We start from the raw sequence: 56,841 nt of genomic DNA, 5'->3' as shown, positions 1-56,841 counted from the left end.
AGCGCTGCGCAGCCCGGGTGACGGAGCCTTCCTCATAAAGGCAGGTAAAATACTTCAGATGGCGCAGCTCCATGGTCACCCTCGCGTGCGCGCTCAACCGAGCGTGCCGACGTTCTGATAAATGTGTTTGAGCTCGCTGAAATCCAGCAGCGCATCGACGCCATGCAAGCGCCCCAGGCCGCTCTTGCGGTAGCCACCGGTTTCCGCCTCGGCGAACAATTTGTTGTGGTCGTTCAGCCACACCGTACCGTTGCGCAGTGCCCGAGCGACACGCCAGGCGCGAGCGCCCTGCCCGGTCCAGACACTCGCCGACAGACCGAACTCGGTATGGTTGGCGCGCGCTACTGCCTCGGCTTCATCTTCGAAGGACTCCAGCACCAGCAACGGGCCGAAGATTTCCTCCTGGCAGAAGAACGCGCCGCTGTCGCGGTGGGCGATCAGTGCAGGGGCGAGGAAGGCGCCCTGACTCAGCGCGCCATCCGGGCGGCCGCCGGCCAGCAGCACCTCGTCGCAACAGTCCAGCGCCTCGGCGATGCGCCTCTCGACCTTGTCGCGCGACTGCCAGTCGATCAGCGGGCCCATTTGCGTCGCCGCCTCCAAACCGTGGCCCAGGCGGATTTCGCCGAGCGCGGCACTGAGCGCACGTTTCATCTCGGCAAAACGGCTGGCCTGCACCAGCACGCGCCGTGCGGCGGTGCACTGTTGGCCGGAAATGATGGTTGCTGCTGCCGCCAGTTTCGGTGCGATAGCCTCGACGTCGGTATCCTCGAAGACCAGGCAACAGGATTTGCCGCCGAGTTCAAGGGACAGCTTCTTCATGGTCGCTGCGGCGTCTTGCATGATGCGCTGGCCGGTTGCGGTGGAGCCAGTAAAGCTGAGCACATCTACCAGCGGCGAAGCCACCAGGTACGCCGCGCCGACATGCCCAGTGTCAGCGAACAGGTTGACCGCGCCGGCCGGTAGGCCCGGTAGGGCGAATAGCGGCTCGAGCATGGCCGCGTTGAATAGCGCGGTCTGCGGCGCCGGCTTGATCACCGCGGTGCAGCCGGCCGCCAATGCCGGGGCGAGGGCGCGCACCAGCAGCACCGCCGGGGCATTCCATGGAATGATCAGCCCCGCGACCCCGGCCGGTTCACGCAGCATGTTGGAGAACTCGCCAGGCGCCACCTCCATCACATGGCCGGGATTGTGTCGGGCCAGACCGGCATAATAGACAATCTCGGAAATCGCCCCGGCTATCTCGCCGCGCGATTGCACCAGGGCCTTGCCATTCTCGCGGGTGAGCAGCTGCGCCAGTTCCTCCTGGCGTGCCTTGAGGCCTGCGGCCCAATCCAGCAGCAATTGCTGACGCAGGCGCGGATTCTGTGACCACTGCGGGTTGGCGAAGGCGCGCGCGGCGGCGGAGACCGCCGCTTGCGCCTCGGCTTCGCCGCCATCGGCGAAGCGGCCGATCAACTCGCAGCTGGCCGGGTCGAAGCTGTCCGCCCAATGTCCCGCGTCGGTCCATTGCCCATCGATGAAATGTCTGCTTTGCATGAGTCCTCCGGTATTCCGTGGGTCAGCGAGCAGCGGTCGACCACCAGAACCGACCGCTCATTGAGTCGCTGTCAGAGCTGGTGTTCGGTAGCCGCTTTGGACGCGCGCTCGACCTGCTGCGCATCAACGCGAGCCTGGTCCTCGGGTTTGCGCGCCGCATCCGACATGCCATTGAACAGCGTGCCCAGCACGCCCTTGTTCAAGTCGCTGGTGCCAAACAGTGCATCGCAGATCGGAAAGGTCAGGTTGAAATTGCGCGTGTGCATGAAGTCCGGGTTGTGATGCAGGACATGCATGCGGCGCACCGTGTTGACCAGCGGCATGGCATCGAGCAGCGGATGCTCGAGGTGCGACAGCGTGTGCAGGCCTTCGTACATCAGGAAGTAGGCCGCCATCGTCAACATTGCGATATAGCCGGCGTTGGCCGTCCATAACGTGCCCAGCAGCAGGGCCAGCGGCAGCGCGGCCATCACGAACAACACCGGAGCGAATGGGGGAAACAGCAGAGCGCGCCAATCCTGATGGCCGTGATAGTCCAGCGTCTTGTGCGAGAAGAACTGATGGTGGGTGGCGACATGCCGCTTGTAGGCCGGCTTGAGCCAGCTCCTCGGGCTGTGTAGCAAATAACGGTGGCCCGCCCATTCGGCCCAATTGCCGAACAGGAACATCGGCACTACCACCAGCAACCACTCCTGCCAGCTCGCATCGACAATCTGGCTGGCGCAGTACCAGAGCACCCCGCCGGTGAACAGCAGGGTGAAAGCCAGGTGCATTTCGCCGCGATACCAGTTGGGTGTGGACGCACGATAGCTCTCGCGGTATGCGTGCGAACGCTCAACGATTTGTTGTTCACGATTCATAACGGTTTACCCTTTCAATGAAATATCGGCTGCGCATGGACTCCCCCTATCAGTGGGTCACCGAGCCGCCGTCGACCACCACAGTCTGGCCGCTCATGAAATCGCTGTCGGCGCTGGCCAGAAACAGCAGCGCGCCGACCAGGTCTTCCGGTACCGCCTCGCGCTTGATGCAGCGGCTGGCGATGTTGTTGCGCACGATGTCGCCGGCCCAGGCGGCGTTGGCCTGGACGTTGGCGCTCATGGTCAGGCCGGGGGCCAGGCAGTTGCAGCGGATGCCGGCGTCGCCGACTTCGCGCGCTATCGAGCGTGTCAGGGCAATCACCGCGCCCTTCGACGCGACATACGCCGCCATCATCGGCGCGCCTTTGAAAGCCGTTGCCGAGGCAATATTGACGATCTTGCCGTAGCCCTGACGGCGCATCACCGGCATTACCGCCTTCGCGCACTCGAAGGAACCGCGCACGTTGACTGCCATGATCCGGTCCCATTCCGCCGAGCTGGTCTGCTCGAAAGGTTTGAGTTCCAGGGTGGCGAACAACGCCGCGTTGTTGATCAGCACGTGCACACCGCTGAACTGCGCCACGGCTTCCTCGACCATGGCTTGCACCGCGGCACCGTCGGTCACGTCGCAAGCGATTGCCAGGGCCGTACCGCCCTTGTTGCGGATCGCGGCAGCGGTTTCGTCAGGCGCCTTCAAATCGCAGAGCACCACCTTCGCGCCCTCGGCCGCCAGCGCCTTGGCGTAGGTGGCGCCGATACCTTGGGCCGCGCCGGTGACGATAGCGACCTTGCCGGTCAATCTGTTCATTGCCATCTCCTTCACTTGAAGTTGCCTTGGGTTTCCGGAATCACCACGCTGCCGATCAGGTAGATCACCGACAGGCCGGCGGCGAAAATCGCCAGTACCATGGGGATCTGCGCGGGGCTGCTGCTGAACAGGGACACAAAGGTCGGCATGGTTCCACCGAGGGCGAAACCGATGTTCCAGGACAATCCTGTGCCGCTGGCGCGCAGCTCGGTGCTGAAGCGTTCGTTGAGGAAGATCAGGATCGGCGCGATGATCGCCCCGCCCATGAAGGCGATGCCCACGCAATACAGCGCAGTGCGGGTCAGCGAACCCGGCTCGGCGACACCGAGGAACATCATCGGCAAGCTCACCAGGTTAATCACACCCAGTAGCATGAAGGTCTTCTTGCGACCGATCAGGTCACTCAGGTAACCGAAGGCCAGTGCTCCGACAATGGTTGCCACCGACCCGTACATGAGCATCTGCGAAGTTTGCGTATGGGGCACTTTGGCGACCACGTTGAGCAAGGTCGGCAGATAACCGCAGGCCAGGTAATACGTTGCTCCGCCGCCGAATGTAATCAGCAGATTGACCAGCATCACGCTGCGGTACTCGCGACCAAACAGACGCTTGAGCGGCGACACGACCACTACCGCCGGCCCCTTGGTCTTGCGCGCTTGTTGCAGTTGCTGCCAGACCGGGGTTTCTTCCAGATAGCGGAACATCACCAGCCCGAAAAACGTGCTGAGCAGCCCGCAGAAGAACATGAAGCGCCAGCCCCAGACGTCAAATTCATCCCCGGGGAAAATTTCCGACAACACCAGGTAAGTGAACGACGCCAACAGCGCGCCCATGCCGGCACCGGCACCACCGATCAACCCGGACATCAGGCCGCGATAGCGCGGCGAGATGGATTCGGTGCCGATGGTGTGAGTGGAGGCCACGATGCCGCCAACGAAAATGCCCTGAATCACCCGCAATAGCAGAAACAGTATCGGGGCCAATATGCCGGCCTGATGAATGGTCGGCAGCGCGCCAAACAGTGCCGTGGAAATACCGACGCCGACCATCGACACCATCAACGCTCGCTTGCGGCCGTGCTTGTCGGCATACGCGCCGAAGATTGCCGAACCCAGGGGGCGCACCAGCAGGGCCACGGCGAATGAGGCGTATACCGCGGCCAGCGACAGTGTCGGGGTGTCCGAGGGGAAAAACATGCGGCCGATGATCGGCGCCACGTAGAGCAGAATGAACAGGTCAAACAAATCCAGCGCCCAGCCGAATGTCGAGGCAAATGCCGCCAGTAAGGCCTTGCCCGGTGGAATCTGCGGTGTATCGATAGCGGCGCTGGTTGGCGATGCAGTTGTTGTTGTTGTTGTTGTCGTGGTCATGGTTGCCTCACGCAAGACGTGTCTTGAGTTGGTTGGAACTATCGGAAACAGGCCGCTGAACACCAACGGCCGCCGGGTTCAATCGTGCGTCTGGAGCACGCGTTGCCAGTCTTGCGGCGCCGCGTGCGCTAGCTTGTCGAGTTCGACTTCCTGTTGGCCCGGCACCTGGATTCGTTTGAAGCGCATGGTCGGTGCCGACAGCGGCACCGTGGCGTCATAGCCCATCTTCGAGCCGACACCGTCACGGGTGGACGGGTCGAGTTTCGAGCCCTGGGATTCGTGGATCAGCACCAGGTCGCGGTCGGCCTGGAAACGGGTGGCAATCGCCCACTCGACTTCGGTGGGGTCATGAATGTCCACATCCAGATCCACCACGGTGACATGCTTGATGTCGTAGTGACCGCCCAGCGCGCCGAGGATGACGTTCTTGCCCTCGCCTTCGGAGCGTTTGTCGATCTGCACATAAAGGTGATAACGACACACTCCGCCCTTGCTCAGGTGCACGTCACGCACGCACGGAAAACTGCGGCGCAAGTGCGCGAGCATGGTCGCTTCGCGCGGGATGCCGCCGAGCAGCAAGTGTTCCAGGCCGCCGCCGACGATGGTGTGAAAGATCGGGTTGTGACGATGGGTTACGGCGTCGACTTCGATCACATGTCGCTCGGCGCGTTCGCCGTAGTACTGCGGAAACTCGCCGAACGGCCCTTCCATCTCCCGCGCCTTGGCCAGCAACCGGCCCTCGATGACGATCTCGGCGTCGGCAGGCACGCGAATCTGATGGGTCACGCAGCGCGTTACCGCCAGCGGACGGCCATGCAGAGCGCCGGCGATTTCCAGTTCGTCGTGATCGATCGGCACGATGGCCTGGGACGCCAGCAAGGTCAGCGGATCAGCACCAATTACCACCGCCACGTCCAGATCCTCACCCAGCGCCTCGACTTCCTGAAAGAAGGCCAGCGCATGGCGTGGCAGCAGCAATGCACCCAGTCGATTTGGGCTGCTCACCTGCAAGCGGTGAATCGAAACGTTCTGCACCCCGGTGCGGGGGTTGCGGGTAATCAGCAGGCCAGCGGTGATGTAAGGGCCGCTGTCGTACTCGTTGTGGGTGGGAATTGGTAGCAGTTTGTTCAGGTCGATCTCGCGATGCACCACTTGCTGACAAGCTGCATCGCTGACTTCCCGCCACGGCAGCGGATTGAGGCTGGCCGCCTCGAAACGCGCCAACACTTCAGCGGACTCCACGCCCATCGCCTCGGCCATCCACTGCCGGTCGGACAGCAGGCCGGAAACCACCGCAATCGAGTGGCCGCCAGGCTGGGGAAACAGTGAAGCGCTCTTGCCGTCCAGACGATTAGCAATCGCTGCAACGCCGAAACGCAGGTCCACGCCGGGACGTATCATTGCCAAACGCTGCTGGCGCTGCAAATGGTCGAGCCAGCCACGCAGGCTGGCGCCTGCTGGCAAGTCCCCGGCCATGTCGGCTTCGGGGGTGGAAAGGGTCACAGGCTGCATGGCCTTACCTCGTCATTATTGTTTTGGTGGCATGCCCGGTCACCCGGCGGCGGGTTAAAGAACGGCTGATAGAAGTCCTTGAGCAACAAGGTGGCGATGCCCATGGTTAGCGCGGCCATGGTGCCGAACAGCGCCCCGGCCAGTCCTGCAACGGCGATCCCGGCCATCCATTCGTGCATGTGCCCGAAAAATTGCGCAAAGGCCTGCAACGATGGAATCACCGCCGGGAATTCCTTGCCTCCGGAGGTGAAGTTTTTCGCGCTTTGTGTAGAGCGTCGAACCCAGAAACTGATCAACGCCAAGACCACCCTGTAGGCGGCCACGATGGTTAATACCAGCCAGCTAGAAGCCATAAGTGGAACTCCGATTTTTATATTTATTGGACGGATTTCGGTGCAGCCGATCTCACCCTACGAGCCCCGCAACGGGTTTTCTATTAACGAATATTGATGCGCCCTATCAGTTTCAGTGAAGGGGCGGCAGGCCCTGCTCCATAGGGAGGCACGCCGTTGCCGACATGCTCCCGGGCCTGCTCGCCGGTACGCATTTACTCGCCGGTGAACACTGCCGGACGCTTGCTGTGAAACGCTTCGACGCCTTCCTTGAAGTCCTTGGAGCTGCGCAGGCGGCTGTAGCAGTGACCTTCCATTTCGATCGCGACGGTCAGCGGCGCATCTTCGTTGTCGTTGATCAGTTTTTTCGCCGTGCGCTGAGCCAGCGGCGAGAAGCGCCGCAGTTCATCAGCCAGCGCATCGACGGTGTTTTCCAGTTCGGTATCTGGCACGACCTCGGTAGCAATACCCCAGGCATAGGCCTGGTCGCCCGTAATGCGCTTGGCGCGCATCACCATGTGTTTGGTGCGGGTGATGCCGATGATTTTCTGCAGGCGTGCGGAGCCTCCCGAGCCTGGGATCTGACCCAGGTTCTGCTCCGGCAAGGCGTAGCGCGTGGTTTGCGAAGCAACGCGGAAATCGCAGGCCAGGGACAATTCAAAACCGACGCCGAAGGTGTAACCACGGTTGGCGACGATTACCGGTTTTTCGCAACGTGCCGGTGCCGCAACGTTCCAGGCCAGCTTCGAAACGTGCTCCGGCGAAGCTTCAAGGAAACCCTTGATGTCGCCACCGCTGGAGAAGTGTTCACCCACCGAGCGCAGCACGATGACGCGCACATCTTTGTGTGCATCGAGGGCTTCGAAGACCAGGCGCAGTTGATCGCGCTGCCCCATGGAAATGACGTTCAACGGCGCCCGGTTGAGGATGATGTCAGCGCGCTCGCGGGACACATCGACTTCAACCTGGAAGCCATCGAACTGAGTGTCGAGAAATTGCTGGATCGCTTGTTGTTGCATTGGAGTGTCCTCTGGATGATTAGCTGATGGCCTTCAAGGCCTGTTCCTGAAATTGGGCCAGCAGCACGCGCCGCAGCACCTTGCCAACTGGAGATTTGGGAATCTGATCGATGAACTGGTAACGCCGTGGCCGCTTGAATTTGGCCAGGCCCGAAGCGATGCAATGAGCATCGAGGTCGCATTCCGACACCTCGGCGCGCAGCTTGATAAACGCTGCAATGATCTTGCCCCACTGCTCGTCAGGCAGACCGACCACCACCACTTCTTCCACTGCCGGGTGCAGAGAGAGCATGTTTTCGATTTCCGCCGGGCTGACGTTTTCGCCGCCGGTGATGATCAAGTCATCGACACGACCCGTGACGAACAGATCGCCTTCCAGATCGAAGTAGCCGATGTCACCGGTGAAATACCATCCGTCACGCAACGCCTTGGCGTTCGCCTCAGGGCGGTTCAGGTAGCCTTCGAACGCCTCGTCACTCGCCAGGTCGGCGATGATCTGGCCCTCCTCCAATGGGTTGGCCTGCACGTCCACCGTTTCAGCATCGATCGGTACCACGCGCACGCGCTGGTTCATTGCACTGCGCCCTGAGGAGCCGGGTTTGCGACTGGCCTGCTGGTCGATGGTGAAGGTGTAGATTTCCGAGCTGCCGTAATGGTTGACGAACAACTGCGGCTGGAACGCCTGCTCGACGCGACGCATCAAGCCGTCGCTCATCGGCGCGCCGGCAAAGCCGATTTTCTCCACACTGGCTACTCGCTCGCGGGCGAAGGCCGGGTGCTCGATGAGCATGTGGTAGAGCGTCGGTACGAGGTACAGGTTGCTGACCTTTTCCCGCTCGATGGCCTGCAGCGTGGCTTCCACGTCGAACTTCGGCACACAGACGAAATGCCCGTCGATCAGCGCCATGGACAGCAACGAACGCACGCCCATGGTGTGGTAAAGCGGCATGACACCCAGCGTGCACTCGCTCTGGCGGTAGAGGTTTTGCGCTACGTGGGCCACCGCCGCGGCGCGTTCACTACGGTGCCGACGGGGCACGCCCTTGGGCTTGCTGGTGGTTCCGGAGGTGTACAGCAGCAGTGAAAAGTCTTCGGCGTCGGCCTGCAAAATGATGTCGGAGGGGGTCTGCGAACACAGCTCCTCGAAACTCAGGTCGGTGTCGGCGGCACGGATACCGGCGGCGATCCGTGGCAGCCTGGTGGCGGCGCTGCAACCGGCCACCGCGGCCACGGTCGCGTCGTCGTAAGCCAGTGCGCGGATTTGCGCATCTTCGATGCAGTAGCCCAGTTCATCGGCAGTCGAACGCCAGTTCAACGGGGTCATGACCACGCCCGCAAACTGACAGGCCCAATGCAGGGTCGCCATCTGCCAGCGGTTCTGCATCGCTACCAGCAGTCGGTCACCCCGTTGCAGCCCAAGGCGTTGCAAGCCCCGCGCTGCGCTCTGGATATCGACGAACCAGTCTTCATAGGTTTTCTTCAACGCACCGTCACTGACCGCCACGGCGTGCGGTCGGCGTTCAACGGCAGCGAGAAAACTGCGTCCGAGATCGAACATTATTGTTATACCCCTTTGTTCGTTTGGCGCTGGGCAGCGACTTCGAGCACGGCCTGGACGATGCCGGTGTAGCCCGTGCAGCGACATAGATGCCCCGAAAGCATGTCGCGTACCTGGGTCTCGTCCGGGTTGGGTACCCGTTCGAGGAAATCCACGCAGGACATGAGAATGCCCGCAGTGCAAAAGCCGCACTGCAAGGCGTGATGACGGCGAAAGGCTTGTTGCAGGTCGCTCAGTGTGTCGTCGTCGGCCAGGGACTCGACGGTCTCGATACGCCGCTCGTGCCCCTGTACCGCGAGCATCAGGCAGGAACGCATGGCGACCCCGTCCACCAGCACCGTGCAGGCGCCGCAGACACCGTGTTCGCAACCGACATGGACGCCGGTGGCACCGAGGTCGTGGCGCAGGAAGTCGCAGAGTTGGGTCCGCGGTTCGGCCAGCGCTTCGCGGGAGCGGCCATTGAGTTCCAGGCGAATCGGAAAGGTTTGGTCGGCAGTTACACGCATGTTCAGACTCCTTCGATCATCTGATGACCCAGCTCGCGAACCAGTTGGCGGCGATAGGCGGCGCTGGCGTGCACGTCGTCTTGTGCATCGAGCGACCAGGCGGTTTGATTGAGCGCGTCAGGCAGCGCCGCACCCCGTGGCAGGCTGCGACGTTGCGGACGGTCGGCGACCCCGCCGATGCCGAGTTCGACCTGGTCCGTCCCGATGGCCGCGGCCAGGGAGACAATTGCAAAGTCGCCGTGGCGCATGGCGATTTCGCGGAAGCGATAGGTGATGCCTTCGCGCTTGAGCGGAAAACGCACCTCGACGACCAGCTCATCCGCACGCTTGTCGGTGGTGAGAATGCCTTGGAAGAAGTCGGCGGCCTTGACGATGCGCTTGCCTTTTTTGGACTCGAGAACGATCTCGCCGCCCAGTGTCACCAGGCACAGCGGCAACTCGGCGCTGGGGTCGGCGTGAGCCACCGAACCGCAGACCGTACCGCGATTACGCGTCTGGAAGTGGCCGATCCAGGGCATCGCCAGTGCCAATAAAGGCACCTCGTCCATCAGGGTCGAACGCGCCAGCAACTGCGCCTGTCGCACCCCGGCACCTACCGCCAGGCAATCCTTGCGCAGCTCGATATAGGCCAGCTCGGCCACATGATTGATATCGATCAGCAACTTGGGTTGAGCCAGGCGCATGTTCAGCACCGCCATCAGCGATTGGCCACCGGCGATGATGCGAGCCTCCTGGCCATACTCGGCGAGCAACTCAACCACCTGACGACGGGTTTCAGCCCGAACGTAATCGAAAGCAGCCGGTTTCATTGCGCACCCCCCTTGCCAAACAGCGCGCCAAGCGAGGCGCGCAGTCGCGCCCACCAGCCGGTGGAGATGGCTTGGCCGCTGACCCGTTGCGACAGGCGAGTAAAGATTTGTCCGATGATCACTTTCGAGGCCCCTTGCAACATTCGGCCGCCGACCGCGGCGACTTTGCCGCTGACCGCCACCTGGTATTGGTATTCCAGACGCGTGTGGCCATTTTCCAGTTCGACGAAACGCACTTTGGCCTGGCCCTGGGCCGAACCCATCGAGCTGCTGCCGGAACCGGACAGACGCAACGAATGCGGTGGGTCCAGATCACTCAGGGCCACCTTGGCCTCGAAGCGCGCACGGATCATGCCGACGCCGACGGTGACGTCTGCGCGGTATCGGTTCTCGCCTTCAAGCACGAGGTCGTGGCAACCGGGAATGATCGCCGCCAGCGTCTGCGGGTCGAGCAAGGTATCGAAGACCTGTTGCGGCGAAGCAGGAATCACCACCGAGTCGTTGGCCCGCAACGCGGGTCCACCGGCAGGTGCTGCGTCCAGGTCTTCGTCGGGCTCCATACCGGCGGGCCGAGGGGGCTCGTCGATCCCGATGAGCGTGCGTACTTTCGATGGTGTCAGTGGCAGACGGATGTCCGAGCGACCGAGGGCGTCGGCCACCGCGTTGGCGATGCACACCGGCGTGCTCATGTTGTTGCCCTCGCCCACACCCTTGGCGCCCAGCGGGGTGAAGGGCGATGGCGTTTCCATGTGCAGGATCACCGGTTCGATCACTTCCGGTGCGGTTGGCACCAGATAATCGGCGAAGGTCCCGGAGAGGAAGCTGCCGTCCTCACCGTAGGCGAATTCTTCCATCAGCGCCGCGCCGAGGCCTTGGGTGAAGCCACCACGAATCTGGCCGTCGACCAGCGCGGGGTTGAGCAGGCGGCCGGCGTCATGGCAGGTGACGTAGCGATCGATGTGGATCTCGCCGGTCATGCGGTCGATTTCCAGACCACAGATGTCGAAGACAAAGCCGTAGCACAGCGAGCTATTGACCTGGTCCTGGTCGTCCGGGGCCACCAATTGCGGCGGGCTCCAGAACGCGGTTTCGCGCAGACCGCCACTTTCACCTTCCGGTAGCAGGCCCGGCGACCAGTGGGTCGCACCGGCAATCCTATGGAATGGCGCCACCGCCCCGCCATTGACCACAAAAATCTTGCCGCCGGCGAAACGAATATCTTCGGGACTGGCCTGCAATTGCTCGCCGGCAATCACGGCGAGGCGATCGCGGATCTTCAGCGCGGCCTTATAGACGGCACCGGCCACAGCGCCGGCGAAACGGCTGGAATAGTTGCCCGAGGCAATCGACCAAGCGTCCTTCTGAGTATCCAGCTCGACGTTGACCACGATGGATTCCAATGCAACCCCAAGCACTTCGGCGACGACCTGAGCGACGGTGGTTTGATGGCCCTGCCCTTGCGGTGCCGAGGACACATGCACACTGACGTCACCCAACGGGCCGACGTTGATGGTTGCGGTGGCGACAGCGCCGTTTTTCGGACCGGCCTTGCGCCGCTCTTCGGGTGTCATCGCGGTGGTGATGTAACCCATGTTGGAAATCGAGGGTTCAATGACGGCGGCATAGCCAATGCCATAGATTCGACCTTCGGCCCGCGCCTGATCACGACGTTTGAGCAACTCGTCGAGTCCACCGTCAGCCGCCGCCAAGGCAATGCCAGCTTGGTAGTTGCCGGAATCGAGCAACGCACCGGCGGCCGCGCGATATGGGAAGGCATCGGCCGGCACCAGGTTGCGGCGGATCACGTCCAACGGATCAAGCTTCAACTGCACGGCGATATGTTGCAGCAGCCGCTCCAGGGCGAAATATACCTGCGGGCCACCGAAACCACGGTTCAGGCCGGAAGGGGTTTTGTTGGTCAGCACCACGCGGTTGCGCACTTGCAGATTGCGGATCGCATAGGCACCCGTCAGGTTGCCGTGCATGCGGTAGAAAGTCGCCGGTTCAGGCGCTCTAAGGTAGGCACCACAATCGTCGATCTGGTCATAACGCAAAGCGGTGATGCGCCCGTCTGCTTCTACCGCCGCTTCAATTTCGGTCACCCGATTGGTCGCCGAAGAAGCCCCCTGAAGATGTTCCAGACGGTCCTCGACCCACTTCACCGGTGCGCCGACCTTGCGTGACGCCAGCCCCATCATCACCACGTAAGGGAAAACCCCTTGCTTGATGCCAAAGCTGCCACCGGAATCTTTCGGTGTGCGCAAACGCAAGCGGTTGCCAGGCACATTCAGAGCCCGGGCCATGACCGTGTGTAATGCATAGGGGCCCTGGAAATTGGCCAGCACGTCATAAATGCCGGTGGCGCGCTCGTACTGAGCCAACACCACATAGCATTCAATGGGTGTGCAGGAACTGCGCGGAAACTTCACTTTGAGCGAGACCTTGTGCGGCGCCTGCTCGAAGGCCTGCTCCGGCTCGCCATAACGAAAGCGTCGTTCGTTGACCACGTTGCTGCCGACGGCTTCGTGCAGGATAGGCGCCTGTTCGGCGGTGGCCCGTTCTGGATCGATGATCGGGGGCAGCGGCTCGTATTCAACGCGCACACCTTCGATGGCGTCTTCGGCCAGATAGCGGCTCTCGGCGATCACCACGGCCACCGGCTCTCCAACGTAGCGCACTTTGTCGACGGCGACGCACCAGTGCTCCATCGGCTGACGTACACCCACCGGAAATGGCAGCGCCCAGCGTTTGACGTCTTCGCCGACCAGCACGCCGTGCACGCCTTTCATCAGCAGCGCACTGGAAAAGTCCACCGAGGTGATCCGCGCATGAGCGTGGGGTGAACGGATGATCGCCGCATGGAGCGTCCCCGGCGGGATCGCAGCGTCATCGGCATAGCAGCCGAGACCGCGCAACAATGCGGCGTCCTCGACACGGGCCTGACGGGCGCCGATGTGGCCGGTCTGATTTTCGGTAGCAGGTTGGAAACTAGTCATTTTTTCGCGGCTCTTGTTGTTATGCAGCGCGATAGCGTTAGAGCCGAGTGTGTGAGAAAGGCGCAGGGAGCGCCTTGCCTGGGGAGAGGGAGTTCTGCGTTGGAGTCTGACAATTTGCCTTAGCGTCTGATTTACAGGACTGGGACCCGACAGAATGGCCGCTCAGGGAAGGGACGCGGGATGGCTCAGGAACGCTTCGATTTCTGCGTAGGGCATTGGTTTGGCAAAGTAATACCCCTGAAAAATATCGCAGCGACTGCCCTTCAGGAAATCCACCTGAGACGCCGTTTCCACGCCTTCGGCGACCACCGTCAGGCTGAGGTGATGGGCCATGGAAATAATGCCTTGGGTGATCGCGGCATCGTGATTATCGGTGGTGATTTCCTGGATGAACGAGCGGTCAATCTTGATCTTGTCGATGGGCAAACGCTTGAGGTAGCTGAGGCTGGAAAAACCGGTGCCGAAATCATCAAGCGCAATGCGCACCCCCAACATCTTGAGCCGGTGCAAGGTTTCAATTGCCTGTTCAGCGTTATGCAACAGAAGCGACTCGGTGATCTCCAGCTCCAACTGCTCACCACTGAGACCATGTTTCTCCAGGGTGGCCTGGACACACTGGACGAAATTGCCACGCTGAAAATGCATCGGCGAAATATTCACCGCCATCGAGATGCCGGTGATGCCCTGCTCGCCTAACTGACGCAGCTGCGCGCAGGCCGTATCGAGTACCCAAAGGCTCAGCGGGATAATCTGACCACTGTCCTCTGCCACCGGTACAAACACCGCTGGCGAGATAAATCCTTTTTCGGGATGCTCCCAGCGCAGCAACGCTTCGATCCCGACCACCTGTAACGTTCGCGCGTCTATCTGCGGTTGATAATGCAACTTGAACGACTGGGTTTCGATTGCCTTCTGCAGGTCATTGCGCAGGCTCGCGTGCTCGCAAACACGCTGATTGAGATCGCTGGTGTACCACTGAAAATTGTTGCGCCCTTGCTGCTTGGCTTTGTACATGGCCATGTCAGCCTGCTGGATCAGCTGCATCGGCTGCTCGATGTGACCATCGCTCAGGGGGATGCCGACACTTGCACTTACGTGCAGGTCAATGCCCTGGATGCAGTAGGGTCTGGCAATGCTGGCCATCAATCGCTCCGTCACCGGAACGACGTCTTCATCACGAAGCAGGTCCGGCAGCAGAACGATAAATTCGTCACCGCCCATGCGCACGATGGTGTCACCGGGACGAACCTGCTGGGTCATACGCTGCGCCACCTCAATCAGCACCTGATCGCCGAAGTAGTGTCCGATCGAATCGTTGATGGATTTGAATCCATCCAGATCAATGCAAATCACCGCCAGACGACGCTTACGCCGACGACTGATGTGACAATCCAGCATAAGCCGGTCTTCAAGAGAGACACGGTTAAGCAAACCGGTCAGCCGATCATGGCAGGCGTTGAAGCTCAACTGGCGCTCGTAGTGCTTCTGCTCGCTGATGTCCCTGGCAACTCCGAATACCCCGACGATCTCGCCATTGACCATGATCGGCAGGTTGGAAATGTCCATGGTCAACAGCTTGTCGCTCACGTCGCGAACCCGTGCCTCGAAGCGCTGGGGCTCTCCGGTGCTGGCTGCAGAGAAATGCCGACTGACCCGTTGCAGGTCTTCTTCGACCACCAGATTGGCAAAGTGATGACCGATGAAGTCGGTTGCGGTAAGCGGCTTGAGCTTCAGGCCCGCTGGATTCACACTCTGGATGTTGCCGGCCAGATCGAGGGCGAACACCGGGTTTGGGTTATAGGTGAACAAAGAACGAAAACGTTGTTCGCTTTCCTCCAGACGTTGGCCGTCACGTTCATGGCGGATCGCAATGGCTGCCAGTTGGGCCGCGCAGGCCAGTCGCTGAATCTGCGCCTCGTCCGGCGCATGGGCGCGGTTCTGGTACAGGGCAAATGTACCCAACACGCATCCTTGATGGGAGAGCAAAGGCACCGACCAGCAGGAACGCAGGTTATGCCCCAGCGCCAGGCCGCGAAAACGCTCCCAGCTTGGGTCCCGGGGGATGTCTTCGGTGACCACCAGCTCGCGACGGAACGCTGCGGTGCCGCAGGTTCCTTCCTGTGGACCAATGGCCATTCCATGAATGAAATCTCGTGCGGCGGGTATTCATGGTGGTTCCTGAGGACTGCCGAGACCATCGATCTTCAAAGAGTCTGAAAAAGTGGCCGGCCGGGCACAATCCGCTCGCACTCCGGTCGCGCACTTTATAAAGCACCGACCTAGCCACAAAAAAGGCTCAGATCCACCATAAGAAACCGTATCAGATTGCTCCCATTCGGCCGGCTTCGCTGTCCTCAAGTCGCGGCAAAATTTCTCGGCCAACTTCTTCCACCACCTGAGCGGCATCGCGTTCGCCGTACTTGAAATTCAAAACCACATGGTTGACACCGGCCGCACTGAGTCCTTCGAGAAACTGCAGGATCACATTGCACCCGGCGCGCAATATCAAGTGAATTGGGCTCGGTGAATGGTCGGGATGTTCGGCCATTTCGATGTAAAGCGACTGCACGAAAGGCTTGAACACACCCGGTGCATAAGCTGTTACCGCTGCCTGCCAGCGTGCGACCATTTCCGCCTGCAATTGAAGACCGCGTGGGTAAGTGATCCAGCCATCGGAATTACGCGCAATCCCCATCGGCTGACCGCTGTCTCGGTCACCAGCGTCGGCAGGTGACTGGCGGGCTTGGGTATCTCACACCGAACATTTCGCCGTAAGGGGATTGCAGGAACTCCACGGCCCGGTCCCCCAATTCCACGACCAACACCAGGCGGCCACCGGACAGGCAATACACTGAGGCCGAAGCCTTGGCCGTGGGCAGCGGGTGGCGCAAGGTGAGTATGGAAGGGCCGCGTGGGATCTACTCTGCTGGTATTGATCCACTTACGGCATTAGGTATTGAGGCATGGTTGGCTGACGAGTGCAGGCGTGACGTAAAACTGTAGATCCAAGCCGAACGATAGCGACTTCGCGCCCCTAAGCCTGCTCGCCGACGTCAGCTGCACACGAAACCTGCTCAATTAATGACCAGCACATTGCAAGCCCTGTATTCCGCAGTGCCTGGGTCATTATCCACAGATATACCCACGCCCTTTGTGGATAGCTTTGACGCCTATACGCGCACTCCTAAGAAAAGCAGAGGCACTCTGCGGCCTGCGCAGCTCCCAATGGCTATTCGATCCTGGTATCTCCAAGAAGACTACCTCTACGCGGGAAGGCTCCGTCGGCCTGACGAGTACAAACCGATGGGTACCCTGTCGATGGCTTGTAAGAGAAGAGCACCTTAGATACTGAAAGCACCAAGAAAGGGCGACAACGTCGTCCTAAAAAACGTGCTAGAGAGCGCCAAAGCTGGCTTCAGCTCTACACGGAAACAATGAGGATTCCACCGAAAGCCAGACGATTTGTGGGAGTAAAACCGATAGAAAATAAAAAGGGGTCGCGAAATAAAATCTCGCAACCCCTTGAATTATATGGTCGGGACGGAGTGATTCGAACACTCGACCCCTAGCACCCCATCTCCTTTTTCATACTTCTTGAAAGACTCCAAAATTTTACTTTGGATTTTTCTAAGCTAGTATTTACTTGAGCTCCAGCGGTGTTCTGCTCTACGAGAGTCCAGGAACGTCCATCAAGAGCCGGCGTTTTTGTGGGGGTAAAAGTAGGGGGAACCTATTTTATGGTTAAAATCACCATCAAAGAACTCGAGTCGCTGACCGTTGAAGATGCCGGCCGAATACTCAGGGAGGATGGCAATCTGGCCGGTCGAATCTCAGTGCGCAAGAACGGCGTGTCGGTCAGCTTTTTCTATCGCTATCGGTGGGGCGACCAAAACAAAGAGTACTCCTGCGGGTCCTGGCCGCGCAAATCCCTGACGGACATCCGCAAGGCCCGCAACCAGGCCCGTGCGCTCATCGATGAGCAGATCAATCCCAACGAGCACAAGAAGACCGCCAAGGCACAGGCGCATGCCGCTGCTAACGTTGAGGCCGAACAGGAGAGGACGCGCAAGGTGCAAATACTGACCGTCCAGGATCTGGCCAAGGCCTGGCTGTTGGATGGCGTGGCGCGTAAAGACGGAAATGCCGAGTTGCAACGACGCTTTAACAAGGACCTTTTTCCGGCACTCGGCAAGACAGCGGTGAACAATGTTTCCGAACACGATGTTCGGGCGCTGATCCGGGCCGTGGTCAACCGCGGCGCTCACCGGCAAGCCATCAGCTTCTTCGCCGACCTCACCCAGATGTTCAGCTGGGCTAGAAAGCGCCAACCCTGGCGGGCCTTATTGATCGAGGGTGATCCAACTGAGCTGGTCGACATCTCCCCCCTGATCCCGGCCGACTACGAGGCCGAAAGAAGCAGGATCCTTTCGTCGGCTGAGCTGTTGGAACTGCACAACCGCTTCCAGCAAATGACCGCCGACTACAACGCCCTCCCCGCGGGTCAAAAGTACGACGGCATTCGGCCGCTAAAGAAGGAAACCCAACTTGCGCTCTGGATCAGCTTGGGCACCCTGTGCCGGATCGGCGAGTTGCTGCAGGCCGAATGGAAAAATATCGATCTGGACCGGCAGACCTGGTTTCTCCCCAGCGAAAACGTCAAAGGCACTCGCGGCAAAAAGCAGGACCACCATGTCTTCCTCTCCCCCTTCGCCCTGCATTTCTTTCAAGAACTCAAGACCCTGACGGGAGACTCACAATGGTGTTTTCCGAACAAGCAGGATGATGGGCATGTGGACGTGAAAGTGGTGAGTAAACAGGTCGGTGATCGCCAGGCCCGGTTCAAAAACCGCAAGGCCCTCTCAAGAAGGCGTCACGACGACACGCTGGTCCTCGCCGACGGCCAAAACGGCGACTGGACGCCGCATGATCTGCGCCGCACGGGCGCGACCATGATGCAGGCTTTGGGGGTCAGCCTGGACGTCATCGATCGCTGCCAAAACCATGTGTTGGCCGGCTCTCGGGTGAGACGCCACTACCTGCATCACGATTATGCCGAAGAAAAGAAGCGCGCCTGGAACCTATTGGGTGATCGCCTCAGTGCAGTGCTGTCCTCAACCTATGAGCACACACCGACTGAGTCGATGATGTCTTTTCCAGACTACGCCGCCAATGGATCCCAGACGCCCTCAATCGGATAATCAAAGTGGGTTTCCCGAAGATTCCAACTAAAAACGGACGGAGGAATGCTCAGGGTCTTCAACCATCCTAGGAAAAAAACGAGCCGGGTTGATGGACAGAGATCGACTGCCCCGTAATTTTCTCCAGAAACTGTTCTGGAAGAATGCGCTCAACTGCTGAGAGAAACGTCTCGATCAGTGACCTGAAATGATCAAGCTCCCCTTCCTGTATCTGCCGCCATAGGCTTGGACGATAGCGAACCAGAATGGACAACGCATAGAGCAACACCAAACATGTCGCTCGATACTCATTTATCGTTCCAAAGAGAGGCAGCATTAGCGCATGTCTTTTAAATGGACTGTGATGTAGCTGAAGTGCATCCCACCAAATACTCGACTCCGGATGATCAATTGCCACACGGAAATGACTTGCTGATGACCTAGACGAAACTTGGATGATCTCGCGAATTGCCCCAGGAAAAGCAGCAATATCATCCATAGTCATTCGCCCAGACTCATCTATCAAAAGAGCGTAGGTCGTCGTCGCACGGTGGTGTCGACCATTACTTTCTTGATCGTAAGCAGGAGTAACCCAAGAAGGTTTACCTTCAAATATGTCCTCAAAAAGATCCGCAACCTCAGGTATCCGAGAAAACAGCTGCTCCATCGTAAGCCAGCTTTCAACGGGCAGTGCTTTCAGTGCATCCAGACCGTCTGGTTTCCGTTTGGCAGCGACAAGTGAGTTTGCAGTCATCGATTTAACCCAACTTGGGAAAAAACCCGAGACGAGCGCGCCAATGGCCAGACTCTCAAATCGGTCATCTAAACCATCATGGGTGTAAAGGCCATGCCCTTTTTTGGTTGTTGCCTCCAACTCTGAAAGGGTTTGAGGACCACCTGGTGAAGCAAGCATCTCGGCAAATGCGAACGACATTGTGCCGTAATACAGATTGAGTACACGTTGACTGACATTTCTTCGATCAATGGCACTGAAATAATCGGTGGCATTTCGGAGCGCGAAAGCAACGCCCTCTCCCTTTGACACAATGGTCGACGGCTCAAGACTTAGGCTTTCAAGTTGAGCGCGACGGTCGACCATCTTTCGAGCAAAAGTTGCACTTTTTAACTGAGCAAGCCTCGCCCAGACTGCTTCTATCGGAGTCTCTGAAAGCAGCACTCGCCGCGGTGCTTGCAACTCTTCAAGGCTCGTCTCTTCTGCTTGCGTTGTCGTAGGAGCAAACTTTCCAGTGCTGCTTTCACGGTTCCATTCGATGAGAAAGGGTTGAAAATCGTCAATCGGCTTCACGGGAATGGATACCCCTATAGCGAATGACTCAACCATGTACGGCTGTCCGTTAAAAAAGATAACGGACACCTCTCCAGCCAGTTGCTTGTATACATTGTTGCTCGTCGCTGACGAATAGAGTACTGCGGCCGAACGCTCCGCCCCGCCTCTAGACGCCTTTACGACCACATACTCTCCTGCGGCAACCTCACGGACTATGGACGCTTCCCAGCCATGTCCGACTAGCTTATCAAGCATATTTCTTTTCACTGCGTCCCGCAGAATATCTAAGCGCGCCTTCCATCCGCTGTCTTGCATATGCCTTCTCCTTGCTCTGTCTCTCTACCAAACACTATCGCAGCTTCATTCATAGCATTGATCGATCGAATCCACAGCCAATAGCGGCCATACACGCTCCGTTACTGAATAATTGGTTTTCGTAAAAAGCGGGTGGCAGAAGCCGACGCGACATTACGCTCCGGCTACTTCCATTACCGCCATTTCACTTTTTGATGGATACAATCGTGGCTCGGCCACCCTCTAACCGGAATGAAAACGACACTCGGTCTCCGGCCGTCAGCCCTGTCAGCTGATCTTCCGTTACGGAAAAAGCCATGGTCATAGCAGGCCACTGCACGGCTGGCACGGCGCCATGAGCGATAGTCACTGTCTGCTTCTCGGAGTTAATTGACTTGATCGTGCCCTCCGCTTTGGCTATCGGAGCCTGCTTTACGTCCTGCTTCATCTCCATGCCCTCCATACCGTCCATTTTCATGCCCGGCACGTCCTCTGCCAGGGCAGAAAGAGACAGCGCAAATACGGTGCTTGCAACTGCAATCAGGGTCAGTTTCATAGGACGTTTCCTTGAGAGTTAATGGGTTCAACTGAGAGGTGCCGGCGACGCATCAGGCGATAGGCTGCCGGAATGACAAACAGCGACAGCAAGGGTGCGGTGATCATGCCGCCCACCATGGGCGCGGCGATGCGACTCATCACCTCGCTGCCGGTGCCGCTGCCCAACAGGATGGGTAACAGGCCGGCAATGATCACGGCCACGGTCATGGCCTTGGGTCGAACGCGCTGCACGGCCCCTTCACGAATGGCCGCAATCAGCCCACGCTCAGTGTTGTCACCGAGGTCTTCACGTTCGGCCCAGGCGTTTTTCAGGTAGAGCAGCATGATCACGCCAAATTCGGCAGAAACACCGGCCAAGGCGATAAAGCCGACCCCGGTGGCGACCGACAGGTTGAACCCCAACAGATAGAGGAACCATGCCCCGCCAGTCAGGGCGAATGGCAGAGTGGCCATGATCAGCAGGGCCTCGTCGAAGCGGGCAAACGTCAGGTAAAGCAATACGAAGATGATCAACAGCGTGGCAGGCACCACCAGTTTGAGTCGTGCGTTGGCCCTTTCGAGAAATTCGAACTGTCCTGAGTAACTCAGGCTCATGCCGGGCTGAAACTTGACCTGCTCGCTGACGACCCGGCGTAGATCGGCGACTACCGAGGCAATGTCCCGGCCACGCACGTCGATGTATACCCAACCAGAGGGCCGTGCATTCTCGCTCTTGAGCATCGGCGGGCCGTCGCTGACCTTGACCTTCGCCACTGTGCCGAGGGTGATCTGGCTCCCTAGCGGGGTGTAGATCGGCAATTGCTCCAGGGCGCCGAGCGAGTCACGCCACTCCCGAGGGTAACGTACGTTGATCGGGAAACGTGCGAGCCCTTCAATGGTCTCCCCGACGCTCTCACCGCCGATAGCACCGGCCACGATGGATTGCACATCGGCGATGTTCAGCCCGTAACGAGCGGCTGCCTTACGATCGATATCCACATCGATATAGCGACCTCCCGTCAGACGCTCGGCCAGCGCCGAACTGACGCCGGGCACATCCTTGGCCACCCGCTCGACCGCCTGGGTAGCGGCATCAATCTCGGTCAGGTTGGTGCCGGCAACTTTCACCCCAATAGGACTCTTGATCCCCGTGGCCAGCATGTCGATTCGGTTGCGAATCGGTGGTATCCAGATATTGGTCAGCCCAGGAACTCGCACCACTCGATCCAGCTCTTCCACCAGTTTTTCCTGAGTCATACCTGGGCGCCATTGCTCCTGTGGCTTGAACTGGATGGTGGTTTCGAACATCTCCAACGGCGCCGGGTCGGTGGCAGTTTCAGCACGACCGGCTTTACCAAAGACATGTTCGACCTCCGGCACGGTCTTGATCAGGCGGTCGGTCTGTTGCAGCAGTTGCGCCGCTTTCTGCGCCGACAATCCCGGCAGAGCCGAAGGCATATAGAGCAGGTCGCCCTCGTCCAAAGGCGGAAGAAACTCGCCACCCAAGCGCGACATTGGCCATAGTGCGCTGATAAAAACCAGCAACGCGACCAGCAGCGTGATCTTCGGTCGTCGCAAGACTGCATCCAGAGCCGGCTGGTAGATCCGGATTAGCCAGCGGTTCAACGGGTTCTGTTGTTCACTGGGAATTCGTCCCCGAATCCAGTAGCCCATCAACACCGGCACCAAGGTCACTGACAATCCCGCCGCTGCGGCCATGGCGTAGGTCTTGGTGAAAGCCAGCGGGCCGAATAGCCGCCCCTCTTGGGCTTGCAGGGTGAACACCGGAATGAACGACAGGGTAATGATCAACAAACAGAAGAACAGTGCTGGTCCAACTTCAGCCGCCGCTTCGGTCATCACGTGCCAATGACGTTCACCCTTCAGTTCCTCCCCCGGATTGGCCACGTGCCAAGCCTCAACCTTCTTGTGCGCGTTTTCAATCATCACCACGGCAGCGTCGACCATGGCACCGATGGCGATGGCAATTCCGCCCAGGGACATGATGTTGGCGTTGATCCCTTGATAACGCATCACGATGAAGGCGATCAGCACCCCCACCGGCAGGGAGATGATTGCCACCAGAGATGAACGCAGGTGCCAGAGGAAGATGCCACACACCAACGCGACGACGATGAACTCTTCGAGCAGTTTGTGGCTGAGATTTTCCACCGCGCGGTCGATTAGTTTGCTGCGGTCGTAGGTGGTGACGATTTCCACCCCCGCCGGCAAGCTGCTTTTCAACTCGTCGAGTTTGGTCTTGACCGCCGCAATGGTTTCGCGAGCGTTCTTGCCGCTGCGCAGAATTACCACACCGCCAACCGTCTCGCCTTCGCCGTCGAGTTCGGTGATGCCACGCCGCATTTCCGGACCCAACTGGATCGTGGCGACATCGCCAAGGGTCACAGGCACACCACCCGATCCCAGCTTGAGTGGGATCGCCCGAAAATCATTGAGCGTTTTCAAGTAGCCGGAAGCACGCACAATGAACTCGGTCTCTGCCATCTCCAGGACGGCGCCACCGGTTTCCTGATTGGCCTTGCCGATCGCTTCGGTCACCTCAGCCTGAGTGATACCGAGGCTGGCCAGTTTGAGGGGATCAATCTGGACCTGGTACTGCTTGACCATGCCGCCCACGGTGGCCACTTCCGCAACGTTGGGCAGGGTCTTGAGTTCGAACTTGAGGAACCAGTCCTGAAGTGCGCGTAGCTGCGCCAGATCGTGTCCTCCACTGCGATCCACCAGTGCGTACTGATAGATCCAGCCCACTCCCGTTGCATCCGGCCCCAACGCCGGTTTGGCGCTGGCCGGCAAGCGACTTTGTATTTGGCTCAGGTACTCCAACACCCGCGAGCGGGCCCAATACAAGTCAGTACCGTCTTCGAACAGCACATAAACAAAGCTGTCACCAAAGAAGGAGTAGCCGCGCACGGTCTTGGCGCCAGGCACCGAAAGCATGGTGGTGGCCAACGGATAGGTCACCTGGTTCTCGACGATCTGCGGTGCCTGTCCCGGATACGGGGTTCGGATGATCACCTGAACATCGGAGAGATCCGGCAGCGCATCGATGGGCGTGCTCTGCACCGACCAGATGCCCCACGCCGTGACAAACAGTGTCGCCAGTAGCACCAGGAATCGGTTGGCTACTGACCAACGAATCAGGGCAGCAATCATAGCTGGCCCCCTGATTTCTCTAGACGCTCAACACGCAAGCCATCGTCGGTTTGACTCACTGCAATCCGGACCTTGTCGCCCGTTTTGAGGCCCTGCATCAGCGCCGGATTGGCGAGCGGGAACGTCATCGTCATGCCAGGCATGCCCAGCGTTTTGAAGGGGCCATGGGCGAGTGTGACTTCTTTGTCGTTGATCTCAACGATCTGCCCATCCGCCTCATGAAAACTGGAGGCTGTCGCGTTGATTGGTGACTGTTCCTCTGAGTTTGCAACGATGCCCTTAAGACTGGCCTCCGAGTCGAGCAGGAACTGGCCAGAGGAAACCACCTTCAGGCCCTCTTCCAGACCTTTCAAGATCGCCGTCTTGCCATCGTTTTCCTGCCCAATCAACACTTCAACAGGACGATAGCGGCCAGCGTCTTCAGCGAGCATCACCAGGGCACGTCGACCGGTGCGAATGACGGCCTCGCTCGGCACCCACAACACACTTTGCTCCGTTGAACGATTGAGGCTCACTCGTGCGGTCATACCCGGCCTGAGACGGCCTTCTGGGTTAGGTAACTCGACGCGTACGCGAAGGGTGCGGCTATCCGGATTGGTTTCCGGAAGAATCGCGCCGACGACGCCCTTGAGCACAACCCCAGGGAACGCGGGCAAACGCGCCTCTGCCGCTTGCCCCATGAGGATTGATCCAGATTCAGTCTCCGGAACGGCCAGGGCCAGCCAGACGCTACTCAAACCATTAACGCGTGCCAGTGTCTCGCCGGCGGCCACCGTCATACCCTCGCGCACATTGAGCTCTTGCAGCACACCACTAATAGGGCTGGTGAGGGTCAGGTTTGGTTGGACTTTGCCACTGCGCTCTACTTGAGCAATTAATGCCGCCGGCATCCCGGTGAGCCGCAAGCGCTGGCGAGCCGCTGCCAGCAAGCCCGCATCGCCACTGCGCTTGAGTGCGAGAAACTCCTCCTGAGCCGCAGCCCACTCAGGTACAAGGATATCCGCCATGGCGGCATTGGCTTTGATCACGTCGCCAGGAGCATGGGCATACACGCGCTCGACGAAACCCGCCGTACGGGCTTGAATGACGGCGACGTCCCGCTCGTTGAAAGCCAACACACCGACAACGTCCAGACTCGAAGCAAACACACCTCGACTGACGGTAGCCAGTCGCACACCGAGATTCTGAGTCAGGCTTGGATCAATGCGAACGGCTGCGCTGTCCCCTTTGATGTCGGCGTACTGAGGGACCAACTGCATGTCCATGAAGGGCGACTTACCCGGCTTATCGAACTTTTGCTGCGGGGACATAGGGTCGTACCAATACAGCACTTTGCGTTCGTCCAGAGAGGGGAGGCTCTGCTCCGGGGCTGCCCCAGGTACTTCGCTCATGCCCTGCTGAGCGAACCAGTAACCACCGGCAACACCCAATACCAGCGAGAGGCCTACCAGCAATGCCCCGTTCCACTTTCTAAGGTTCATTGGCTGGACTCCCCGTAAGCAAAATACAGACGCGCACTGGTCAGCGCTCGCTGCTCTTCCACGTCAATCTGTTTGAGGCGGGCTTCGATGAGCTCGCGCCGAGCGGCCACGACGGAGCTCAAATCGCCTTTGCCGGCGCGGTAGCTGGCCATGCTGAGCTCGACCTTCTCCTTGGCCAAGGGCAGCAAACTGTCCTGGGTTCGATGGACGGCACGATTCAAGCGTTCATAGTCGGCCAGCTCGTCCTCCAGTTGCTGGGTGTGCTCGCGTGACAGGGCTTCACGCTCAGCCTCAAGCTGGTTGAGTTCAGCGTGCTTGGCCGCAATTTTGGGGTTTTGCCGAGAGTCAGGAAACAGTGGTAGATCCCAGGAAAATTGCACGCTGACCATGTCGCCGAACTGTCGGCCGCGATTCTGATAGTCGACTTCCCAGCTCCAATCCGACTGTTTTTCCGCTTCGGCTTCACGGACCTTGGCTTGCGCTTCGCGGGTCATTGGCGCAAAAGCAGCCAATTCTGGGTGGTGTTGCAGCTTATGAGAGTAGTCAGAGGCTTCGACAGGCCATTCAGGCAAGCTGCCCACAGGTTTGTCATTGGCGGCTGGTCCAATCCAGCGCTTCAGGGCCGCTCGGGCCTGTGCTCTCTGACGAATCAGATCGTCCTGCTGCTCTTCCAGTTGTGCCGCTTCCTGTTTGGGCGTTACTGCATCAGCAGGTTGAGCGCGGCCGCCGGCAATTTGTGCCCGGACGGTATCGGCCAGCAGACGGTTTTCTTTGTAGAAGTCCTGAAACAGCGCGTCTTTACGCTCAACCGAGTAGCTGTTGATCCAGGCCAACGCCGTGGCCTGACGAACCTTTAGACGTTCGACCCGGCGCTCAGCCGCGGCGCGGTCAATGGCCGCATCAGCGACCTCGATTCGGGCTTTGCGCTTGGCGCTGTTGGGCATCTCCTGACTGACTCCGACCATTCGCATAGTCATGAAGTCCTGGTCGATGCTCCAGCGATCCGGCCCCCCAATGGGGTAGTTCTGTACGCCTAGCAGCAACTTGGGATCGGGTAGTTCACCAGCGGGGATGGCCGTACTACTGGCAGCCTGAATTTTCGCGTCTTGTGCAGTCAGCGACGGCGCATTGTTTTCAGCCAGCTGCAAAGCTTCATCGAGTGTCAATGCGGCAGCGAGACTCGGCAATGCCAGTACGCTTGCCGCCAGGCCGGCCACGAGGGACCACCCTGTGCAATAGCACTTGGAGTTCATGTTCACGATTCCTGTGATGATCCACTGCGCGCTTCATCAGAGATGCACGCAGATATGCCATCCCGCTAACGCGGAATGAGGCTCAGTGTGGTACAGGAATCAAGTGCGGGGCGGTCGCCATACCCCTGACGGGGTTTGTACTGGATGGGAGTCTAGGGAGAAGGACAGTACGAGGGGGCTGGATAAGGTGATAGGAGGCTTGATGATGGAGACTTGCAGCATGCCACCAGTCTTGCACTCCTGACCTGACTTACAGGGTTTGCCGTGCTCGGTGGGACTTTTCATGTCCTGGCAGCAGTCTTGCTCCATGCCGTGCATCATCGCCATGCCCATGGTTTTCATGGGGCAGGGCTCAGTCGGCGCCTGAACACCCGCCATCCCGCTGAGGGGGAGCGCCAGGCTAATCAGGAAAATCAGGCAAAACCGTAGGTAGCGTTTCATGGGCTGGAGTGTAGCCGGTGGAAATGGCCCTTACAATTCACCTTCTAGACTCCTTAGTCGGCTGTCACCAACCTCTATTCCGCGCTCATTTCCATTTCCGGACTTAAAGTGCCTAACCATGCGACAAGACAAATTATGACGACTGCCATTAAAAACTCGAGTGTCATGCTGCGGCGCAAGGCATTGACTGCGGCAGAGTATTCTCCATTTCGAACTGACCGCTCCAATACCGGACTTAGGTGAAAGCGGTTCAGCGTGGCTAAAACGATCATCCCAGCAAAGAGCAATATTTTCAAAAACAGCAGCTGGCCATAAGTACTGAGCATCACTTCATCGAGATTTGGACCAATGACAAACAGGTAATTCACTACGCCTGTGATGCTTATGATCACTACGATTACAGCGCCGGCCGATTCAAAACCAGTCAGCACCCGTGCAAGAATTCGAGCTTCCTGTTCGCCCTTTAGCGATTTCAACCGCAGCAGTAGAGCGAATGCCAATAGAGCACCCAACCAGCCACCGGCGGCTAAAAGATGGAATATATCGGTGATGAAATGCCAGTAGCGTCGGCTGCCTTCATCCATGGCGCCGTGCCCTGTCCATGCCAACGTCGCCAACGCAATCGCTCCGCATACGGTGACGATCCAGAGACTGGGTGTCGGAAATCGCTTATTCAACGCGACGCCAATAATTGCCATCACCAAGACAGCTATTCGGACCATCCAGGTCAACCCGACGTCGGTCCCCATGAGGACCATTTCAAAAATATGGTGATGTAGCTCCATAAGCTCCGACACACCGCTCATTGCTTTCGCAAGCAACAACATGGCGACAAGGGATAGAGCTACACCTGCAACAGAAGTACCGTAAAGAAGCGACTCAAAATTCAAGGCCGTGCCCGATACTCTTTCCTTTCCCCTGAGGCTGTACAAGCCGAAAATTGCCAATCCGAATAACAACATCAGGTCGAAATAAAGAGCAAAGCGAACCACAATATTTATTGAGTCGCTCATAAATCATTTCACTTTAAATGAGAAGTTGCCGGTGATCGGGTGAGTGTCCGAGGAAACAGCACGCCATTCGACTTTGTAGGTACCGGTGGTCAGAGGTGCTGCCGGTGTAATCACCATCGTTTTCGGATCACCGCCACCAGCGACGGCGGCCTTAACACCCATTGGGGAGTTCGGCATGCCAGGCATATCGGTCATGATCAGTTTTGCACCGGAAAACTGAGTGGTGAGATTCTCAGAAAAGTGCAGTTCAATTTTCGAAGGGGCCGCCGCATTCGAGCCTTCTGCCGGAGTAGAAGAAAGGAGCTTTGGATGTGCTTGAGCAACTGCACTCAGAAGCAAACCAGCGGTAAGTGCAACAGCTACGGTCGTAGTTTTAAGGAATGACATGCAAGACTCCTCACAGCAAGAGCTGTTGATTCGAGGTTTGTTTGGGAATATCTAATTTTTACTTTTCGATTCTTGTTAAAACCACTGATGATTAGCTAGTAGCCTCCGTGTTCTAGGTCAGGTTGAACACGAGAAACTCACTAGACCCCAACGTCACAGTGCAAGAACACGATGCCACACGAACGCAAACTGTTCGATTACATTTCAGTCAGCTTGACGCGGTGTTTGGCCTCGAATTGGCGGGCGTAGCGAGACTTAAGGAAGGTCTGAAGTACCCACCGATTTTTGAGGCCCTCGCTGCTTGAGGTTCAAAAAATCCAAGTCGGCCGAAAAACAGACCCTTCTTGTCTTTAATTCACGGCTCTTTCCTCTGATCGTGCTGTTTCAGGGCGATCAGCCCGCATTACAGACGCACCTCTCCCGCATTCAACAACCGTTTTCGCACCATCCACAGGTTCGACAATGCGAACAAGGTTGTCTGTTTGGCGATGTTTTTCGACAAGCCACGAAAGCGTACTTTCGTGTAGCCAAACTGGCGCTTGATCACGCGAAAGGGATGTTCAACCTTGGCCCGCACCTGCGCTTTGGCGTATTCGATCTTGCGTCGCATACGCCCGATCAAACTCTTTTTTCCGTGCTTTCTATAGCTGCTGGGACGCGCGGCAATCGACCAAATCATCGTGCGGTTCTGATGCTCAGCACGCTTCTCCACACCGGTATAACCCGCATCGCCGCACACGTAAGTTTCCTCACCATGCAACAACTGATCGACCTGAGTCACGTCCGCCACATTCGCCGCCGTGCCCACCAGGCTGTGCACCAAGCCGGATTCGGCATCGACGCCGATGTGCGCTTTCATACCAAAAAAGTACTGATTTCCTTTTTTCGTCTGATGCATTTCCGGGTCGCGCTTGCCGTCCTTGTTCTTGGTCGAACTCGGGGCATGAATGATCGTCGCATCGACCACCGTGCCTTGGCGCAGCATCAAGCCACGGTCACCCAGATAGCCGTTGATGACCTGCAAGATCCCGCCCGCCAACTCATGTTTTTCCAGCAGGCGCCGGAAGTTGAGGATCGTGGTTTCATCGGGAATTCGATCCAGATGCAGCCCCGCGAACTGGCGCAGAATCGTCGTTTCATAGAGTGATTCTTCCATCGCCGGATCGCTGTAGCCGAACCAGTTCTGCATCAGATGAACCCGCAACATGGCCAGCAACGGATACGCCGGACGACCGCCTTCACCTTTCGGATAATGCGGCTCGATCAAGGCAATCAAGCCCTTCCAGGGCACGACCTGATCCATCTCGATCAGGAAGCGCTCACGGCGGGTCTGCTTACGTTTGCCGGCGTACTCAGCATCGGCGAAGGACATCTGTTTCATCGGGACTCAACCGTTCGATTCCTGTGAGGCGGGTATTTCACCAAATCTGGAAGCCTTTTTCAGAGTTTCCTTAAAGACGAGACCGCGTGCCCCAGATACTAGGGTTCTCACTCATTCAAAAATAACGAAAGTGGACGCTGGGCGCAGGCTGAGAGATCGCCGTTGATCACAAATGCGCCGTTGATCAGCTGACCTTCAAGTCAACACTAGGAAACTCTAGATGAAAGGCCGTTTTCCCGTCACATGATGTACACCAGATTTTGCCATCATGCGCCTCAACAATTGATCGGGTAATCGACAGCCCTAGCCCTGCGTTGCTTGGACTCCCTTCTCGCCGCGCTGGGTCCACGCGATAAAAACGATCGAAAAGCTTCTCAAGATGTTCGGGGGCAATGGGTTCTCCGTGGTTCTCCACGACGACCAATACCGACATCTCCTTCTGGAGGATTTCGACACTGATCGTCTTCCCTTCAGAGGTGTAGCGAAGCGCGTTAGAGAGCAGGTTAGAAATCGCTCTGTGGAGCATAAGAACATCGCCTCGGACGCTGCCCCTTCCTGAAACCTTGAGTTCAATCCCCCGCTCATCAGCCAAAAGGCGGTAGTACTCAAGCAATTTTTCCACGACTTCCACCAGGTCTATTGGTTTGTTCTCGTGTGTGATCAGACCGTTGTCAGATTTCGCCAGAAAAAGCATGTCATCAATCATCCGACTCATACGCTTCAAGTCATCAAGATTTGAGTACAGGTTGTCTTCGTAGTCCTCAATATTCCTTTTTCTTGAAAGCACCACTTCGGTGTGGGTCATCAAGTTGCTCACGGGGGTCCGTAGCTCGTGGGCAATGTCTGCGGAAAAGTTCGATAACCGGACAAATGCATCGTCGAGCCTGGACAACATTGCGTTAAACGACAGCACCATTTGCTGAAGTTCTTTCGGAACGGGTGCTAAGGGGATGCGCTCTTTGAGTGATTTTGCTGACATTGAGGCAGCGACCCGCGTGACCTGGCGAATGGGCCGCATGCCACTGCTTGCTACCATCCAGCCGAGTGCAGCACTGACCAATGCGCTGATCACCAACCCTATCCAAAACCATCGTTCAAGCGTCTCGAAAAAGGACATATGCTGAGTAACGTCAAAGATCAAAATGACTGTCAACGGCTTGTTTTGCCCCGTCACAACGGCTTGTGCCGTCACTCCACGGAACATCTGCCCTTGCTCCCGCCACTCCCAGACGTTGTTGTTTGTGGTTGTGCGGAACTCCTTCGGAATATCTACCGGACCGGGATCAGCAAACAGCAGCTTGCCGTCACTATCGATTATTAGGGCAGTCAAATCACGGTGAGCCCCCAGCAGCGCCTCCAGCTCAGGCTTAAATTCGCTGAATTGATCGATGCTGTTCAACCCGGACAAAATTCTCTGGGTCGAGTGGAGCTTTTCGTTCAATGCCTGCTGATCTAGCATCTTAAAGTGATGCCGGCTGAGGTTATTGAAACTGAGTCCGGCGACCGTGAGCACGGCCGTTACCGCGAGCATGAACATCAGACTCATGCGGGTCGTCAGGGACATTCGGTTCATTCCGATTCCGAATCAGGCGCGTCGAGCATGTAACCCATTCCCCTTGAGGTATGAATCAACTTGACCTCAAAGTCGTCATCTATCTTGGCCCTCAACCTTCTCACTGCAACCTCGATAACGTTGGTATCGCTGTCGAAGTTCATATCCCAAACCTGGGAGGCGATAAGTGACTTTGGCAGCACCTCCCCTCGACGTCGTAGCAACAGCTCAAGCAACGCAAACTCTTTGGCCGTAAGGTCTATGCGCTTACCTCCACGAATGGCCCGACGCTTGAGCAGGTCCACCTCCAGATCAGCCAATTTCATATAGGTTTGCGAGGGAGCGCCGTTACCCCGACGCAGCAACGTTCTGACACGGGCCAGCAATTCAGAAAATGCGAAGGGTTTGATCAGGTAATCATCTGCCCCGAGTTCAAGTCCTTTCACTCGATCTTCAACGCGGTCTCGCGCCGTGAGGAAGAGCACGGGAACATCTTTTCCGGATGCACGAACCTTCTGAAGTACTTCCCAGCCATCCAGCCCAGGCATCATGACGTCTAGAATCAGCAGGTCATAGGCCTCGCTCAAAGCGTGCTGAAGCGCCACTTTGCCATTGGTAAAGCGATCCACATTGAACCCCGCCTCCGTGAGTCCTTGCTGCAAATAGATACCTATTTTGGGTTCGTCTTCAGCAACCAGAAGTCTCATGAGGGTGGCTCTCGGATAATGATGAAGCGCAGTCTGCAACGAAACACGCCAGCCAACCAGCAACTGACAGAAAAGTAATATTGGCTTCAGGTAGATGTCAGCGAGCGCTGTCTAGGGTTCAAGCATGAGTACTTCCTGGTGCTCGACCGACTCTTCAGCATGAAACGTTTGGGAGCCGGAAAACAATTCCATAAGGAGTTGCCCCATGAATCGCCTGAAAATGCTGTTTTTTGTGAGCTCGATACTCGTCTCAGCTTCTGTATGGGCTGAAAGTGGCGGAGACCGGGTGATAGAGCGTATGGAAGGCCTGCGCGACAGGGCTGAAGCCGTACTGATTCAAGCTGAAAAAGCCCCTGAAGGACAGCGTCATGTCCACATGGCCGAGCATATGAAGATGCTCGGCGACATCATGAGCCAACTCCATAAAGATCATCCAGACGCATCAATGCCACCTCAGCAGCACCTCGCCTGGATGGAAAAGCACGACAAAATCGTCGATGACGTTTTGAGCCAAATGCAGCGCGAGCACAAATTGATGCTTTCAGAGTGCCATCAGTAATAAGTGCTCGACGCATTTCTTGGTTAGAGCTGATTAACACGGCGTCACCTGAACGCCGTGTTTTTTTGAAAACTGACAGAAATGTAGTGTTCAGGTCAGTTAACTGGCAGCTCCGTGTCTTTAGCATAGCCAGTGCTCCCACTCTTACTCTCGAGGTCACTATGAAAGCTAAGCTCGTTTCCCCTGTCATCGCAGTAATCACTCTACTCTTCGGTGCTACGGCTATGGCCAGCGCAGGGCATGGAAAAGAGGACATCGGCCAGCCCGGAGTCGCCTCTGAGGTTACCCGTACGGTGGACGTCGAGATGGGCGATGTTTTCTTCAAACCTGAAAGCATCGACGTAAAGCCTGGTGAAACTATTCGATTTGTACTTCGCAATGAGGGTTCGCTGCTGCACGAGTTCAACATCGGCAAAGCCGCTGCTCATGCAGCACACCAAAAAGAAATGGCAAGCATGTTCCAGAACGGGACGCTTAACCCCACCGGTACCGGGAAAACGATGAGCGGTATGAGCCACAGCATGGGTGGAATGAAGATGGTCGGAATGGAGCACAACGACCCGAACAGCGTCCTGATTGAGCCTGGCGCAACCCAAGAGCTGATCTGGACCTTCAACAACAGCACAGGCCTTCAGTTTGCCTGCAACGTGCCGGGGCATTATCAGTCAGGGATGGTTGGTCCGTTTGACCTGAAGTAAGCCGGAACTGGCTGCTAACACCGCTTCGACGCACGAGTTAGCTACGCTCTGTCGCAGAGATCACAGCAACGCTCGCACAGTGGGGTTTAGATCATGAATAACCATCAGCATCCGGATGGAAACACCACCGCACCATTTTGGAGGCGCAAAACAGGCGTTTTACTAATCATGCTCATTGCGATTGGTGCCTTCTACGTGTTGCGGGAGCATTTCAGCCACGTTTATCCATTTTGGCCTTATCTGATTCTGTTGATCTGTCCATTGATGCATTTTTTTGGACATGGACATGGCGGACATAGCCATGGCGATCAGGCAGCAACCCACAAGGACGAAAAAGGGAAATAGCCATGCCTACCATATCGAGCCACCACGACCACAGTCACGCCCATGCTGCTCCGCTCAATGACGATGATCTACGTGACCCGGTGTGCGGAATGGCAGTCACTTCATCAAGTAAATTTGGTGAGTCTTATCAGGGACAGACATATCAATTTTGTAGCCTGAAATGCCAGGAGAAGTTTCGAGCTGATCCTGAACGCTTCAGCGGTAATGTTTCGAGCGCCGAATCCCGCGTCACCACTCCAGAGTCTGCGGTACAAACAGGCACTGAGTTTACCTGTCCGATGCACCCGGAAATACGCCAGCCCAGACCCGGCAACTGCCCTAAATGTGGCATGACATTAGAGCCGGTCATGCCCGCGCTCGATGAAGAAGAAAATCCTGAACTCCGGGATTTCGCCCGCCGCTTTTGGTGGTCGCTGCCATTAACCGTGATAGTGACCGTGCTCGCTATGGCGGGACACTCGTTACAACTCCTCCATGGCTCGATCCAAAACTGGATCGAGTTCGCTCTGGCGACACCGGTGACTTTATGGGCAGGTTGGCCCTTTTTTGTAAGGGGCATAGCCTCTATTAGAAATCGCAGTCCAAACATGTGGACTTTGATTGGTTTGGGTACCGCCGCAGCCTACCTTTACAGCGTCATGGCAACGCTCTTACCCCAAAGCTTTCCCGCCACCTTCATGCAAGATGGACGTATCGGCGTCTACTTCGAAGCCGCCGCGGTCATCATCTCGCTCACCTTGCTTGGGCAGATTCTTGAGCTCAAAGCCCGATCGCAAACTTCCGCCGCCATTAAGTCCCTACTCGGCCTGTCGCCCAAAACCGCACGCCGGATCAATGCCGATGGCCAGGAGGAAGACATTCCTCTCACCCATGTTCACCTAGGAGACCACTTGCGGGTCAGACCAGGTGAAAAGGTACCCGTTGATGGTTCAGTAATAGAGGGTGAAAGTGCGGTGGATGAGTCCATGCTCACTGGCGAGCCAGTTCCGCTAATGAAGAGAGCTGGAGATAGCCTGATCGGCGCCACGCTGAATACACATGGGAGCTTGGTAATGGAGGCGCAGAAGGTCGGCGCCGAGACTATGCTGTCACAGATCGTACAGATGGTCGCTCGGGCTCAGCGCTCCAAAGCACCAATGCAACGAATGGCCGACTCGATTGCCGGCTACTTTGTGATGGGTGTTATCGCGATTGCGATACTGACATTTGTCGGTTGGGGGCTTTTTGGCCCTGAGCCCAGTTGGGTGTTTGGTCTGATCAACGCTGTCGCCGTGCTGATCATCGCTTGTCCCTGTGCGTTGGGTCTTGCTACGCCCATGTCGATCATGGTTTCGACAGGCAAAGCAGCCAGCATGGGCGTGCTGTTCAGGGATGCCAGTGCCATCGAAAACCTTTGCAAGATCGACACGCTGATTGTCGATAAGACAGGCACCCTGACAGAGGGACGGCCAGTGTTTCACAGTGTGGAGGCCACACCCAGTTTCAATCCCCACGATGTTCTTCAGCTGGCTGCCAGCCTTGATCAGGGCAGCGAACATCCCTTGGCTCATGCAATCGTCGATCACGCCCGAACCGAGAACATTAAGCTCATCAAACCAGAATCCTTTGAGTCTGGTTCAGGTATCGGGGTCAGTGGCATTGTTGATGGCAAGAAGATCCAGCTGGGGAACACCGCGTTAATGGAAGCCGCAGGCGTGAGGACCAAGCCCTTACAAGAGCGTGCAGAGCTTTTGCGTCTTGATGGCATCAGCATCATCTACCTCGCAGTCGACGGGGTATTGGCAGGGTTGTTGGCAGTATCAGATCCAATTAAGCCGACCTCCAAAGAAGCAGTCACCAAGCTCAAGGCTGACGACATCAAAATCATCATGGCTACTGGCGACGGGCTCACCACCGCTCGGGCTGTCGCCAGGGAGATGGGGATTGAAGAAGTCCACGGTGAAGTGAAACCTCAGGATAAGGAGCGTCTGGTCGCAGACCTCCAGCAATACGGCCGGAAGGTCGCTATGGCTGGTGACGGTATCAACGATGCTCCGGCCCTGGCGCGAGCAGATGTGGGCATTGCCATGGGGACAGGGACTGACGTTGCGATGAATAGCGCGCAACTCACGCTGGTAAAAGGCGACCTGATGGGGATTTTACGAGCAAGGGCTCTTTCGGTCGCAACAGTAAAAAACATGCGGCAAAACTTAGGTTTCGCCTTTCTTTACAACTCGATGGGTATCCCTCTAGCCGCAGGCCTGCTCTATCCACTGACTGGGCATCTCCTGTCGCCGATGATCGCTGCCATAGCCATGAGCGTCAGTTCTGCATCTGTAGTTTTCAATGCATTGAGACTGAGGAATACCCGAATTGACTGAGCTTCAATTGCGAAATTGCAGCGCACTTGCCATGCGTTTGCATACGACCTGACCAGTCATTTGCATTTGACTGACCACCGATTGCAGAGGATTTGACCAACCAGACATCAAAGCTGAGGGACTCATAACGGCCAGTTCCGGTCGTTCGCCAGTCCCGTCGAGCAGTCATTCCAACGGCTGATCCGCTCCGAAACTTGCCCGGTAGAGACAATGCCGTTTCGCTGACCTTAGCTGGGGCGAAAACATTCCGGAAGTAATGCGACCAACCTCACTTGTCTGTCGCCATTACATCTGTCTGCCATTGCGGGCAGCGATCGCAACGGTGGTCGGCGAATCAGCAAGTGAAACGAATTGTCGTGTCGCCCCATCAAGCGCATCGATGCAACCCGCCTCGATGTCGTAGACCCAGCCGTGCAGATTCATACGCCCCTGCTCGAGCGCGAGTGCCACCGATGGGTGCGTACGCAGATTCGCCAGTTGCGCGATCACGTTTTCGCGCACGAGGCCGTCGAGCTTCGCGCGAGGCGTGTCGAACTCATGCGCCCCGTTAATCGCTTTCGCGGCGTCCGAGTGACGTAGCCAGTTAGCGACCGCCGGAAGATGGTCCAGACACGTGCAGCGTGAAATCGCGCCCATCGCTCCGCAGTCCGAGTGGCCGCAGATCACGATGTCCTGTACGCCCAGCACTGCGACCGCATATTCGACGGTAGCCGAGACGCCGCCCGGTTCGGGACCATACGACGGCACAATGTTACCGGCGTTGCGAATTACGAACAGCTCGCCCGGTTCGCGCTGTGTAAGGAGTTCAGGTACAACACGACTGTCCGAGCAGGTGACGAACAACACCTTCGGATTTTGTGTCGTCGCGAGCTGCCTAAAAAGCTCGACGCGTTGCGGATAAACCTCGCGCTGAAAGCGCAGAAAGCCGTCAATAATGTCACGCATGGAGTCCTCCAAACCTGCCGGATGCCGGATGCTGGCACGAGCCCTCGATATGCCATCGCGCCGCTGTGGTCGTCATTATCGCAGACCTCCCGCGCCTTGGCTGTACTCGATCAACGATGGACTTCGAGCCGCGACCAGCGCGGCGGATGTCCGATGCACCCCGGCAGCCACCATTTATCTATCGCTGGCCTGCAAGGCGAGTGAATTGCCCCGTTTTTTATAGACATCCCATTGCTTCTGGCCGTTCTCTGCCGGCCATGGCCAAGAAGCGTACTGGTCGAATACGATGCAAATGGTTGGTCAGGTCAAATGCAAACGGGTGGTCACGTCTGTGCAATTATCCATCAATGACGCTTGCAACTCGAAACAGATAACTGTTGACCTTACTATCGTGTGAACGTTGATGCTGTCGGTGCGGTGAAAAGAGACCGCTCAGCACGAGAGGAATAACCATGTTCGTCTTAGATGTATCAGGCATTGGATGCGGCAGTTGCGTCAGCAAAATCACCAAAGCGATTCAGTCACTGGACAACGAAGCTACGGTTTCCGTGGACCGGTCAGCCAGTAAGGTGAGTGTTGAAAGCAGCGAAAGCCCAGAGCAGATTCGTAAAGCTGTCGAGGCGTTAGGTTTTCCTTCCCAGATCAGCGCTTGAATGCTGACACCTGCCCCTGGTCAGAGCCCCGTATGCAGAGGGCTCCCCTTGGTGAACCCTCAGGGAGTACCGAAGCAGCCGCGTCGGCCACAATTACCGCTCGCAAGCCCCTGCGCTGCTAATCACCTCGCAGAGCTTTGAGCAAACCTTTGAATGCTCCATTCAACCGAGTAAAAGCGGCGTCGAAACGTATTCCATTTTCTGCGTACTTTGCGACCTCGATCTGCTGATCGACAGTATTTTGATCAATGGCAGGTTGAGCCGGTGTGCTGTAAAGAAAATCACCTCCATAAATATCACTTGCTGATTCTTTTCCGGCAATGTGTTTTTCATTTATTGCTTTCAAAGAAAACGGAGTAGCAGGTGTTTTTTTGTCTGGCTTGCAAGCACAGTAGAAAAATCTAAATCTCGGGCCTTGAAGTTCGGCGTATCAGCGTTTGTGATATTGTCACTCAGGATCTCAGCTCTTTGACTACGATAAATTAACGCCCTTTCTGCGGAGCCAAGCGCTTTCTCAAAATTAATACTCACACTCAATCACCCTCAGCAGCGCTACTATTCCCCATGAACATCGAACACTTAAGTGTTGACACGGTGCATCCAGGTTCACATATGCAGTTCCAGTGAAGAAACTAAAAAAGTCTTCACCTTGAAAATTAACGGAAACTTACAAAGTTACGCACCTCAAACTGATACTCAGTAAATAGCGGTGTGACGCTGGAAGATCGAAAACTTACGGATTAAATAGCGTGTTCCTCAAGAGAAATATCGCAACCTGACACAACTGTAATATTCACCTAAGGCTCCTGACAGGGGATGAGTCTTATAGTCCTATTGAGCCTTAAGCTCTCCCCTAAGAATCATCACTTGATGTGGATCCGGGGGATTACCAATACTCATCAGAGGAAATTCAAATGAACCCCATCAAAACTTTGTTCGTCATCGCAGCCCTGACCGTCTCTTCTTTGGCAATGGCTGAAGGCGGTGGTGACCGGGCGTTCGCACGTATGGAAGCGGCTAGGAATAATTCAATGGAATCGTATCAAGTAGCCCAAAAGCAAAGCACCCAACCTCCCATCGCAGAAAGCCAAGCCAAAGCGATGGACCACAAGAATTGCTGAATAGCTTGCTGCGTTCCCAAGCTGACAGAAATGTAATCACTGTGGTGGTTCAAATGTGGCAATTTCTAAGCTCGCTTGCCGTAAGAACTCGTTTTTAGTGACGGCGAGCGAGCTCATTCGGGCTCATTACACCCCCCGAAAGAGTGCCTTCACCTGTTTGAGCAACTCATTGGTTGTTTCGCACGGCTTCCCTTTTGACTGATCGGACATAAACGGCATGCATTCCAAAACCTCTAGGCGGACATTCGTTAAAGGCCTGGCCGCTGGTGGCATTCTCGGCGGCCTTGGTCTGTGGCGCACTCCTGTATGGGCAGTGACCAGTCCTGGTCTGCCGAGCGTTCTCACCGGTAACGAATTTGATCTGTTTATTGGTGAAACCCCTGTAAACATAACTGGCTCGCCGCGTACAGCCATGACCATCAATGGTTCGTTGCCCGGACCTTTGCTGCGCTGGCGCGAAGGCGAGACGGTCACACTGCGTGTGAAAAATCGCCTAGACCAAGACACCTCCATTCATTGGCACGGGATCATTCTGCCCGCCAACATGGACGGTGTGCCGGGTTTGAGTTTCCATGGCATCGCGCCCGATGGCATGTACGAGTACAAATTCAAGGTGCATCAGAACGGTACGTACTGGTACCACAGCCACTCTGGTTTGCAGGAGCAGGCAGGCGTTTACGGTCCAATCGTCATCGACTCGAAAGAGCCTGAGCCTTTTCAATACAACCGCGACTATGTGGTGATGTTGACTGACTGGACCGATGAAGATCCTAGTCGCGTCATGGCCAAGCTCAAGAAGCAATCGGACTACTACAACCACCACAAACGTACCGTGGGTGACTTTATCGACGACGTCAGCAAGCAAGGTTGGTCTGCTGCCGTGGCCGATCGGAAGATGTGGGCTGAAATGAAAATGAACCCCACTGATCTCGCAGACGTCAGTGGGGATACTTACACCTATCTCATGAATGGCCAGGCCCCTAACGGTAACTGGACCGGTATTTTCAAACCGGGTGAAAAGCTGCGCCTGCGCTTTATCAACGGCTCAGCTATGAGCTATTTCGACGTCCGCATCCCCGGTTTGAAAATGACCGTGGTGGCGGCTGACGGCCAACATGTCAAACCAGTCAGCGTCGATGAGTTTCGCATCGCCGTGGCAGAAACGTATGACGTGATCGTAGAACCTGCCAGCGAAGAGGCTTACACAATCTTCGCCCAGTCCATGGATAGAACCGGTTTTGCACGTGGAACCTTGGCAGTTCGCGAAGGATTAAAGGCACAGATACCGACGATCGATCCTCGGCCGCTTTTGACCATGGATGACATGGGTATGGGCGGTATGGCGGGCATGGACCATGGCAGCATGGCTGGTATGGGCGGCGGCGATATGAAACAAGGTGACATGTCAGGCATGGCTGGCATGGACCACAGCAAGATGGCGGGAATGGACCAAAGTGACATGACCGGGATGACCGGCATGGACAGCGGTGACATGACTAACATGGCCGGCATGGACCACAGCAAGATGTCGGGCAAGGACAAAGGCGACATGTCCAACATGGCCGGTATGGACCACAGCAAGATGGCGGGAATGGACAAAGGCGACATGTCCAACATGGCCGGCATGGACCACAGCAAGATGGCGGGAATGGACAAAGGCGACATGTCCAACATGGCCGGCATGGACCACAGCAAGATGGCAGGAATGGGCGGTATGGGGGGCGAAATGCAGACTCACCCAGCGTCCGAAACCAACAACCCCTTGGTTGATATGCAAGCCATGAACCCAACGCCCAAGCTAAACGATCCAGGCATCGGCTTGCGGAACAATGGTCGTCGAGTACTCACCTACTCAGACCTGAAAAGCACGTTCCAAGACCCTGACGGTCGCGAACCCAATCGCACCATTGAGCTTCATCTGACCGGTCACATGGAGAAATTTTCGTGGTCCTTCAACGGCATCAAATTTTCTGACGCCGAGCCGCTTCGTCTGAAGTATGGGGAGCGTCTTCGCATCACCCTGGTGAACGACACCATGATGACCCATCCCATCCACCTTCACGGCATGTGGAGCGACCTTGAGGATGAGAACGGCAAGTTCATGGTGCGCAAGCACACAATCGACATGCCACCAGGTACCAAGCGCAGCTATCGAGTTACCGCTGATGCCTTAGGTCGCTGGGCTTATCACTGCCACCTGCTTTTCCATATGGAAATGGGCATGTTCCGAGAAGTACGGGTTGATGAGTAAAGGAGACGATCTGTGAGCACATACCTAAATCGTAAATCGCTGGTCGGTTGCCTCTTTGCCGTCGGCTTGATGGGTGAACTCTCGTCCGTGGCGCTGGCAGTCGAAGATAGTAGTGATCATTCACCTGCTACTCCTGCAAAAACAACGAACAAGCCTGCAACTACGACAAACGAGTCAAAGCCCGATCACGGGTCAATGGACCACAGCAAGATGAGCCATGAGTCGATGGATCATGACCAAAAAACCAAAAAGGCAGATTGAGATCATGACCAGTAAGTTTCTACGCCCAACGTTGATGGCACTGGCAGTCTCTACCAGTCCTGCTTTCTTTGTCGTGGCTCACGCCGCTGAAGAGATGGATCACTCCAAGATGGACCACGGCTCAATGGGAGCTATGGACCATAGCAAGATGGGGGCTATGGATCACAGCAAGATGAGTATGGGTGACGGGCAAATGGACGGAATGGAAAGTATGGATGGAGGGGCTACCACCAGCCGAACTCCAATCCCTGTACTGACCGACACTGACCGTGCTGCCGCCTTTCCAGATGTGGCTGGTCATGGGGTTCACGACAAGAAGGTCAACTCCTTCATGCTGCTGGATAAGTTTGAGTATCAGGATGCTGACAACGGTAGTGCATTGGCCTGGGATGCAAAAGGATGGATCGGCGGTGACGTTGACCGACTGTGGTTGCGCTCGGAAGGCGAACGTACCAATGGCGTAACGGAAAACGCTGAACTCTCAGCACTTTGGGGGCACTCCATCGGTCCATGGTGGGATGTCGTCACCGGCGTACGACAAGACTTCAAGCCCGGTTCACCACAGACTTGGGGAGCGCTCGGTATTCAGGGCATGGCCCTCTATAACTTTGAAGCCGAAGCGACTGCCTACATCGGTGAGAACGGTCAAACCGCTGCTCGATTGGAAGGCGACTACGACATTCTGCTGACCAATCGCCTGATCTTGCAGCCGACGGCCGAAGCCAATTTTTACGGAAAAAATGATCCTCAGCGCGGCATTGGGTCTGGATTGGCAAACACCGAAGTAGGGCTCCGATTGCGCTATGAGATTGTTCGCCAATTTGCCCCTTACATTGGGGTTAGCTGGAGCCGCTCATACGGCAATACGGCAGACCTGGCCAGCGATGAAGGAGAGGATGCGAACGAGGCGCGATTTGTCGCCGGTATTCGGATGTGGTTTTGAGGGCCTGACATGAAAAGAACATTGAAAACATTGACTGCTGCCGGGGTGGTCGCCGCAATAGTAGGTGCCGGCGTGGTGTATTTTGGTGTGATCAATGTTGGGGCGGATGATCCGCATTTCGGCCCCGTTCACTCACTTCTTTCCACTGCTCGGGATCGCTCGATTGCTGTGCGCTCACGCGATATTAAAGTCCCCGACCTGAGCGAAGAAGCTCTCATCCGCGCAGGTGCTGGCAACTACAACGCTATGTGCATCGGTTGCCATCTGGCTCCGGGTATTGCAGGAACCGAGTTAAGTAATAGCCTTTACCCTGCACCTCCGAATCTTTCAAAACTGGGCGTTGATGGAAACCCTGCCGCAGCTTTCTGGATCATCAAGCATGGAATCAAATCCACAGGCATGCCCGCTTGGGGTAAAAGCATGGCCGATCCCTACATCTGGGGAATGGTCGCTTTTCTCCAGCAGTTGCCTTCATTGGATGCAGAGCAATACAACGCTCTAGCAACCAGCAGCGATGGTCATCAACACGGTGGCGGCGAGAGCAAAATGCATAACCATGAAGGCCAGCATGAGGGCCAAAAAGGGGCTGCCGCTGGGCATCATGATGCGGGTGCAGCCGAAGAGATAGCCGAAGCAGGCGACCATCATGGCGAGAGAAACAGCGCCCATGCCCATGAGGCGGCCTCAGCGCCTTCTCAGGATGAAAGTACCGAACACGCCCATCCTCAGGTTGTGGAGGCTTCACATGACGCTCCTGCAACTCCGGCCGTTCAGCCAAAAACTCATACCCACGCTGATGGGAAGGAGCATACCCATGCGAAATAACTTTCTTCGTCCCGGTCGAGCACTTCGCCTCGCTGCATACGCGGCTCTGTTTATCAGTTCAGCTGGTCATGCAGCAGAGTCGCTGACGATCGACGTCCATCGTGACGCTAACTGTGGATGCTGCAAGAAGTGGATCCAGCACCTTGAAGCTAACGGCTTCACCGTCGTTGATCATGTAGAAACCAACATGAGCGCGGTCAAGCAGGATCTCGGTGTTGCTCCACGACTCTCGTCCTGCCACACAGCAATGATCAATGGAAAGTTTGTTGAAGGTCACGTGCCCGCCGAGCAAATCATTGCGATGAGCAAACGTGACGACCTTCTTGGGATCGCCGTTCCTGGCATGCCAGTTGGATCTCCAGGCATGGAAGTCAACGGAAAACGTGATGCTTATCAGATAATCGGCCTGACCAAAGCCGGCGCGGATCAGGTCCTTGCTGAATACCCCGGCAATTAATCTGGCCCTGTCCATCTAACACTGCATGGCTACCGTCCACCATGGCCATGCAGCGAGAAATGCTTTTTCCATTACGTGTTCAAGCAGTAGAAGAAGTCGTAAGGGGGCCGAGGACAGCAACAAGGGAGGACGCAGTACAACTGTGGCCTAAACTGCGGCGTTCAATTGTGTTTTTTTTTGCAAGCTTTTCAGGCGCTGGGTCGCACGTTGTACAGCGGCCATCTTTTCTGGACGCTTCATCCGCTTCCATTTTCTGATGTCTTCCTTGGTGCGACCGCAGCTCAAACATAGTTCGCTGTTCAGCTGGCAAACGGAAATACATGGGTTTTCGATGTCCTTGGCCATGGTTTAACTCCGCGTGGATCGTGTACGTGTTAAACGCTGCCGCCAGTCACCGGCATTCGACCGCTGACATTGCTCTTCAGTATCGAAATGCACGTTGGCCGACACCTGACTGACGTGAACATTCGCTTCACTTAATGCCAGGGTCGTCAATTCGAGCATCCGCTTGTCTTGCCCATTGGCAAGCACCACATCCCTGTTGGCATCGGTGTCGAAGACCCAAACAACCATCAGACTGGAGGGAAATCGCGCGTAACCCACATCGTGAGTCAACCAAGAGAAGCCTACTATCTCCGCTTTGGCCGTCTCGCAGGTCTTGGTCAGGGCAGCAATCAGACGACGTTCGATTTGCGCCTGATCCCGTTTGCTCACAAGCATATCTCGATCCTTATTTTCATTTCAGTCGACTATGCGTTCATTTCTATGCCGGAACGGAGACTTGTACCGGTGAGTCAGCTCCCAGCTTCGTGCGGTATTCAACAGTCAGATGCGTGACTTCATGAACCGTAGCAAGCCGTTCTCGTATGTCTTCGGCATTCACTGCGGGGCTGCCCAGAACACTCACAATCGCGGCTCGGGCCTGAGGCCCTACCTGCCAGACATGAAGATCAATGATCGAAGCATCTCCAGGCGTTTCAACCAGTTCACGAATTTCTTGGGCGACATGATCATCTGTCTGGTCGAGCAATACACCCGCAGTCACCCGCATCAACGACCAAGCCCAGCGTGCAATGACAATTGCACCCAAAATCCCCATTGCAGGGTCGAGCCATACCCAACCAAGGTATCGGCCAGCAAGCAGAGCAGCGATGGCCAGAACCGAGGTCAGGGCATCTGCAATGACGTGAACGTAAGCAGAGCGCAAATTATTGTCGTGACCATGTGCATGGTGAGATTGATCGTGGCCATGCCCATGGTGATGATCATGTCCGCCAGAAAGCAAAAGCGCGCTCACGACATTCACTGCTAATCCGACAACTGCGATAAGAGTCGCTGTCCCGAATTGCACTTGAGTCGGTTGAAAGAGACGGAATAGCGATTCTCCAGCAATTCCCAAGGAGACCAGTCCCAAAATCAGAGCAGAGGCGAAGCCACCCAAGTCTCCCACCTTGCCAGTTCCAAAACTGTAGCGAGCACTTGAGGCATGTCTTTTTGCGTAACCGTAAGCAGCTGCGGCTATGCCAAGTGCTCCAGCGTGCGTTGCCATGTGAAAACCATCGGCAAGCAACGCCATGGAGCCAGTGAGATAACCTGCGGTGATTTCAGCAACCATCATTACGACGGTCAGAGCCACCACCCACAACGTTCGCTTAGCGTTTTCTTCATGTGATTTCCCCAGGAACATATGGTCGTGGGAATAGTCGGCGTACGAATTACTCATCTGGGCAAATCCTATTTGGAATAGCGGCGAATGGCTTCGAGCAGCTCATCGACGCCTTTCGCTCTTTCTTCGTTGCTGAGTGTCGGATTCGCGACATGTTCACGAGCGTGGTCTTCAATGATTTCATCCATCAGCCCATTGATCGCGCCACGGGTCGAAGCGACCAATAGCAAGGTTTTCGAGCAGTCATCATCAGAGTCGAGTGCTCGCTCAATCGCCTGGATTTGGCCAGCGATTCGCTTTACACGCTTAAGAAGATTGTCTTTGCTCGATCTCACATGACCCATACCATACCCCCCCTACCTATAATGAAAGTATGATCACACGTTCCAACAAGCCATACAAGCCAGGGAGGGAATACATCCGACCGGCAGCGTCGCAGCATTTGAATGCTGCAATCGAAACATTGAGCCCGTCGCCTCGCCGTGCAGAACCAATACAAGCCGGCGGGCGGGCCCGCACTTCAGTAATTCGATAGATGGCGTAGCACCTATTTCTTGAGCTGCCATGGACTATGATTTAGGATCGAACCATATCCCCCCAGGGGGGATATTCGCACTGAACAGAGACGAAACCAGCTGATTGCGTCTCTTCGTGAAAAGTTAGGTAACCGCCTGGTCACGCACGTCGCCACCTGAGATCTTCCATGCTGAAAATCCTAGCCAGCCGAACCTACCGTCATCTCTTTCTCGCCCAAGTAATCGCGCTCGTAGGGACTGGACTCGCCACTGTCGCGCTGGGCCTGCTGGCGTTCGACCTTGCGGGCGCCCAAGCAGGTGCTGTCCTCGGTACAGCGCTGGCGATCAAAATGACGGCCTACATTGCCGTTGCACCAATCGCAGCGGCTTTTGCTGAACGTCTACCCCGTCGAGCGATGCTGGTCTCGCTGGATCTGGTGCGAGCACTGGTCGCGCTCGCTCTGCCGTTTGTGACGGAAGTCTGGCAGATCTACGTGCTGATTTTTGTTCTCCAGTCAGCCTCGGCGGCGTTCACACCGACATTTCAGGCAACCATTCCAGACATCCTGCCGGATGAAGACGACTATACCCGCGCCTTGTCGCTATCACGTCTCGCCTATGATCTTGAAAGTGTCGCCAGCCCTATGCTCGCCGCCGCGTTGCTGACCGTTATCAGCTTCCATAACCTGTTCGCCGGCACTGTCATCGGTTTCCTCGCTTCAGCGGCCCTGGTCGCCACAGTACTGCTGCCAAAGGCGAAGCCGACGCCACGACGCAGCATCTACGAACGAACTACCCGTGGCATGCGCATATTCCTGGCCACCCCTCGCCTACGGGGGCTGCTGGCTCTTAATCTGACAGTAGCTGCTGCCAGTGCCATGGTCATCGTCAATACGGTGGTGCTGGTGCAGTCGCGCTTCGCTCTGCCTCAGAGTTCTACGGCATTGGCGCTGGCCGCGTTTGGTGGTGGCTCCATGATCGCGGCCCTGGCCTTGCCACGCCTGTTGGAAAACATCAAAGACCGAACGGCCATGCTGTTTGGTGGAGGAATACTGGTTGCAGGTTTGGCCGTTGGCATCAACCTGAGCACCTACAACTTCCTGCTGCCGCTGTGGATGGTACTGGGCGTGGGCTATTCCTTGGCTCAGACCCCAAGCGGTCGGCTGTTGCGTCGCTCAGCACATGCCGAAGATCGCCCGGCGCTGTTTGCCGCCCAATTTGCGCTATCCCATGCCTGCTGGTTGATTACCTACCCATTGGCGGGATGGCTGGGTGCCAATATCAGCCTCACGGCCTCGTTTGTTGGGCTCGTTGTCGTGGCTGGTAGCGCATTGGCGGTCAGTATAGTGATCTGGCGTCCAGCTCATGACCAAGAGTCGATCAAACACACCCATGAGAACCTGCCGGATGATCACATTCACCTCGACGGCCAAGATGGTGCAGATCACGAACACCCCTATGTGATCGACGATCAGCATCGCCGCTGGCCAAGTTGAGGGGTCTTTAGTTTCAAAGATTTGCCAAACCTCAGACCAGAAACCGTAAAGTTTGCAGAGCGACAAGATGGCCCGAATAGAATCTTTAGCCCCACTGCCGCACAGGCCAAAACGTGTAGGTGAACGTCTGACACAGAGGCCAGAGTCTGATCAGCGGCGCAACGAACGCAGCGCTTAAGACCAGAGATGAATAGACTTCCAAACCCAATGCCCTGGTTACGATGCCGCTACGAGTGCTGCCCAGCAGACATAAAACCGCTGGTAGCAACCAAAGAACACCAGACCTCTTGATCGCTAACAAGACAGGCATGTGCCCTGCCCTGTTGCAGCAGTTCAGCGAAGCTGGGCATTTCAGACCTAGAGATACTTGGTGATTTGCTTGAAGGCTTCCAGTGGTGCGCGCTCGCCATTGTTCAACGCCGAGACGGTGTCCTCCAGGCAATGATCAATGTGATCCTGGATGAGCGTGCGTTTGGCTTGGCACACCGCCTTTTCCACTGCATGCAGCTGCTGAGCAATATCGACGCACTGACGACCTTCTTCAATCATGGTGATGATGCCGCGTAAATGGCCATCCGCCCGCTTGAGGCGCTTGATGATCGCCTCGTGACTTTGGTGGGTGTGGGGATGGCTATGTTCGTGTTCTTGTTCACTCATGACTTGAGCCTCAGGCCTCAATGAATTACGCTGGCATCCTATCCCCCCTAGGGGGATATGGTCAAACGTATTGCGGCCACAACAAACGAGTTAGAACCCCGGACACTATGCTCAACAGATCCCTGACAACGACAGTGGTATTCGCACTTGTTCTCGCCATGTTTGTGGCCTGGGCTGGGCATACCTATACGTTGTCGGTAACGACGAAACCGCCTGCCTGGGAGATCGCACAAGACGCCTATCACTCCCATGAAGAGCAAGCCGAGATGTCGTGTGCGAGCTGCTCGGATCACTATCACTCCCCGTTGACCCCTGACCATCAGCACGAAACGCCACAGCTCACTTCCGCGTTGAGTTTGGCCGCGCAACCGAAGCTCTCTATGCAAGTCGATGCACCACGCTATTCCGTTCCCCGCCCGCCGATTTTCTTGATCGAGCGGCCGCCCCGTCCTTCGTTCGCATCCTGACCATGGCCGCACTGCGGCCTTTGATTCCTGCAACGTAGGATTGATCTATGTATTCGCACTCGATGAGCGGCGTTGACGCATTTACTGCGCCTTCGCGTCGCCTGCTACCGCTGCTGTTTTTATTTGTCGCATCACTTTTCCTTGCAATGCCCGAGGCGATGGCTCATGCCGTCGCCGAAGGTGACAAGGGATTCATCCAGGAAAGCTCCGGCGTCATGTTGCTGCCCTTCATCTACATGGGCGCCAAGCACATGATGACGGGCTACGACCACTTGCTGTTTCTGTTCGGGGTGATCTTCTTCCTCTACCGCCTGAAAGATGTTGGGCTCTACGTCACGCTATTCGCCATAGGCCACTCGGTCACGCTGCTGCTGGGTGTACTGACTGAGATCAGCATCAGTTCTTACATCATCGACGCCATCATCGGTTTTTCGGTGGTGTACAAGGCGCTCGATAATCTGGGCGCATTCCAGCGCTGGTTCGGTTTCCAACCCAACACCAAGGTGGCCACGCTGATCTTCGGTCTGCTCCATGGTTTCGGTTTGGCCACCAAGATCCAGGAGTACGAAATCTCGCCTGACGGCCTGATTCCGAACCTGGTCGCCTTCAACGTTGGTGTCGAGATCGGCCAATTGCTGGCCCTCAGCGCGATTCTCATTCTGATGGGGTATTGGCGGCGCACCGGCAGTTTCTGGCGCCACGCCTATACCGTCAACGTCGCCATGATGAGTGCCGGTTTCCTCCTGATGGGTTACCAGATCACCGGCCTATTTGTCTCCGCGTAAGGAATTCTGACCATGTTCAATACTCCGCTTCCAACTGTTAATGAATTGCCCAGCACTCGCAAACTGGTGCGCTCGACTGTCATTGCACTGCTGACTGCGATCGGCCTGCTGGTAACCGTGGTCATGCCTTCGGAATATGCCGTTGATCCTACAGGCGTGGGCCGCGCACTGGGTCTGACCCAAATGGGCGAGTTGAAGATCATCCTCGCGCAAGAGGCGCTGGCAGATGCAGCGCCGCCGCAAGCAATAGCTCCAGCTCCAGCTCCAGCTCCAGCTCCGCAGATTGCGCAAATACAACCTGCTGCGTTACCTGCGACCCAACCAGCGGCGGCAACTGCCCCAGCTTTGAAGACCAATCAAATGACCGTCACGCTCAAGCCAGGTGAAGGGACAGAAATCAAACTGGAAGTGCTGAAGAACAAGACTGTTAGCTATGAATGGACAGCGGTTGGTGGGCCTGTGAACTACGACACGCATGGCGAGCCCTACAACGGAGAAAAGGGTTACTTCCACAGCTACAACAAGGGCAAGCAGGTCAAAAGTGATAAAGGTGAATTCACCGCCATTTTTGACGGCACCCACGGCTGGTTTTGGCGTAATCGCAGCAACAACGATGTGACCATCTCACTGAAAACGACCGGCGATTACTTGAGCGTCAAACAGTAACTCGAAGCGGCGATGGCTGTTTTACTGCCGAAAATGCAGCGCTCAGCCTTACCACAGCCCATTTATTTCATCCATTTTTGAAGAGTCTTCCCATGCCCCCCCCAACAACGCTGATTCGTTCGATGGTCCTGATCTGCTTCCTTGGTCTGATGACGGCATGCGGTGGTGGAGAGAAAGGCGCAACCTCCGAAAGCGCTGAGCACGGCCATTCACACGAGTAACACCCTAAAAAACAAGGCCGCAAATGCGGCCTTCGTTTCTACATTTATTCTTTACTCAACAACACCCTCCTCACCCGGTACTCTTCAACCTCTACAACCGTCATGCTCCACTCCTGCCACTTGAGCTTATCCCCAACTCATGACCAACCCCGCGAGCGTCTGATAGTCATCAGTTGAGGTCAGCTCAGATTATTTGATTCAAAAAGCAGCTTCAGTCACTGCGACCGCTTGCACTCAACTCACCATTAATAAAAAGGGCAATGAAGAGGCGGTGCCCCACAAGCTGCTAGTAAAGAACGGCAAAGAGGGGTAAACCTTTGAAAGGTCGACGTAGACCTTACAATTTGACCACACCACAAGAGCCGACACCCGGCTGCATAAATTGATGTGGATCAACCGTGGCACTTCGATGTGCTGTAATGTTGAAAAATCAAAACCCGCTAATCAGTACCGGAGATTCTCCATGTTCTGGTTTCGCCATCGTCAACCAACGTTCATACGCCTCGCCATCGTGCTGTGGGTGTTAGCGTTTGGTCTGGCAGCGACCCAGGGATGTCTGGTACAGCCCAGCCACAATCCGGCAACTCATGTCTCGCTGAACACCGCGCAAGATCACGATAGCCACGACACCCATGCCCTCGGTTGCCTTCAGCACTGCGCCGATGCGGCGATAGCTGTAAGTCCTTCGCTCCATCTTCAAATATTTAACCTGTCCAGTTGGACGTTTCTGTTCCTGATCCCGGCGTTGCTGATTTCGTATCCCGCCAACCCCTCCGCTTTTGCCTTTCTTGCATTACGGCGCCCTGTACCGGCCAGACCGCCTGCCCGCTTGATTTTCGTCCGTTCCAACGATTAATCCGACCTTCTGCGCGCCGATCTTCGGCGCACTGTCTGACTGCGCCAACCCGGTGCGGCTTGGTATTACCTGAGTTGTCCTCACCCTTTGGAGATTGCCATGCATGCCTCATTGAAATTTATCCTCGCCACCCTGCTCGTGAGCAGCCCACTCATGGCCTCGGCAGTCGATGAGCATCACCCGGAGCAGGCGCCGACCACGCCCGCCCAGACAAGCGAAGCAGCTACACCGATGCAAAACAATGTCATGACCGAGCAAATGCAAAAAATGCAGGCTGCACATGACAAGGCAGCCGCCGCCAAGACCCCTGCCGAGCGACACGCCGCCATGCAGGAGAGCATGAAGACGATGAAGGACAGCATGGCCATGATGCATAAGAACTGTCATGGCATGGGCATGGCCGGCAACAAAGACGGCATGGAGATGGGAATGATGAACATGATGATGAAAATGATGGATCAGCAATCGAGCATGATGAAGATGCCGATGAGCAAGTGACGCGTACAAGCCTGTAGGCAATGCAACGGCGGTTTTACCTTTGCCAATATGCCAAGGGTAAAACTGCCGCCCGTTGACCTATACGACGCATCACTAACAGCACTTCCCTCAGGAGTACAGAACCATGATGAATTCACCACATTCCGCTAACACCTCCCCAACATTTTGGAGGAGCAAACCCGGCATAGCACTCGGCATGCTGCTGGTGATCGTGCTGTTCTATCTGGCAAGAGAACACTACGGCCATATGCTGGGCTTACTGCCTTACATGATTTTGCTGTTGTGCCCGCTGATGCATTTTTTCGGGCACCACCACGGTGGTCACCGTCATCACGGCGAAACCTCAGCCTCAACCAAGGATGCGAACAGGAGTTAGCTCATGCCCACCCCTGAGCTTCGTTCAGAGCACGACCCATTACAGAAGTCTGAACCCCAACTCACCGGCTCCCATGATCCGGTATGTGGCATGACCGTCAGTAACGACAGCCAGTTCAGCACGGAATATGAGGGGCAAAACTACCGGTTCTGCAGCCAGAAATGCCAAACGACCATCAGGGCAGCGCCCAAGCGTTATCGAATATCTCAACTGAAAATCGAACAAGTCCAAATTCACCACGATGCTCGCGCTGGTTTCCGCCGGACTCGGCGTCGGGTTACTACCCGCCCATGCCGGGCGGGCGCTGCCCGCCAATGTCATTTTCAAACCCTTGGAACTGGGGAGTTGGTTGATCCGCCAGCTCAAAAAAGTGCGCGGAATGCAGCCTACCGGTGTGTCCAAAACCCTCGATACCCGTAGACAGGGTCGCACCACGCAGGCCCATTTCTTTGGCCAAATCAACAATCCATTCGCCGAGCATCTTCCCTTGATAGCGACGATTCTGTTGAGTAAAGAAAACCACTAGAAAACCTTTCATGTTCATCTCCTCAGCGCGTGCCAATCATTTGATAGGACAAAAGCCCGGCAGCGGTCATTACCAACGAGCCTACGACGTGTAATGAAATTGAGCCGAACGCCCAGAGCAGTCTGCCCTCCTGAATCAGGGCAACTGTTTCGGCTGAAAACGTGGAGATAGTAGTAAGCCCCCCACAGAACCCCGTGATGATCAGCAGGCGCCACTCAGGGCTTAGGGAGGGGGATGCGGCCAAGAATGCGAGGGCCAAGCCAATGATGTAGCCCCCGACCATGTTTGCCACCACAGTCCCAGGGGGAATTGTCGGGAACAACGCGTTTAGCTTTATACCTAGGAGCCAACGTAACCAGGCACCAAGCGATGCGCCGATAGCGATAACTAGTAGTGATTTCATCATGGTTGCATGTCTCCTCTGGGCTGATTTAGCCGAGGAGGTGCTGATAACCGCACAGTACGAGAGGGGGCTGATATGAGATTTGAAGTCACGATCCTGTCCTAAATTGGAGGACAGGGACACACCTACGCACCCTGTCCAGGGTTCACGTAGGCATCATCAGCACGAAGGCGGTTAAAGGAGGAATGCCATCTCCTGTTTTTATCCTATAGCAGCGGCGCTAAGACTTTCAAGCCACCAAATGTTGATAGGCACGTACTTTTCAAGACTAGCAGTTGTGACCAGGCGGTTATCGACTGAACAGGTTTCGCATCCACAACGCCGACCAGAATACCCCACGCCCCTCGCATTGCCGTTCAAGAAATGGATCGTTTTCCAATTGATCATTGAGTCGAGGCATCAATACAACCCGCTTTGGTGTATACACCCGACTGCTCCGGGACACCTTTGTTGACACTCGACAATGAGGCGTACAACTCGACCTGTGCCTGACAATTTCCTTTTCGGTTCAGGGTTATGCTGTGAGGCACTGGGCTTACCGAACAAGAGCCCTCTTGCTTGAGTACAAGGTACGCATGTTTTTCAATTGGGCTTAGCAGGCTCTGGGTGGAGAAGGAACACCCACTCAGAATCAGCTTTTCCCCTGAAATCTTGAAGGCAAGGGGCGCCTGATTCTGAGATTCGGAGGTGGTCCATTCACCTTCAGCCCAAGTCCCAACAACCGTTTTATCCATTTCAAACGATTGCTTAGGGGATGACTCTTTTTGATCGCAGCCACTGCCTAGCAACACTGCGAGCAAAACGGGTGAAACAGTTAAGACACTTGTGAACCGGTTCATGACTTGCCTCCAACACTTGCCTGCCTTACCTCAAATGCCTGGCTGCTGGTAGCGATTGGCTGCAAGCCTTTCAGAGCGGCTTCACATCGCCTCGGCATGCCTCGGTAACCCGATAGAAATCAGTGCTGCGAGCAGCACAAAGGCGCTCGATATCCACAAGCACGCGCCTAACCCATACACCTGATAAACCCAGCCGGAGAGTACCGTGCCGATCAACCGTCCCATGGCGTTGGACATGTAATAAAAACCCACATCCAGCGACACGCCATCTTCCTTGGCGTAGGACACGATCAGGTAGCTGTGCAACGACGAGTTCACCGCAAACAGAGCGCCAAAAACCATCAGTCCGCCGAGCAACACCACCTGTTGCGACAGCCCGGTGTTCAGAGCGAGAGCAATGGCCGCGGGCAGGCCCGCCAGTGCAAGTGCCCACAAAAACGCCGCACGACCATCCGGTACGTGCCCCCGTTTCTTTCCAGTGATGTTGGGCGCGAAGGACTGCACGATGCCGTAGCCAATCACCCAGACCGCCAGAAATCCACCGACCTTCCAGAAGTCCCAGCCGAAGACACTGCTCAGGTACACCGGCAAGGCCACTACAAACCAGACATCGCGGGCGCCGAACAGGAACATCCGCGCCGCTGAGAGGATATTGATCGCCCGGCTTTTGGACAGAATGTCGCGAAACTTTGGCTTGGCTTTGGCTTTGCCCAAGTCCTTCTTCAACAGAATCAAGCTGCTGATCCAGATCAGCGCCAAGACACCCGCCATGGCCAGCAAGGCGCCTTTGAAGCCGATGAGTGCCAGCAAGGCTCCGCCGAGAAAGAAGCCGACACCCTTGAGTGCGTTCTTCGAGCCGGTGAGGATCGCCACCCACTGGTAGAGCTTGCCCTGCTGCCCATCAGGGACCAGAAGCTTGATGGAGCTTTTGGCACTCATCTTGTTAAGGTCTTTGGCAATCCCCGACAGCGCCTGAGCGCCCATCACCCATGGGATGGTCAGCCAGGCTACCGGAGCCGTCAGCATCAGCAGCGCCGCGACCTGGATGCCCAGCCCGATGTTCATGGTTCGGTTCAGCCCCAACCGAGCGCCTAGGTAGCCACCCACCAGGTTGGTGATCACGCCAAAGAGTTCGTAGAACAGAAACAACGCCGCGATTTGTAGTGGGCTGTAGCCCAACGCGTGAAAATGCAGCACCACCAACATGCGCAAGGCGCCGTCGGTGAGGGTGAATGCCCAGTAGTTGCCCGTCACGAGCAGGTACTGCCGCACTTCCGGAGCGAGGGCTGACAACGCTTTCATGACCGCTCCTTAGACTGCCAGACCAACCATTTTGGCCAGTTCGACGGTACGGTTGGCATAGCCCCACTCGTTGTCGTACCAGGCGTAAAGTTTGACCTGGGTGCCATTGATAACCATGGTCGACAGCGCATCGATGATCGATGAGCGCGGGTCAGTACGGTAGTCGATGGACACCAACGGACGCGTCTCGAAACCGAGGATGTCTTTCAGCTCGTTCTCGGCAGCGTGCTTGAGGAGTTGATTCACTTCTTCGACGGTCGTGGCGCGCTCGACCTCGAAGACACAGTCAGTCAGCGAAGCGTTGGCTAGCGGCACGCGTACGGCGTGACCATTCAGTCGTCCACGCAGCTCCGGGAAAATTTCGGCGATGGCGGTGGCCGAGCCGGTGCTGGTCGGAATCAAACTCATCCCCGAAGCACGCGCACGACGCAGATCCTTGTGCGGCTGATCGAGAATGCTTTGGGTGTTGGTCAGGTCGTGGATGGTGGTGATCGAACCGTGGCGAATGCCCAGCTTTTCGTGGATCACTTTCACCACTGGCGCCAGACAGTTTGTGGTGCAAGAAGCAGCGGTGACGATTCGATGTTCAGCCGGCTTGAACAGCTGATGGTTGACGCCCATGACGACGTTCAATGCCCCTTTTTCCTTCACCGGAGCGCAGACCACCACACGCTTCACGCCTTGGTCGAGGTAAGCCTGCAACACCGCCACGGTTTTCATCTTGCCGCTGGCCTCGATCACCAGATCGCAGCCCGACCAGTCGGTGTCCGCAATCGCTTTGTTCGCGGTGACCTTGATGCGCTTGCCGCCAATGACCACCTGATCGCCTTCAGCGCTGGCTTCGTTGTGCCAACGACCATGCACCGAGTCGAAATTGATCAGGTGCGCATGGGTTACTGCATCGCCTGCCGGATCGTTGATCTGCACGAACTCAAACTCCGGCCAGTTCCAGGCGGCTCGCAGAGCGAGGCGACCGATCCGGCCAAAACCATTGATGCCAACTTTGATAGTCATGTTGTTGTGCTCTGTATCTGTTGTCAGTGAGAGTTCGACTGAGTGTCGAACTGGCCGATGTATTCAATGTGGGCTGGATGCTGGATGGCCCGCGGACGCAACGACTGAACATCGCGGATGGCATCGCTGAATGGCACACCGCTTTCGATCAACAGTTGAGCCGCGATCAAACCGGTACGGCCCGAGCCGCCCTTGCAATGGATGGCAATGGTTTTCCCTTCGGTCAGCAACTGCTGGAGTCGCGGATGATGCTGTTCCCATGCGGCTTTGAATGCTTCGCCAGGCGCTTGATCGTCTTCTACTGGCAGGTGAAACCACTCGATGCCTAGCATTTGGCATTCTTCCGGCAGCAGGTCGATCTCGTTTTGAAGCAACTCTTCGGTCGGCATCAGCGTCAGCAAGGCCGAGGCCCCCGCTTCCTTGAGGGTTTGCAGCGCCTCGAAAGGCTTGGTGCCCTTCGTGCCTGGACACGGGGTGAAGATCAATTGACCATTGAACTGTGCCAGCGACAGTACGGAATATGGGTGTTGTTGCACGGCTAAAAATCCTCAGATGGAGCGCTGATTGACACGTTTCATAAGTTCTTCCGCCGACTCTTTGCGCTCGGAATAACGATCCACCAGATAGTCCTGGCGGTCGCGAAGCAGCAGCGTGAATTTCACCAACTCTTCCATCACATCAACGACACGGTCGTAGAACGGAGAAGGTTTCATCCGGCCGTTATCGTCGAACTCCATATAGGCCTTCGGCACGGAGGACTGGTTGGGGATGGTGAACATGCGCATCCAACGTCCCAGCACTCGCAGCTGATTGACCACGTTGAACGACTGCGAGCCACCGCATACCTGCATGACCGCGAGGGTTTTTCCCTGGGTCGGGCGTACCGCGCCCATCGCCAGTGGCACCCAATCAATCTGCGCTTTGAACACTGCGCTCATGGAACCGTGACGCTCTGGAGAGCACCAGACCTGCCCCTCGGACCACAGCATCAGCTCGCGCAGCACCTTCACACGTAGATGATCGTCGGGTGCGTCATCTGGCAGCGGCAAACCTGACGGATTGAAAATCCGCGCCTCGGCGCCGAAATGCTCCAGCAGTCGAGCCGCTTCCTCTACCAAAAGGCGACTGAAGGAGCGCTCACGGGT

54 protein-coding genes, 6 pseudogenes and 1 riboswitch (2 of these 61 running past the window's edge) are annotated in these 56,841 nt (G+C 56.5%); of the genes and pseudogenes, 20 read left to right on the top strand and 40 right to left on the bottom strand.

The window, feature by feature from the left end; all coding sequences use genetic code 11:
• From HBO19_RS15915 to HBO19_RS15850, 14 genes and pseudogenes are all read right to left on the bottom strand, one after another.
• Positions 1-73, bottom strand: the 5' end (the start) of a protein-coding gene (locus tag HBO19_RS15915; RefSeq protein ID WP_170057827.1) for a LysR family transcriptional regulator. Its footprint begins 881 nt before the window's first position; only the first 73 of its 954 coding nucleotides appear in the window; the start codon lies at positions 71-73; its stop codon lies beyond the left edge, outside the window.
• A gap of 20 nt (positions 74-93) precedes the next feature.
• Positions 94-1,536, bottom strand: coding sequence for an aldehyde dehydrogenase family protein (locus tag HBO19_RS15910; RefSeq protein WP_170057826.1), 1,443 nt, complete (start codon positions 1,534-1,536; stop codon positions 94-96).
• A 71-nt stretch (positions 1,537-1,607) separates the two neighbouring features.
• Complete coding sequence (locus HBO19_RS15905; protein ID WP_099168835.1) at positions 1,608-2,396, bottom strand: fatty acid hydroxylase; 789 nt, start codon at positions 2,394-2,396, stop codon at positions 1,608-1,610.
• Positions 2,397-2,445: 49 nt separating this feature from the next.
• The gene (locus HBO19_RS15900; RefSeq protein ID WP_017737792.1) at positions 2,446-3,204 is read right to left on the bottom strand and encodes a glucose 1-dehydrogenase; all 759 of its coding nucleotides are present in this window, start codon (positions 3,202-3,204) and stop codon (positions 2,446-2,448) included.
• Between the two features lie 11 nt (positions 3,205-3,215).
• Positions 3,216-4,574, bottom strand: a complete 1,359-nt coding sequence (locus tag HBO19_RS15895) for an MFS transporter (RefSeq protein ID WP_133077499.1) — start codon at positions 4,572-4,574, stop codon at positions 3,216-3,218.
• Positions 4,575-4,652: 78 nt separating this feature from the next.
• Positions 4,653-6,086, bottom strand: coding sequence for a UbiD family decarboxylase (locus HBO19_RS15890; RefSeq protein WP_017737794.1), 1,434 nt, complete (start codon positions 6,084-6,086; stop codon positions 4,653-4,655).
• Entirely contained in the window at positions 6,074-6,439 is a 366-nt protein-coding gene (locus tag HBO19_RS28525; RefSeq protein WP_017737795.1) for a hypothetical protein, read from the bottom strand. The genes HBO19_RS15890 and HBO19_RS28525 overlap by 13 nt, the downstream gene beginning before the upstream one ends.
• 194 nt (positions 6,440-6,633) lie before the next feature.
• A complete protein-coding gene (locus tag HBO19_RS15880; RefSeq protein ID WP_052229556.1) occupies positions 6,634-7,437 on the bottom strand; it encodes an enoyl-CoA hydratase/isomerase family protein in 804 nt (267 codons plus the stop codon).
• Positions 7,438-7,456: 19 nt separating this feature from the next.
• Positions 7,457-8,995, bottom strand: coding sequence for an AMP-binding protein (locus tag HBO19_RS15875; RefSeq protein WP_034113328.1), 1,539 nt, complete (start codon positions 8,993-8,995; stop codon positions 7,457-7,459).
• Between the two features lie 5 nt (positions 8,996-9,000).
• On the bottom strand, positions 9,001-9,501 hold the full coding sequence (locus HBO19_RS15870; protein WP_008060977.1) for a (2Fe-2S)-binding protein: 501 nt from the start codon (positions 9,499-9,501) through the stop codon (positions 9,001-9,003).
• 2 nt (positions 9,502-9,503) lie between these two features.
• Positions 9,504-10,310: an FAD binding domain-containing protein gene (locus HBO19_RS15865; protein WP_017737798.1), complete on the bottom strand. Its 807-nt coding sequence runs from the start codon at positions 10,308-10,310 to the stop codon at positions 9,504-9,506.
• On the bottom strand, positions 10,307-13,306 hold the full coding sequence (locus HBO19_RS15860) for a molybdopterin cofactor-binding domain-containing protein (RefSeq protein WP_017737799.1): 3,000 nt from the start codon (positions 13,304-13,306) through the stop codon (positions 10,307-10,309). Before HBO19_RS15860 ends, HBO19_RS15865 begins: the two co-directional genes overlap by 4 nt.
• Positions 13,307-13,468: 162 nt before the next feature.
• A pseudogene (locus HBO19_RS15855) lies at positions 13,469-15,451 on the bottom strand (EAL domain-containing protein); the annotation flags it as partial.
• Between the two features lie 175 nt (positions 15,452-15,626).
• Positions 15,627-16,001 (bottom strand): hypothetical protein, encoded by a 375-nt coding sequence (locus HBO19_RS15850; protein WP_050558324.1) that lies wholly within the window; start codon positions 15,999-16,001, stop codon positions 15,627-15,629.
• A 1,042-nt stretch (positions 16,002-17,043) separates the two neighbouring features.
• Between HBO19_RS15850 and HBO19_RS15845 the strand changes: the two genes are divergently transcribed.
• A complete protein-coding gene (locus HBO19_RS15845) occupies positions 17,044-18,504 on the top strand; it encodes a site-specific integrase (protein ID WP_048377702.1) in 1,461 nt (486 codons plus the stop codon).
• Between the two features lie 67 nt (positions 18,505-18,571).
• Here the strand turns inward: HBO19_RS15845 and HBO19_RS15840 are convergent, their stop codons facing one another.
• From HBO19_RS15840 to HBO19_RS15795, 11 genes are all read right to left on the bottom strand, one after another.
• Positions 18,572-20,086 (bottom strand): hypothetical protein, encoded by a 1,515-nt coding sequence (locus HBO19_RS15840; protein ID WP_170057825.1) that lies wholly within the window; start codon positions 20,084-20,086, stop codon positions 18,572-18,574.
• A 184-nt stretch (positions 20,087-20,270) separates the two neighbouring features.
• Positions 20,271-20,621 carry a copper-binding protein gene (locus tag HBO19_RS15835; RefSeq protein ID WP_048377695.1) on the bottom strand — a complete coding sequence of 117 codons (351 nt, stop codon included), beginning with the start codon at positions 20,619-20,621 and terminating at the stop codon, positions 20,271-20,273.
• On the bottom strand, positions 20,618-23,776 hold the full coding sequence (locus HBO19_RS15830) for an efflux RND transporter permease subunit (RefSeq protein ID WP_170057824.1): 3,159 nt from the start codon (positions 23,774-23,776) through the stop codon (positions 20,618-20,620). Before HBO19_RS15830 ends, HBO19_RS15835 begins: the two co-directional genes overlap by 4 nt.
• Positions 23,773-25,257 carry an efflux RND transporter periplasmic adaptor subunit gene (locus tag HBO19_RS15825; protein ID WP_170057823.1) on the bottom strand — a complete coding sequence of 495 codons (1,485 nt, stop codon included), beginning with the start codon at positions 25,255-25,257 and terminating at the stop codon, positions 23,773-23,775. Before HBO19_RS15825 ends, HBO19_RS15830 begins: the two co-directional genes overlap by 4 nt.
• Complete coding sequence (locus HBO19_RS15820) at positions 25,254-26,510, bottom strand: TolC family protein (RefSeq protein ID WP_170057822.1); 1,257 nt, start codon at positions 26,508-26,510, stop codon at positions 25,254-25,256. Before HBO19_RS15820 ends, HBO19_RS15825 begins: the two co-directional genes overlap by 4 nt.
• A gap of 99 nt (positions 26,511-26,609) precedes the next feature.
• A complete protein-coding gene (locus HBO19_RS28520) occupies positions 26,610-26,951 on the bottom strand; it encodes a hypothetical protein (protein WP_048377699.1) in 342 nt (113 codons plus the stop codon).
• A 74-nt stretch (positions 26,952-27,025) separates the two neighbouring features.
• Positions 27,026-27,964 (bottom strand): copper homeostasis membrane protein CopD, encoded by a 939-nt coding sequence (gene copD, locus HBO19_RS15815; RefSeq protein ID WP_068588834.1) that lies wholly within the window; start codon positions 27,962-27,964, stop codon positions 27,026-27,028.
• A gap of 3 nt (positions 27,965-27,967) precedes the next feature.
• Positions 27,968-28,351, bottom strand: coding sequence for a copper homeostasis periplasmic binding protein CopC (gene copC / locus HBO19_RS15810; RefSeq protein WP_019821291.1), 384 nt, complete (start codon positions 28,349-28,351; stop codon positions 27,968-27,970).
• A gap of 403 nt (positions 28,352-28,754) precedes the next feature.
• Complete coding sequence (locus HBO19_RS15805) at positions 28,755-29,732, bottom strand: IS5 family transposase (RefSeq protein WP_170057821.1); 978 nt, start codon at positions 29,730-29,732, stop codon at positions 28,755-28,757.
• Between the two features lie 184 nt (positions 29,733-29,916).
• Complete coding sequence (locus HBO19_RS15800; RefSeq protein WP_048377464.1) at positions 29,917-31,305, bottom strand: heavy metal sensor histidine kinase; 1,389 nt, start codon at positions 31,303-31,305, stop codon at positions 29,917-29,919.
• On the bottom strand, positions 31,302-31,991 hold the full coding sequence (locus tag HBO19_RS15795) for a heavy metal response regulator transcription factor (RefSeq protein WP_024078225.1): 690 nt from the start codon (positions 31,989-31,991) through the stop codon (positions 31,302-31,304). The genes HBO19_RS15800 and HBO19_RS15795 overlap by 4 nt, the downstream gene beginning before the upstream one ends.
• A gap of 205 nt (positions 31,992-32,196) precedes the next feature.
• Between HBO19_RS15795 and HBO19_RS15790 the strand changes: the two genes are divergently transcribed.
• The 4 genes from HBO19_RS15790 to HBO19_RS15775 all read left to right on the top strand — a co-directional run bounded on the left by HBO19_RS15790 (position 32,197) and on the right by HBO19_RS15775 (position 35,953).
• Complete coding sequence (locus HBO19_RS15790) at positions 32,197-32,550, top strand: co-regulatory protein PtrA N-terminal domain-containing protein (protein WP_048377465.1); 354 nt, start codon at positions 32,197-32,199, stop codon at positions 32,548-32,550.
• A 161-nt stretch (positions 32,551-32,711) separates the two neighbouring features.
• The gene (locus HBO19_RS15785; RefSeq protein ID WP_170057820.1) at positions 32,712-33,248 is read left to right on the top strand and encodes a plastocyanin/azurin family copper-binding protein; all 537 of its coding nucleotides are present in this window, start codon (positions 32,712-32,714) and stop codon (positions 33,246-33,248) included.
• Between the two features lie 93 nt (positions 33,249-33,341).
• Entirely contained in the window at positions 33,342-33,593 is a 252-nt protein-coding gene (locus HBO19_RS15780; RefSeq protein WP_082149905.1) for a DUF2933 domain-containing protein, read from the top strand.
• A gap of 2 nt (positions 33,594-33,595) precedes the next feature.
• Complete coding sequence (locus HBO19_RS15775) at positions 33,596-35,953, top strand: heavy metal translocating P-type ATPase (protein ID WP_082149906.1); 2,358 nt, start codon at positions 33,596-33,598, stop codon at positions 35,951-35,953.
• A gap of 285 nt (positions 35,954-36,238) precedes the next feature.
• Here the strand turns inward: HBO19_RS15775 and HBO19_RS15770 are convergent, their stop codons facing one another.
• Positions 36,239-36,898: a carbonic anhydrase gene (locus HBO19_RS15770; RefSeq protein ID WP_048377468.1), complete on the bottom strand. Its 660-nt coding sequence runs from the start codon at positions 36,896-36,898 to the stop codon at positions 36,239-36,241.
• A 452-nt stretch (positions 36,899-37,350) separates the two neighbouring features.
• Between HBO19_RS15770 and HBO19_RS15765 the strand changes: the two genes are divergently transcribed.
• Entirely contained in the window at positions 37,351-37,551 is a 201-nt protein-coding gene (locus tag HBO19_RS15765; RefSeq protein ID WP_048377469.1) for a heavy-metal-associated domain-containing protein, read from the top strand.
• A gap of 118 nt (positions 37,552-37,669) precedes the next feature.
• Here the strand turns inward: HBO19_RS15765 and flgB are convergent.
• Positions 37,670-38,082, bottom strand: a pseudogene (gene flgB, locus HBO19_RS15760) (flagellar basal body rod protein FlgB).
• 383 nt (positions 38,083-38,465) lie between these two features.
• On the opposite strand from flgB, the gene HBO19_RS15755 reads away from it, so the two are divergent.
• The 6 genes from HBO19_RS15755 to HBO19_RS15730 all read left to right on the top strand — a co-directional run bounded on the left by HBO19_RS15755 (position 38,466) and on the right by HBO19_RS15730 (position 43,409).
• A complete protein-coding gene (locus HBO19_RS15755) occupies positions 38,466-38,672 on the top strand; it encodes a co-regulatory protein PtrA N-terminal domain-containing protein (protein ID WP_046056971.1) in 207 nt (68 codons plus the stop codon).
• Positions 38,673-38,889: 217 nt separating this feature from the next.
• Positions 38,890-40,923 carry a copper resistance system multicopper oxidase gene (locus tag HBO19_RS15750; RefSeq protein WP_170057819.1) on the top strand — a complete coding sequence of 678 codons (2,034 nt, stop codon included), beginning with the start codon at positions 38,890-38,892 and terminating at the stop codon, positions 40,921-40,923.
• A gap of 12 nt (positions 40,924-40,935) precedes the next feature.
• Positions 40,936-41,184 (top strand): hypothetical protein, encoded by a 249-nt coding sequence (locus HBO19_RS15745; RefSeq protein ID WP_175441898.1) that lies wholly within the window; start codon positions 40,936-40,938, stop codon positions 41,182-41,184.
• Positions 41,156-42,127, top strand: a complete 972-nt coding sequence (locus tag HBO19_RS15740; protein ID WP_048377470.1) for a copper resistance protein B — start codon at positions 41,156-41,158, stop codon at positions 42,125-42,127. The genes HBO19_RS15745 and HBO19_RS15740 overlap by 29 nt, the downstream gene beginning before the upstream one ends.
• A 9-nt stretch (positions 42,128-42,136) precedes the next feature.
• Positions 42,137-42,952: a cytochrome c gene (locus tag HBO19_RS15735; protein ID WP_082149907.1), complete on the top strand. Its 816-nt coding sequence runs from the start codon at positions 42,137-42,139 to the stop codon at positions 42,950-42,952.
• Positions 42,942-43,409, top strand: a complete 468-nt coding sequence (locus HBO19_RS15730; RefSeq protein ID WP_048377500.1) for a DUF411 domain-containing protein — start codon at positions 42,942-42,944, stop codon at positions 43,407-43,409. The genes HBO19_RS15735 and HBO19_RS15730 overlap by 11 nt, the downstream gene beginning before the upstream one ends.
• Before the next feature lie 147 nt (positions 43,410-43,556).
• On the opposite strand, the gene HBO19_RS15725 is transcribed toward HBO19_RS15730, so the two are convergent.
• From HBO19_RS15725 to HBO19_RS15710, 4 genes are read right to left on the bottom strand one after another with little or no spacing between them, the layout of a single operon-like run.
• Positions 43,557-43,754, bottom strand: coding sequence for a DUF1289 domain-containing protein (locus tag HBO19_RS15725; RefSeq protein ID WP_048377471.1), 198 nt, complete (start codon positions 43,752-43,754; stop codon positions 43,557-43,559).
• A gap of 3 nt (positions 43,755-43,757) precedes the next feature.
• Complete coding sequence (locus HBO19_RS15720) at positions 43,758-44,129, bottom strand: hypothetical protein (protein WP_048377472.1); 372 nt, start codon at positions 44,127-44,129, stop codon at positions 43,758-43,760.
• A 43-nt stretch (positions 44,130-44,172) separates the two neighbouring features.
• The gene (gene dmeF / locus HBO19_RS15715; RefSeq protein WP_048377473.1) at positions 44,173-45,132 is read right to left on the bottom strand and encodes a CDF family Co(II)/Ni(II) efflux transporter DmeF; all 960 of its coding nucleotides are present in this window, start codon (positions 45,130-45,132) and stop codon (positions 44,173-44,175) included.
• Positions 45,133-45,143: 11 nt separating this feature from the next.
• On the bottom strand, positions 45,144-45,419 hold the full coding sequence (locus tag HBO19_RS15710; protein WP_028621219.1) for a metal/formaldehyde-sensitive transcriptional repressor: 276 nt from the start codon (positions 45,417-45,419) through the stop codon (positions 45,144-45,146).
• Between the two features lie 359 nt (positions 45,420-45,778).
• Here HBO19_RS15710 and HBO19_RS15705 point away from each other — a divergent pair, with 359 nt between their 5' ends.
• On the top strand, positions 45,779-47,086 hold the full coding sequence (locus HBO19_RS15705; protein WP_048377474.1) for an MFS transporter: 1,308 nt from the start codon (positions 45,779-45,781) through the stop codon (positions 47,084-47,086).
• Positions 47,087-47,443: 357 nt separating this feature from the next.
• Here HBO19_RS15705 and HBO19_RS15700 read toward each other — a convergent pair whose 3' ends face one another.
• Complete coding sequence (locus HBO19_RS15700) at positions 47,444-47,743, bottom strand: metal-sensing transcriptional repressor (RefSeq protein WP_048377475.1); 300 nt, start codon at positions 47,741-47,743, stop codon at positions 47,444-47,446.
• A 514-nt stretch (positions 47,744-48,257) separates the two neighbouring features.
• Between HBO19_RS15700 and HBO19_RS15695 the strand changes: the two genes are divergently transcribed.
• Both HBO19_RS15695 and HBO19_RS15690 read left to right on the top strand, forming a co-directional pair.
• The gene (locus HBO19_RS15695) at positions 48,258-48,995 is read left to right on the top strand and encodes a HupE/UreJ family protein (RefSeq protein WP_048377476.1); all 738 of its coding nucleotides are present in this window, start codon (positions 48,258-48,260) and stop codon (positions 48,993-48,995) included.
• Between the two features lie 12 nt (positions 48,996-49,007).
• Positions 49,008-49,661: a transmembrane anchor protein gene (locus tag HBO19_RS15690; protein WP_170057818.1), complete on the top strand. Its 654-nt coding sequence runs from the start codon at positions 49,008-49,010 to the stop codon at positions 49,659-49,661.
• 265 nt (positions 49,662-49,926) lie between these two features.
• Here HBO19_RS15690 and HBO19_RS28515 read toward each other — a convergent pair.
• Positions 49,927-50,059, bottom strand: a pseudogene (locus HBO19_RS28515) (transporter associated domain-containing protein); the annotation flags it as partial.
• Positions 50,060-50,345: 286 nt separating this feature from the next.
• Here HBO19_RS28515 and HBO19_RS15685 point away from each other — a divergent pair.
• The 5 genes and pseudogenes from HBO19_RS15685 to HBO19_RS28510 form a co-directional block, all read left to right on the top strand.
• Positions 50,346-50,738 (top strand): hypothetical protein, encoded by a 393-nt coding sequence (locus tag HBO19_RS15685; RefSeq protein WP_048377478.1) that lies wholly within the window; start codon positions 50,346-50,348, stop codon positions 50,736-50,738.
• 99 nt (positions 50,739-50,837) lie between these two features.
• Complete coding sequence (locus HBO19_RS15680; RefSeq protein ID WP_048377479.1) at positions 50,838-51,236, top strand: hypothetical protein; 399 nt, start codon at positions 50,838-50,840, stop codon at positions 51,234-51,236.
• Between the two features lie 124 nt (positions 51,237-51,360).
• The gene (locus HBO19_RS15675; RefSeq protein WP_048377480.1) at positions 51,361-51,612 is read left to right on the top strand and encodes a DUF2933 domain-containing protein; all 252 of its coding nucleotides are present in this window, start codon (positions 51,361-51,363) and stop codon (positions 51,610-51,612) included.
• Between the two features lie 3 nt (positions 51,613-51,615).
• Positions 51,616-51,798, top strand: a pseudogene (locus tag HBO19_RS15670) (YHS domain-containing protein); the annotation flags it as partial.
• A gap of 43 nt (positions 51,799-51,841) precedes the next feature.
• Positions 51,842-51,955 (top strand): annotated as a pseudogene (locus HBO19_RS28510) (LysR family transcriptional regulator); the annotation flags it as partial.
• Here the strand turns inward: HBO19_RS28510 and HBO19_RS15665 are convergent.
• The 7 genes and pseudogenes from HBO19_RS15665 to arsH form a co-directional block, all read right to left on the bottom strand.
• Positions 51,956-52,150: pseudogene (locus HBO19_RS15665) on the bottom strand (DUF190 domain-containing protein); the annotation flags it as partial.
• Positions 52,151-52,160: 10 nt separating this feature from the next.
• A complete protein-coding gene (gene crcB / locus HBO19_RS15660; RefSeq protein WP_048377481.1) occupies positions 52,161-52,544 on the bottom strand; it encodes a fluoride efflux transporter CrcB in 384 nt (127 codons plus the stop codon).
• Between the two features lie 140 nt (positions 52,545-52,684).
• Positions 52,685-52,746: riboswitch (Fluoride riboswitch) on the bottom strand.
• A 178-nt stretch (positions 52,747-52,924) separates the two neighbouring features.
• On the bottom strand, positions 52,925-53,380 hold the full coding sequence (locus HBO19_RS15655) for a hypothetical protein (RefSeq protein WP_048377482.1): 456 nt from the start codon (positions 53,378-53,380) through the stop codon (positions 52,925-52,927).
• 81 nt (positions 53,381-53,461) lie between these two features.
• Positions 53,462-54,682, bottom strand: coding sequence for an organoarsenical effux MFS transporter ArsJ (gene arsJ / locus HBO19_RS15650; protein WP_115128618.1), 1,221 nt, complete (start codon positions 54,680-54,682; stop codon positions 53,462-53,464).
• A gap of 9 nt (positions 54,683-54,691) precedes the next feature.
• Positions 54,692-55,696, bottom strand: a complete 1,005-nt coding sequence (locus HBO19_RS15645) for an ArsJ-associated glyceraldehyde-3-phosphate dehydrogenase (protein WP_048377484.1) — start codon at positions 55,694-55,696, stop codon at positions 54,692-54,694.
• Between the two features lie 23 nt (positions 55,697-55,719).
• Positions 55,720-56,232, bottom strand: a complete 513-nt coding sequence (locus HBO19_RS15640) for a tyrosine-protein phosphatase (RefSeq protein WP_048377485.1) — start codon at positions 56,230-56,232, stop codon at positions 55,720-55,722.
• 12 nt (positions 56,233-56,244) lie between these two features.
• Positions 56,245-56,841: the 3' portion of an arsenical resistance protein ArsH gene (arsH, locus tag HBO19_RS15635; RefSeq protein WP_048377486.1), read on the bottom strand. Its footprint extends 120 nt past the window's final position; only the last 597 of its 717 coding nucleotides appear in the window; its start codon lies beyond the right edge, outside the window — the gene reads right to left on this strand; the stop codon is at positions 56,245-56,247.

The sequence above is a fragment of the Pseudomonas sp. WS 5021 genome, assembly GCF_012985535.1.
Lineage (GTDB): Bacteria > Pseudomonadota > Gammaproteobacteria > Pseudomonadales > Pseudomonadaceae > Aquipseudomonas.
The sequence above is the reverse complement of the archived record's forward strand: the minus strand, read 5'-3'. Positions and strand labels throughout refer to the sequence as shown.

Bases quoted from the DNA above. Each gene is read 5' to 3' on its own strand.
- HBO19_RS15910 (WP_170057826.1), bottom strand. From the start codon at position 1,536: ATGCAAAGCAGACATTTCATCGATGGGCAATGGACCGACGCGGGACAT.
- HBO19_RS15905 (WP_099168835.1), bottom strand. From the start codon at position 2,396: ATGAATCGTGAACAACAAATCGTTGAGCGTTCGCACGCATACCGCGAG.
- HBO19_RS15900 (WP_017737792.1), bottom strand. From the start codon at position 3,204: ATGAACAGATTGACCGGCAAGGTCGCTATCGTCACCGGCGCGGCCCAA.
- HBO19_RS15895 (WP_133077499.1), bottom strand. From the start codon at position 4,574: ATGACCACGACAACAACAACAACAACAACTGCATCGCCAACCAGCGCC.
- HBO19_RS15890 (WP_017737794.1), bottom strand. From the start codon at position 6,086: ATGCAGCCTGTGACCCTTTCCACCCCCGAAGCCGACATGGCCGGGGAC.
- HBO19_RS28525 (WP_017737795.1), bottom strand. From the start codon at position 6,439: ATGGCTTCTAGCTGGCTGGTATTAACCATCGTGGCCGCCTACAGGGTG.
- HBO19_RS15880 (WP_052229556.1), bottom strand. From the start codon at position 7,437: ATGCAACAACAAGCGATCCAGCAATTTCTCGACACTCAGTTCGATGGC.
- HBO19_RS15875 (WP_034113328.1), bottom strand. From the start codon at position 8,995: ATGTTCGATCTCGGACGCAGTTTTCTCGCTGCCGTTGAACGCCGACCG.
- HBO19_RS15870 (WP_008060977.1), bottom strand. From the start codon at position 9,501: ATGCGTGTAACTGCCGACCAAACCTTTCCGATTCGCCTGGAACTCAAT.
- HBO19_RS15865 (WP_017737798.1), bottom strand. From the start codon at position 10,310: ATGAAACCGGCTGCTTTCGATTACGTTCGGGCTGAAACCCGTCGTCAG.
- HBO19_RS15860 (WP_017737799.1), bottom strand. From the start codon at position 13,306: ATGACTAGTTTCCAACCTGCTACCGAAAATCAGACCGGCCACATCGGC.
- HBO19_RS15850 (WP_050558324.1), bottom strand. From the start codon at position 16,001: ATGGGGATTGCGCGTAATTCCGATGGCTGGATCACTTACCCACGCGGT.
- HBO19_RS15845 (WP_048377702.1), top strand. From the start codon at position 17,044: ATGGTTAAAATCACCATCAAAGAACTCGAGTCGCTGACCGTTGAAGAT.
- HBO19_RS15840 (WP_170057825.1), bottom strand. From the start codon at position 20,086: ATGCAAGACAGCGGATGGAAGGCGCGCTTAGATATTCTGCGGGACGCA.
- HBO19_RS15835 (WP_048377695.1), bottom strand. From the start codon at position 20,621: ATGAAACTGACCCTGATTGCAGTTGCAAGCACCGTATTTGCGCTGTCT.
- HBO19_RS15830 (WP_170057824.1), bottom strand. From the start codon at position 23,776: ATGATTGCTGCCCTGATTCGTTGGTCAGTAGCCAACCGATTCCTGGTG.
- HBO19_RS15825 (WP_170057823.1), bottom strand. From the start codon at position 25,257: ATGAACCTTAGAAAGTGGAACGGGGCATTGCTGGTAGGCCTCTCGCTG.
- HBO19_RS15820 (WP_170057822.1), bottom strand. From the start codon at position 26,510: ATGAACTCCAAGTGCTATTGCACAGGGTGGTCCCTCGTGGCCGGCCTG.
- HBO19_RS28520 (WP_048377699.1), bottom strand. From the start codon at position 26,951: ATGAAACGCTACCTACGGTTTTGCCTGATTTTCCTGATTAGCCTGGCG.
- copD (WP_068588834.1), bottom strand. From the start codon at position 27,964: ATGAGCGACTCAATAAATATTGTGGTTCGCTTTGCTCTTTATTTCGAC.
- copC (WP_019821291.1), bottom strand. From the start codon at position 28,351: ATGTCATTCCTTAAAACTACGACCGTAGCTGTTGCACTTACCGCTGGT.
- HBO19_RS15805 (WP_170057821.1), bottom strand. From the start codon at position 29,732: ATGAAACAGATGTCCTTCGCCGATGCTGAGTACGCCGGCAAACGTAAG.
- HBO19_RS15800 (WP_048377464.1), bottom strand. From the start codon at position 31,305: ATGAACCGAATGTCCCTGACGACCCGCATGAGTCTGATGTTCATGCTC.
- HBO19_RS15795 (WP_024078225.1), bottom strand. From the start codon at position 31,991: ATGAGACTTCTGGTTGCTGAAGACGAACCCAAAATAGGTATCTATTTG.
- HBO19_RS15790 (WP_048377465.1), top strand. From the start codon at position 32,197: ATGAATCGCCTGAAAATGCTGTTTTTTGTGAGCTCGATACTCGTCTCA.
- HBO19_RS15785 (WP_170057820.1), top strand. From the start codon at position 32,712: ATGAAAGCTAAGCTCGTTTCCCCTGTCATCGCAGTAATCACTCTACTC.
- HBO19_RS15780 (WP_082149905.1), top strand. From the start codon at position 33,342: ATGAATAACCATCAGCATCCGGATGGAAACACCACCGCACCATTTTGG.
- HBO19_RS15775 (WP_082149906.1), top strand. From the start codon at position 33,596: ATGCCTACCATATCGAGCCACCACGACCACAGTCACGCCCATGCTGCT.
- HBO19_RS15770 (WP_048377468.1), bottom strand. From the start codon at position 36,898: ATGCGTGACATTATTGACGGCTTTCTGCGCTTTCAGCGCGAGGTTTAT.
- HBO19_RS15765 (WP_048377469.1), top strand. From the start codon at position 37,351: ATGTTCGTCTTAGATGTATCAGGCATTGGATGCGGCAGTTGCGTCAGC.
- HBO19_RS15755 (WP_046056971.1), top strand. From the start codon at position 38,466: ATGAACCCCATCAAAACTTTGTTCGTCATCGCAGCCCTGACCGTCTCT.
- HBO19_RS15750 (WP_170057819.1), top strand. From the start codon at position 38,890: ATGCATTCCAAAACCTCTAGGCGGACATTCGTTAAAGGCCTGGCCGCT.
- HBO19_RS15740 (WP_048377470.1), top strand. From the start codon at position 41,156: ATGACCAAAAAACCAAAAAGGCAGATTGAGATCATGACCAGTAAGTTT.
- HBO19_RS15735 (WP_082149907.1), top strand. From the start codon at position 42,137: ATGAAAAGAACATTGAAAACATTGACTGCTGCCGGGGTGGTCGCCGCA.
- HBO19_RS15730 (WP_048377500.1), top strand. From the start codon at position 42,942: ATGCGAAATAACTTTCTTCGTCCCGGTCGAGCACTTCGCCTCGCTGCA.
- HBO19_RS15725 (WP_048377471.1), bottom strand. From the start codon at position 43,754: ATGGCCAAGGACATCGAAAACCCATGTATTTCCGTTTGCCAGCTGAAC.
- HBO19_RS15720 (WP_048377472.1), bottom strand. From the start codon at position 44,129: ATGCTTGTGAGCAAACGGGATCAGGCGCAAATCGAACGTCGTCTGATT.
- dmeF (WP_048377473.1), bottom strand. From the start codon at position 45,132: ATGAGTAATTCGTACGCCGACTATTCCCACGACCATATGTTCCTGGGG.
- HBO19_RS15710 (WP_028621219.1), bottom strand. From the start codon at position 45,419: ATGGGTCATGTGAGATCGAGCAAAGACAATCTTCTTAAGCGTGTAAAG.
- HBO19_RS15705 (WP_048377474.1), top strand. From the start codon at position 45,779: ATGCTGAAAATCCTAGCCAGCCGAACCTACCGTCATCTCTTTCTCGCC.
- HBO19_RS15700 (WP_048377475.1), bottom strand. From the start codon at position 47,743: ATGAGTGAACAAGAACACGAACATAGCCATCCCCACACCCACCAAAGT.
- HBO19_RS15695 (WP_048377476.1), top strand. From the start codon at position 48,258: ATGTATTCGCACTCGATGAGCGGCGTTGACGCATTTACTGCGCCTTCG.
- HBO19_RS15690 (WP_170057818.1), top strand. From the start codon at position 49,008: ATGTTCAATACTCCGCTTCCAACTGTTAATGAATTGCCCAGCACTCGC.
- HBO19_RS15685 (WP_048377478.1), top strand. From the start codon at position 50,346: ATGTTCTGGTTTCGCCATCGTCAACCAACGTTCATACGCCTCGCCATC.
- HBO19_RS15680 (WP_048377479.1), top strand. From the start codon at position 50,838: ATGCATGCCTCATTGAAATTTATCCTCGCCACCCTGCTCGTGAGCAGC.
- HBO19_RS15675 (WP_048377480.1), top strand. From the start codon at position 51,361: ATGATGAATTCACCACATTCCGCTAACACCTCCCCAACATTTTGGAGG.
- crcB (WP_048377481.1), bottom strand. From the start codon at position 52,544: ATGATGAAATCACTACTAGTTATCGCTATCGGCGCATCGCTTGGTGCC.
- HBO19_RS15655 (WP_048377482.1), bottom strand. From the start codon at position 53,380: ATGAACCGGTTCACAAGTGTCTTAACTGTTTCACCCGTTTTGCTCGCA.
- arsJ (WP_115128618.1), bottom strand. From the start codon at position 54,682: ATGAAAGCGTTGTCAGCCCTCGCTCCGGAAGTGCGGCAGTACCTGCTC.
- HBO19_RS15645 (WP_048377484.1), bottom strand. From the start codon at position 55,696: ATGACTATCAAAGTTGGCATCAATGGTTTTGGCCGGATCGGTCGCCTC.